This is a genomic window from Algicola sagamiensis DSM 14643, assembly GCF_000374485.1.
Taxonomy (GTDB): domain Bacteria; phylum Pseudomonadota; class Gammaproteobacteria; order Enterobacterales; family Alteromonadaceae; genus Algicola; species Algicola sagamiensis.
The window spans coordinates 1-57,671 of record NZ_KB894507.1; the positions used below are offsets into that span (position 1 = coordinate 1).

General features: G+C 43.3%; 26 protein-coding genes and 2 pseudogenes (1 of these 28 running past the window's edge). 19 read left to right on the top strand and 9 right to left on the bottom strand.

The genetic code is table 11. The features are described from left to right. Window positions 1-402: 402 nt before the first annotated feature. Complete coding sequence (locus C505_RS0118255) at window positions 403-699, bottom strand: DUF6482 family protein (protein ID WP_018694080.1); 297 nt, start codon at window positions 697-699, stop codon at window positions 403-405. Between the two features lie 228 nt (window positions 700-927). On the opposite strand from C505_RS0118255, the gene trxB reads away from it, so the two are divergent. The 4 genes from trxB (at window position 928) to infA (ending at window position 3,695) form a co-directional block, all read left to right on the top strand. Beyond that, entirely contained in the window at window positions 928-1,878 is a 951-nt protein-coding gene (gene trxB / locus C505_RS0118260) for a thioredoxin-disulfide reductase (protein WP_018694081.1), read from the top strand. A gap of 106 nt (window positions 1,879-1,984) precedes the next feature. Then, complete coding sequence (aat, locus tag C505_RS0118265) at window positions 1,985-2,701, top strand: leucyl/phenylalanyl-tRNA--protein transferase (RefSeq protein WP_018694082.1); 717 nt, start codon at window positions 1,985-1,987, stop codon at window positions 2,699-2,701. Next, entirely contained in the window at window positions 2,688-3,401 is a 714-nt protein-coding gene (locus C505_RS0118270) for an arginyltransferase (RefSeq protein WP_018694083.1), read from the top strand. Before aat ends, C505_RS0118270 begins: the two co-directional genes overlap by 14 nt. 75 nt (window positions 3,402-3,476) lie before the next feature. Further along, entirely contained in the window at window positions 3,477-3,695 is a 219-nt protein-coding gene (infA, locus tag C505_RS0118275) for a translation initiation factor IF-1 (RefSeq protein WP_018694084.1), read from the top strand. Between the two features lie 68 nt (window positions 3,696-3,763). Here infA and clpA read toward each other — a convergent pair. Together clpA and clpS are read right to left on the bottom strand one after the other, a co-directional pair. Then, window positions 3,764-6,027: pseudogene (gene clpA / locus C505_RS22895) on the bottom strand (ATP-dependent Clp protease ATP-binding subunit ClpA). 39 nt (window positions 6,028-6,066) lie between these two features. Then, window positions 6,067-6,387, bottom strand: a complete 321-nt coding sequence (gene clpS, locus C505_RS0118285; protein WP_018694085.1) for an ATP-dependent Clp protease adapter ClpS — start codon at window positions 6,385-6,387, stop codon at window positions 6,067-6,069. Window positions 6,388-6,587: 200 nt separating this feature from the next. On the opposite strand from clpS, the gene cspD reads away from it, so the two are divergent. Then, the gene (gene cspD / locus C505_RS0118290) at window positions 6,588-6,806 is read left to right on the top strand and encodes a cold shock domain-containing protein CspD (protein WP_018694086.1); all 219 of its coding nucleotides are present in this window, start codon (window positions 6,588-6,590) and stop codon (window positions 6,804-6,806) included. A gap of 111 nt (window positions 6,807-6,917) precedes the next feature. Here the strand turns inward: cspD and C505_RS0118295 are convergent, their stop codons facing one another. The 4 genes from C505_RS0118295 to guaB all read right to left on the bottom strand — a co-directional run bounded on the left by C505_RS0118295 (window position 6,918) and on the right by guaB (window position 12,747). Next, window positions 6,918-8,981 (bottom strand): TonB-dependent receptor, encoded by a 2,064-nt coding sequence (locus C505_RS0118295; protein ID WP_018694087.1) that lies wholly within the window; start codon window positions 8,979-8,981, stop codon window positions 6,918-6,920. Window positions 8,982-9,162: 181 nt separating this feature from the next. Further along, window positions 9,163-9,468: a DMT family transporter gene (locus C505_RS0118300; RefSeq protein ID WP_026318084.1), complete on the bottom strand. Its 306-nt coding sequence runs from the start codon at window positions 9,466-9,468 to the stop codon at window positions 9,163-9,165. Between the two features lie 140 nt (window positions 9,469-9,608). Next, window positions 9,609-11,186 carry a glutamine-hydrolyzing GMP synthase gene (gene guaA, locus C505_RS0118305; RefSeq protein WP_026318085.1) on the bottom strand — a complete coding sequence of 526 codons (1,578 nt, stop codon included), beginning with the start codon at window positions 11,184-11,186 and terminating at the stop codon, window positions 9,609-9,611. 91 nt (window positions 11,187-11,277) lie between these two features. Next, window positions 11,278-12,747, bottom strand: coding sequence for an IMP dehydrogenase (guaB, locus tag C505_RS0118310; protein WP_018694090.1), 1,470 nt, complete (start codon window positions 12,745-12,747; stop codon window positions 11,278-11,280). 168 nt (window positions 12,748-12,915) lie between these two features. Here guaB and xseA point away from each other — a divergent pair, with 168 nt between their 5' ends. The 3 genes from xseA to C505_RS0118325 all read left to right on the top strand — a co-directional run bounded on the left by xseA (window position 12,916) and on the right by C505_RS0118325 (window position 16,125). After that, the gene (xseA, locus tag C505_RS0118315) at window positions 12,916-14,259 is read left to right on the top strand and encodes an exodeoxyribonuclease VII large subunit (protein ID WP_018694091.1); all 1,344 of its coding nucleotides are present in this window, start codon (window positions 12,916-12,918) and stop codon (window positions 14,257-14,259) included. Window positions 14,260-14,593: 334 nt separating this feature from the next. Further along, window positions 14,594-15,028, top strand: a complete 435-nt coding sequence (locus C505_RS0118320) for a hypothetical protein (protein WP_169337069.1) — start codon at window positions 14,594-14,596, stop codon at window positions 15,026-15,028. Between the two features lie 335 nt (window positions 15,029-15,363). Further along, window positions 15,364-16,125 (top strand): PKD domain-containing protein, encoded by a 762-nt coding sequence (locus C505_RS0118325; protein WP_157369193.1) that lies wholly within the window; start codon window positions 15,364-15,366, stop codon window positions 16,123-16,125. 13 nt (window positions 16,126-16,138) lie between these two features. Here the strand turns inward: C505_RS0118325 and C505_RS0118330 are convergent, their stop codons facing one another. Continuing rightward, on the bottom strand, window positions 16,139-17,113 hold the full coding sequence (locus C505_RS0118330; protein WP_018694094.1) for a helix-turn-helix domain-containing protein: 975 nt from the start codon (window positions 17,111-17,113) through the stop codon (window positions 16,139-16,141). A 120-nt stretch (window positions 17,114-17,233) separates the two neighbouring features. Here C505_RS0118330 and C505_RS0118335 point away from each other — a divergent pair, with 120 nt between their 5' ends. Beyond that, window positions 17,234-17,632 (top strand): rhodanese-like domain-containing protein, encoded by a 399-nt coding sequence (locus C505_RS0118335; protein ID WP_018694095.1) that lies wholly within the window; start codon window positions 17,234-17,236, stop codon window positions 17,630-17,632. Window positions 17,633-17,660: 28 nt separating this feature from the next. Here the strand turns inward: C505_RS0118335 and C505_RS0118340 are convergent, their stop codons facing one another. After that, the gene (locus C505_RS0118340; RefSeq protein WP_018694096.1) at window positions 17,661-18,362 is read right to left on the bottom strand and encodes an aspartate/glutamate racemase family protein; all 702 of its coding nucleotides are present in this window, start codon (window positions 18,360-18,362) and stop codon (window positions 17,661-17,663) included. 654 nt (window positions 18,363-19,016) lie between these two features. On the opposite strand from C505_RS0118340, the gene C505_RS22900 reads away from it, so the two are divergent. From C505_RS22900 to C505_RS0118385, 10 genes and pseudogenes are all read left to right on the top strand, one after another. Next, window positions 19,017-19,562 carry a YcjF family protein gene (locus C505_RS22900; RefSeq protein ID WP_018694097.1) on the top strand — a complete coding sequence of 182 codons (546 nt, stop codon included), beginning with the start codon at window positions 19,017-19,019 and terminating at the stop codon, window positions 19,560-19,562. A gap of 108 nt (window positions 19,563-19,670) precedes the next feature. Further along, on the top strand, window positions 19,671-19,901 hold the full coding sequence (locus tag C505_RS22905; protein WP_018694098.1) for a hypothetical protein: 231 nt from the start codon (window positions 19,671-19,673) through the stop codon (window positions 19,899-19,901). Window positions 19,902-19,977: 76 nt separating this feature from the next. Further along, complete coding sequence (locus tag C505_RS0118355; RefSeq protein ID WP_018694099.1) at window positions 19,978-21,600, top strand: cyclic peptide export ABC transporter; 1,623 nt, start codon at window positions 19,978-19,980, stop codon at window positions 21,598-21,600. Between the two features lie 32 nt (window positions 21,601-21,632). Beyond that, window positions 21,633-22,619 (top strand): prohibitin family protein, encoded by a 987-nt coding sequence (locus C505_RS22910; protein ID WP_018694100.1) that lies wholly within the window; start codon window positions 21,633-21,635, stop codon window positions 22,617-22,619. Window positions 22,620-22,645: 26 nt separating this feature from the next. Further along, window positions 22,646-31,090 carry a type I polyketide synthase gene (locus C505_RS23895; RefSeq protein ID WP_018694101.1) on the top strand — a complete coding sequence of 2,815 codons (8,445 nt, stop codon included), beginning with the start codon at window positions 22,646-22,648 and terminating at the stop codon, window positions 31,088-31,090. Then, window positions 31,087-35,271 carry a non-ribosomal peptide synthetase gene (locus C505_RS0118370; RefSeq protein ID WP_018694102.1) on the top strand — a complete coding sequence of 1,395 codons (4,185 nt, stop codon included), beginning with the start codon at window positions 31,087-31,089 and terminating at the stop codon, window positions 35,269-35,271. The genes C505_RS23895 and C505_RS0118370 overlap by 4 nt, the downstream gene beginning before the upstream one ends. 18 nt (window positions 35,272-35,289) lie before the next feature. Beyond that, on the top strand, window positions 35,290-42,513 hold the full coding sequence (locus C505_RS0118375; protein WP_018694103.1) for an aminotransferase class III-fold pyridoxal phosphate-dependent enzyme: 7,224 nt from the start codon (window positions 35,290-35,292) through the stop codon (window positions 42,511-42,513). Beyond that, window positions 42,510-47,072 (top strand): non-ribosomal peptide synthetase, encoded by a 4,563-nt coding sequence (locus C505_RS0118380; protein ID WP_018694104.1) that lies wholly within the window; start codon window positions 42,510-42,512, stop codon window positions 47,070-47,072. The genes C505_RS0118375 and C505_RS0118380 overlap by 4 nt, the downstream gene beginning before the upstream one ends. Before the next feature lie 52 nt (window positions 47,073-47,124). After that, window positions 47,125-47,187: pseudogene (locus C505_RS24995) on the top strand (hypothetical protein); the annotation flags it as partial. Between the two features lie 117 nt (window positions 47,188-47,304). Then, window positions 47,305-57,671, top strand: the 5' portion of a protein-coding gene (locus C505_RS0118385) for an amino acid adenylation domain-containing protein (protein WP_407636619.1). 37 nt of this gene lie beyond the right edge of the window; the window shows 10,367 of its 10,404 coding nt (coding positions 1-10,367); its start codon is at window positions 47,305-47,307; its stop codon lies off the right edge, out of view.

Sequence of the window (57,671 nt, forward strand, 5' to 3'; positions counted from 1 at the left end):
AGAGCGTTTTAAATCAGGATGCGTATCTTACGCCTCTGTGATTCAAAGTCAAGGATTAAATTTAACGTTTCTTATCAACATTTAATTTGAACCTTAACCTTCTAAAATCTCGCTTTGAATCGTTTTCCTAAGCGAGGCGGCCATTTTACGATGTTTTCTTTCGAAGTCAACCTTTATTTTGAAAGTTAATTTCGAAGAACCTCTTCTCAACAACCTCACCTTCAGTCGCTGGCTTGTTTGCCCTGCCCCCTGTTGGTGTGGGAGCGCATTATAGAGATTTCATCGAAGGGCGCAAGTGTTTTTTTGAGATTTTTAAAGAAAAGGCGGATTGAGTTCAACAAACAAACAAGTCGCACATAAAACGCACGACTTGTTGTCGATTATATACAAATAGACACTTGATCAGTGCAATTTCACTGGAACCATTAATGTATTGTCTGATTTGTCTGATGCACCTATCATCTCATCATAGGCAGATTGGTGTACAAGAAATGCTTCTTTCACCCGGCAAAGGTTAAATGCATCCTTGACCTCTTCAACACTATGGTACTGGATTAATTCCCCCATATCATTCGCAACAAAACCCTTTTCATCGTTGTAATCAATTTCAACGAGGTATATCCCTTGTTCATGAGAGTGAATATTCATTGCTTGAATTTCAACATCATCACGGTTTATATGTGCATACTTGTGTTTCATTTTTCAAACTCCTAATAAAGAGAAGATAAATTAGTCCTTTGCTCTGCCCTCACTTTTATTCTAGACAATACTGTGCAAATTATAATATCGAAGTTTGAACTGCTTCTGCTTTACTATCTCTTGAATTCTTTTAGAATCCCCCCATATCTATGTTCAAATCAATGCTGTATGTTTTGACTGATGTTATCAATCCTCAGCAATAAAACGATGTAATCTGGAGAAATTTTAATGAGCGATGCAAAGCATAGCCGTCTGATTATTCTTGGTTCTGGCCCTGCCGGATACACAGCAGCAGTTTACGCTGCCCGTGCAAATCTAAATCCAGTCCTTATCACAGGCATCCAACAAGGTGGTCAATTGACAACAACAACTGAAGTTGAAAACTGGCCAGGTGATGCAAATGACCTGACTGGGCCTGACCTGATGGAAAGAATGCGTGAGCACGCTGAGAAATTCGATACACAAATCATCATCGACCATATTGAAACCGTTGATCTAAAGCAACGCCCATTCATCTTAAAAGGGAGCAACACTTATACATGTGATGCTTTGATTATTGCAACTGGGGCTTCAGCGAAATATCTTGGCCTTGACTCTGAAGAAGCATTTAAAGGTAAGGGTGTTTCTGCTTGCGCAACATGTGATGGATTCTTCTATCGCAATCAAAAGGTGTGTGTCGTTGGTGGTGGTAATACAGCAGTCGAAGAAGCGCTTTATCTGTCCAACATTGCATCTGAAGTACACTTGATCCATCGACGTGATGAATTCCGCTCTGAGAAAATCCTTACGGATAGGCTCATGGACAAAGTTGAGAATGGAAATATCATTCTTCATACTCACCGTGTTCTTGACGAAGTACTTGGCGACCAAATGGGTGTGACAGGCGTCCGTATTCAAGATGTCAATTCTGATGCCACTGAAGAGTTGGAAGTGCAAGGAGCATTTATTGCCATTGGCCATAAACCGAATACAGATATGTTCGAAGGTCAGCTAGAAATGAAAGATGGCTACATCAAAATTCATAGCGGTTTAAATGGAAACGCAACACAAACCAGCATTGAAGGTGTTTATGCTGCTGGTGATGTTTGTGACCACGTCTATCGTCAAGCAATTACCTCCGCAGGAACGGGTTGCATGGCAGCGCTGGATGCAGAAAAATATCTTGATGCATTGAAATAAGCGCTTATTTTGGAGAGTTCAAGTAACTGAGCTCTCTACACCTTCCTGATTTTCAGTGGTATTCTGAACCAAGAAGTTCACCTGAAGCTGAAAGAGCCACTTTAAAATGATGCTTTATCAACTTGATAGCTTTGATATCACGTTCCCAGATCCATGTTTTGCCCTTGAAGAACCAAACGGCCTGCTCGCTATTGGCGGTGACTTATCGGTTGAACGGCTCATCAATGCTTACCATCATGGTATTTTTCCTTGGTTCAATGATGATGAACCTCTCTTATGGTGGTCCCCGGATCCGAGATGTATTCTAGATCTCGAAGATTTTCATTTATCTAAAAGTTTTCAAAAGTTCTTACGTAAGACGCCTCTCCGTTTGACAATTAACAAACACTTCGAAGGCGTTATCGAAGGATGCACAAAACCCAGAAGAACCGAGTCAGGAACATGGATAAACCCTGCGATGATCACGGCTTATCAAGCCCTTCACCAGCGCGGCTTTGCCCATAGTATCGAAGTTTGGGATCAAGACAGGCTAGTCGGTGGCCTCTATGGTATTCTCGTTGGCGGTTGCTTTTGTGGTGAGTCGATGTTTCACACCGAACCAAACGCTTCAAAACTCGCTTTAGCTGGTTTGGTCTATCATTTAAAAAGACATGGTGGTGAATTTATTGATTGTCAGATCACAAACAATCATCTCGTATCCTTAGGTGCGAAAGAAATCACAAGAGCGCGCTTTTTAAGAAAACTAGAACACGCGAAACAATGTGATATTCCCGCCGAAGTTTGGCAACCTCAGGAGCTTAACTTACTGCATGACCAATTATAAGCAGCTCAAGCTAGGTATTACACAAACATTTGAGTGCAGTTATCTCAATGATGAAACTGAGCAATTGCTTGTTGTTCTCGATCAGGGTTGCTACAACGAATACGCTTTTGAACATCTCCTCGAAATGGGCTTTCGTCGAAGTGGCTCTCAAATCTATCGGCCACATTGTCCATTTTGCAGTGCTTGTGAATCTATTCGTGTTCGACGTGGCCAATTTCTCCCGAGTAACAGCCAAAAACGCGTATTAAAAAAATGTCAGGACTTTACACTCCATTATTCCTGGTACCCCAAAGAAACCTATTACCAGCTTTACGAGAAATATATCAATGAGCGGCATATGGATGGCTCCATGTATCCGCCTTCTCGTTCACAATATGAAAATTTTCTTCTTTGCCATTGGCTCGATATTTGTTTTATAGAAATTAGAAATAACGACCAGCTCATTGCAGTTGCAGTGACCGACACCATGCCGGATTCATTATCGGCCATCTATACCTTCTATGACCCCTCCTATGAAAAATGGAGTATTGGGACGTTTTGTATTTTAAAACAAATCGAATTACTTGATTTGCTTGATAAAAGTCACCTCTATTTAGGCTATCAGATTGAAAATTGCCATAAGATGCGTTACAAGTCTAACTTCCTTCCCCATGAGCGTTTAATCCGGGGAGAATGGCAAAATTTTAAGAAGAAACCATGAACTGCTTTACATGTTTGTTGGATTTCGGCAAAATCTGCGCTGCTATATGATTAACTGATAGAGGTTTAGTGCCTGATGGCAAAAGAAGACGTCATTGAAATGCAGGGAACGGTTCTTGAAACCCTGCCAAATACTATGTTTCGTGTTGAGCTTGAGAATGGTCATGTTGTGACGGCTCACATCTCTGGGAAAATGCGTAAAAACTATATCCGTATTCTTACAGGTGATAAGGTCACAGTTGAAATGACACCTTATGACTTATCTAAAGGCCGCATTATTTTCCGCGCCCGTTAATCGACATAAAATATAAAACAGCCTTCATCAAGAAGGCTGTTTTGTTTTGCGTCGCTTTAAATACGAAATCAGGATGTTGTTTCCACAACAGCCTCGCTTTCGTATGTAAAAGTTAATTCTTCTTTGTTCGCTCCGACAATGACATTACCGCCACGCATCAAGCAGCCAAACAAGATTTCGTTCGCCAACGGTTTTCTCACTTTTTCCTGAATTAAGCGCGCCATTGGCCTTGCGCCCATAGCCTTGTCATAGCCATGCTCTGCAAGCCACTGTATGGCTGGTTCCGTCATCTCAATGAATACGCCTTTCGCATCCAACTGTGCCTGTAATTCCACAATCAATTTATCAATGACTTGACCAATCACCACCTCATCCAGATGATTAAACCAGATAATATTATCAAGGCGATTCCGAAATTCTGGTGTAAATACTTTATTAATCTCACCTAAGGCATCATGACTGTGATCCTGCTGCTTAAAGCCGATAGATTTACGAACAGTCTCAGAAACACCTGCATTGGTCGTCATCACGACCACAACATTTCGAAAATCAGCCTTACGACCATTGTTATCTGTTAACGTCCCATGGTCCATCACTTGCAGTAAGATATTGAATATATCAGCATGTGCTTTTTCAATCTCATCTAACAAAACAACAGAATGAGGATGTTTGATCACCGCATCGGTCAGTAAGCCACCCTGTTCAAATCCAACATACCCTGGAGGGGCACCAATCAACCGACTTACTGCATGTCGTTCTAGGTATTCCGACATATCAAAGCGGAGAAATTCAACGCCCATGATCTTTGCCAACTGCTTCGTGACTTCTGTTTTACCGACTCCAGTAGGGCCTGCAAACAGAAATGAACCAACTGGCTTACCCTCGTTTCCAAGACCGGAACGAGCAAGTCGAATTGCGGAAGAAAGCGCGTCAATCGCTTCGTCCTGCCCGAAAACAACCATCTTTAAGTTCGGTCAAGGTTCTTTAAGATCTCTTTATCTGATGCAGATACGGACTTCTCAGGAATGCGCGCAATTTTGGCTACTATCTGTTCAATATCACCAACATTGATCACCTTGCGACGCTTAGAGGGTGCGACAAGACGCTGGCTTGCACCCGCTTCATCAATGACATCAATTGCTTTATCAGGTAAATGCCGCTCATTGATGTATTTCGCTGACAGCTCTGCTGCTGCACGCATTGCCTTATTGGTATAACGTACCTCATGGTGTTTTTCGTAACGTTCTTTCAAGCCAAGTAGAATCTTCGTGGTATCGTCCACCGTTGGCTCAGTAATATCAATTTTCTGGAAACGACGCACCAACGCTCTATCCTTCTCAAAAATACCTTTAAACTCTTGATACGTCGTTGAGCCAAAGCAGCGTAAATGACCACTGGACAGAAGCGGTTTAATAAGATTAGAGGCATCCATCACACCACCTGATGCAGCACCCGCACCAATGATTGTATGGATCTCATCAATGAACAGGATTGCCCCATCTTTTTGCTCTAACTCTTTGAGTAGCAATTTAAAACGCTTCTCGAAGTCACCACGATATTTCGTGCCTGCCAATAATGCCCCCATATCTAGGGAGAAAATGACAGCGTCTCGAATCACTTCGGGCACATCCTCATTCACGATACGATAGGCCAGGCCTTCGGCAATTGCAGTTTTGCCAACTCCGGCTTCACCAACTAATAAGGGGTTGTTTTTCTTACGCCGGCAGAGCACCTGGATCGTGCGTTCAACTTCTTGATCACGGCCAACTAATGGATCGATCAAGCCTTGTTTAGCGATTTCATTTAAGTTAGATGTAAAATTGGAAAGGACTTTTTTCTCTTCAATGCTCTCCTCGGACTCTTCCGATACCTCATCAGATGAAGTTTCATCAGCGTCAATTTTAGATATGCCATGAGAGATAAAATTCACAACATCAAGTCGTGTAATTTCAGACTTTTTCAAGAGATAGACTGCTTGTGACTCTTGTTCACTAAAAATCGCCACAAGGACATTCGAACCAGTTACTTCGTTTTTGCCGGATGATTGAACATGAAACACGGCACGTTGCAAAACACGTTGAAAACCAAGGGTTGGCTGAGTTTCTCTTTCGCCACTACCTTCAGGGATCACCGGTGTTGTTTCAGAAATAAAAACCATCAACTCATTACGAAGTCGATCGATATCTGCACCACAAGCTTTAAGCGCATCAACCGCTGAAGGGTTGTCCAAAAGCGCCAAGAGCAAATGCTCCACAGTCATAAACTCATGACGATTTTCCCGCGCCTGCCGAAAAGCCAAATTCAAGGTGATCTCCAGGTCTTTGTTAAGCATAGGCAACTCCTAAGTCGTCAATTCAAAATACAAATGCATCTACGCGACTTCCATCGTGCATAACAGCGGATGATTATGCTCTCGGGCATACTGGTTTACCTGTACCACCTTTGATTCCGCAACATCTGCTGTAAAGACACCACAAACAGCCTGGCCCTTATAGTGGACCGTCAACATAATCTGATTTGCTTTCTCTACATCCATATTAAAGAAACGTTGTAAAACCTCAACGACAAATTCCATTGGGGTGTAATCGTCGTTGTTCAACAATACTTTATACATTGATGGGGGCTTAATTTCTTGCTTAATTTCTTCCTTAAGCGCTTCGTCACCCACACCCAATTCTTTTAACCTACTCATGATCAAATATAGCCTTCACGATATTGGAACACCAACATTCACGTCTTCAAATTGCGACCCTATTTTTTAAACAAAAAAACTTGACTGTTGCAATTGATAATCTACAGTTAGCTATGGCGACGGGCTTCCGACGCCAAAAAATATAATTAGGGTCTAAGTAGAATAACCAATTTATTAGAGTTAGAGAAGGATGTAGAAGTATGAGTTCAGGTAAAGTTAAATGGTTCAATAATGCAAAAGGGTTCGGCTTTATTCGTGAAGACGGAAGAGACGAAGACATTTTCGCGCATTACTCCACAATTAAAATGGATGGGTACCGTACCCTCAAAGCAGGTCAAGAAGTAGAATTCGATCTGCAAGAAGGACCGAAGGGATTGCATGCCACCAATATCGTCCCAGGTAGTGGCATTGTAAAATAACCTGCCAAATTGTTCAAAAAGCAGCCTGCGGCTGCTTTTTTTCTTTCTGTCATAAAACTTTCATAAAAAAATTTCTTGTCGGAAGAACCGATTAGTTTATGAGTTTCCTAACTAAAATTTTCCTAGGAACTTTATTCTGATTGTTCTCGGTTCCAAAATATGATAATGAAGATCTTCCATCGGCGCTGATTCTGTCACTAATTGAGACTCATATAAATAGTCAATATCGTGGTCTTGACTATCGAGTGCATTAAATACCGCCAGACTGATATCATAATCTTGGTAAAGGAAGCCGATATTTAAATTCAAAATACTTGAGCTATCTGACCGAACTGAGCCTGATTCATTGAGAGGGCGGCCGCTATAATAACGAAAACGGCTGGAGCCATACCACCCTGTACCTGAATTCCCTGTGAAACCAAACTGGATCACTTCATCCACCGTCCCAGGGATATGATCGCTCTCACCTGCTGTGGAAGATTGATAACGTGCGTGTGTATTTGCATACTCCAGATCAAACGACCAGTTTTGATTGATTGTGTAGTAGGTTGTCAGTTCAACACCACGCCTTTTTGATGCTCGACTTGCTTCTGTTCCTCCACTATCCCCGACAAATAGCAGCTCGCTATCTAACTCCAGGTACCATAAAGAGAGTGATGCATTGACTGTCTCCTCGATAAACCAACGAAACCCCGTTTCTGCACCTTGACTACGCACGAGTGGATTGACCGATTGACTTGATTGACCTGTTCTCGGATCAACTTGAATTGTTGTGCCTCTTGCATCATTTGAGTGATATCCTTGTCCTGCCGAAACATAAGCTTCCCAAGCTTCTGACCACTGATACCGTAAGCTTCCTTTTAATGAGATAATGTCATCTTCCTTCTCACCTTGATTCTGCGTAAGCGCCACACCAAACTGATTGTTTACTTCGCGCGGTCGAACCTCAAATTCGTGGAAATCATATCGAATACTCAAAACCGTTGACAGTTCATCCGTCCACATGGCTTCATTTTGCGCAAAAAGACTATAACTGGATTGCTCAACACGATCGCGACGGATCACTCCCAACCTTTGACGTCGCTGTGCCTGGTAAAGGCCGATATCCTTAATTTGATCACTTCGAACCTCAATCCCTAACGTATTTGCCATCAAGGTTTCGAATAAAATAAAGTCTTCTGCAAGCTTAAATTTACCACCATAGATATACCGGTTGTCTTCTTGCTCAAATTGATCACCTTTCTGAGGGTCATCCAGAAAATAGGTAAAATTGGACCAAAGCCGCATTTGATATTCAATCAAATAAGCTTGTGCGGTGATATGTGGTGTTTCAAAGCTGCCACTCAAGCTGAATCGACTTGTTTCCCCACCCAAAGTCGGATCGATGGAACCTAATTCATCAATTAAACCCTGACGTACTGCACGTGCAGGGATTTGATCTGCGCTATTCCATTCATTTTGATAAGACATCATATTGAGACTTAAGCGACTTTCATCAAAATCCTTGGTCCATTTCAGTTGTATATTTTGCTTATTGACATCCTCTTCAACATCTTTCCAAGGCCCATCATAATACTGAATTTCCACTGCCGCTAATAAAGTGCCGTCATCAAATGGCGTACTCCCGATGAATAAACCACGTCGATAATCATTTTGTCCAGCACTCACACCAACCAATTGATTATCAACACTTATTTTTGTTTTGATTGCAGCGCTCCCTGCGCTAGAAAAATCCCCGACTTCAGCAAAATACGGGCCTTTCTGATAGCTCATATAATCAATCATTTCCGGGATCAGAAAGTTCATATCGGAATAGCCTTGACCATGCCCATGTGTTCTCATATTGACTGGCATCCCATCAATATAGGTCGCAAAATCAACGCCATGGTCCAAATTAAACCCACGGAGGAAGTATTGATTTGCCTTGCCTGATCCACTGTGTTGAGTCGCAACCATCCCAGGGACCAACTCCATTACCTCTCCAACACGCATTAAAGCTCGCGTCCCAAGCTCTTCTTGACCCACAAGCCCTTCCGAAGCATTCACGGCTTCCCCGATGAGATTGGTCTGCCTTCCAATGACAGTGAAGGTTTCAAAACTATAGTCATGAGCATGTACAGCCTCTACACTACAGGTGAATACGATACAGATTGTTTTTATTCTCAATGTATTCATAAATCTCACACAAGGTTTTTGATGAATTCGCAGTCTCTTTCGAGACGATACATCAGTGCGTTATCATGACTGACCCTGAAATTTTGCCAGATGATAGATTTTAGAATAATTGAATTTACATTTGTTGACTAAATTGGGACGTACTTTACTTCATTTATTCTTGAGAAAAAGTTGATGAAAGTCACTCTTGCGAGAGTACTTTTGGCCCGATGATGCCAATCAGAATCAATAAAATACAAGCCATTCTTTGAATGGTTGCAGGCTCTTTAAACCATAAGATCCCCACAATGGTAATCCCAACTGCACCAATCCCAGTGAAAATCGCATACGCTGTCCCAATTGGAACATATTTAAAGGCTTGAGATAAAAATGAAAAACTGAGCCACATGGCAACAAGGGTAAAGATGGAAGGATAAAGCCTTGTCAAACCTTCTGAATATGATAAGCCGATTGCCCAAACGATCTCAAAGAGGCCAGAAATGACCAGACAGGTCCACGCTTATCTTATATAGCTGTATTTTTCATTTATCTTCCTTATAAATTATACAAAAATCCAGCGTATCTAAAAAAACCGTTGGAACAAGAAATAATAAAGGGAGCTGTTGCTCCCTTTATTTACCAATCTATTTATTCCCACTCAATCGTTGCAGGCGGCTTACCTGAAACATCATAAACAACTCGGGAGATACCATCGACTTCATTAATGATCCGATTCGACACTTTTCCTAACAAATCGTAAGGTAAATGCGCCCAATGCGCTGTCATGAAATCGATTGTTTCTACAGCTCGAAGTGAGACAACAAAATCATATTTACGACCATCGCCCATCACACCGACAGACTTGACTGGAAGGAACACAGTAAATGCCTGGCTCACTTTGTCATACCAACCAGATTGACGAAGTTCATCAATAAAGATAGCGTCTGCACGACGGAGTAAATCACAGTATTCTTTTTTGATTTCTCCAAGAACACGTACACCAAGGCCCGGTCCTGGGAATGGGTGACGGTAAAGCATGTCATAAGGCAGGCCAAGCTCCAAACCAACTTTTCTGACTTCATCTTTAAAAAGCTCTCGTAATGGTTCAACCAGTTTCAACTCCATATCTTCTGGCAAACCACCAACATTATGGTGAGATTTGATCACATGCGCTTTACCTGTATCAGAACCCGCAGATTCGATGACATCTGGATAAATCGTGCCTTGAGCTAACCACTTCACACCTTGTAGTTTTGTCGCTTCCTCATCGAAGATATCAATGAAAGCTTTGCCGATAATTTTACGTTTTTGTTCTGGATCATTGACGCCTTCAAGGTCATGAAGAAATCTCGCTTCTGCCTTGACATGAATAATATTCAGGCCAAAGTGATCACCAAACATTTCCATCACTTGATGCGCTTCGTTTAAACGAAGCAAACCATTATCGACAAAAACACAGGTCAATTTGTCACCAATCGCACGCTGAAGCAACATCGCGGTTACTGAAGAATCAACCCCACCAGAGAGTGCCAGGATCACTTTATCATCGCCGACTTGTGCTTTGATCCGCTCAACCGCATCTTCCACAATCGAAGCTGGTGTCCATACTTTTTCACAACCACAAATATCAATGACGAAATGTTCTAGAATGCGCATTCCTTGACGTGTGTGGGTGACTTCTGGATGGAACTGAACCCCGTAGAAACGCTTCTCTTCATTTGCCATACCTGCATGCGGGCAGCTTTCTGTTTTTGCTGTATTGGTAAACCCATCAGGAAGCTCAATGACTTTATCACCATGGCTCATCCATACATCTAATTGCGCCCGACCTTCGTCTGTCACGTGATCTTCAATATGTTTAAGCAATTCACACGTGTTGGTAATTTCAATACGCGCATAGCCAAACTCACGAAGATCAGAACAGGAAACTTTTCCGCCAAGTTGCTCTGCCATCGTTTGCATACCGTAGCAGATCCCAAACACTGGTACACCCGCTTCAAAAACATATTCAGGTGCACGCGGGGAATTTTCTTGTGCAACGCTTTCTGGTCCGCCTGACAAGATGATCCCGGTTGGATTAAATTCTTGGATTTTTTCCTGTGGGACGTCCCATGCCCATAATTCACAGTAAACACCGATTTCCCGAACACGACGCGCGATAAGCTGTGTATATTGAGAACCAAAGTCGAGGATCAAAATGCGTTGATCATGAATATTCATTGCGATTTGTCACTTATTCAAATTTTGAATGGAGCTGGTCAAGCATGACCAGCCAAATTATCTTGAGAAATTTTTGTCGCTTCGTTGCTATCGAAGTTTAGCCAACGCGGTAGTTTGGTGGCTCTTTTGTGATCTGTACATCATGAACGTGAGATTCACCCATCCCCGCTGATGTCACACGAACAAACTGTGGTTTCGTGCGAAGTTCATCAATGGTTCCGCACCCCGTCAAACCCATTGCTGAGCGTAAACCACCAAGTTGCTGATGAATGATATTTCCAATCGGGCCTTTATATGGCACACGGCCTTCAATCCCTTCTGGGACCAGTTTTTCAGCTTGATTTGTATCTTGGAAATAACGGTCAGAAGACCCATGACTTTGATTCATGGCACCTAAAGAACCCATTCCACGATAAGATTTATAATAACGGCCTTGGTAAAGCTCTACAGCACCAGGGGCTTCTTCTGTACCAGCTAACATAGAGCCAACCATGACGCAGCTTGCACCTGCAACCAATGCTTTTGCCACATCACCAGAGAATCGAATCCCGCCATCCGCGATGACTGGAATATCTCTGTCTTGCATCGCCTCAACTGCATCCGCAATTGCAGTAATTTGAGGAACTCCGACACCCGTTACAATTCGTGTCGTACAGATTGAACCTGGACCAATACCAACTTTAACCGCATCTACCCCAGCATCAGCCAGTGCAACCGCACCTTCTGTCGTTGCGACATTTCCAGCCACAATATCCAAGTCAGGGTAATGCTTTCTTGCCCACTTCACACGCTCGATCACGCCTTGAGAATGACCATGAGATGTATCGATGAGTAACACATCAACACCAGCTTCAACAAGCGCTGCAATTCTTTCTTCAGTACCAGCACCAACACCAACAGCAGCACCAACACGTAGGCGTCCAAGTTTGTCCTTACATGCATTTGGTTTGTTTGCTGCTTTCTGGAAATCTTTCACGGTGATCATGCCTTTCAGCTTAAAAGCATCATCGACCACAAGGATTTTTTCGATTCTGTTTTTGTGCATGAGATCCAACACTTGCTCAGATGGTGCCCCCTCTTTGACTGTGATCAGTCTTTCTTTTGGAGTCATCGCTGCTTCAACATGTTGTTCCAAATTACGTTCGAAACGAATATCACGGCCTGTCACGATACCTAGCAGGTTGTTATCGTTATCTACGACAGGGAAAGCAGAAAAACCATGTTGTTTGGCTAGGGAAATCGCTTCTGAGACTTTGGTACTTGGAGAGACAACGACAGGATCTGAAACAATACCACTTTCAAATTTCTTAACACGACGAACTTCTTCAGCTTGCTGTTCAATCGTCATATTTTTATGAATGAACCCTATACCGCCTTCTTGGGCCAATGCAATCGCAAGATTTGATTCAGTCACCGTATCCATCGCTGCAGAAACAATAGGCATATTCAAAGAGATATTACGCGTTAAACGTGTCGAGAGTTGGACTTCATTGGGAAGAATTTCAGAGTGTCCAGGGACCAAAAGGACATCGTCAAAGGTCAAAGCTTCTTTCGCTATTCTGAGCATGGCAACTTTCCAGAGTTTTGTTTGAGTACTAAAAGTTGCCGCCGAATTTTAGCCGCCTATATCGATGATGTAAAGTTTTATTTTTTATGAATTCATCGTCTATCACGGTCAAAGTAGGTATTTTTCCATGTTAAAATAGGCTTCTTTCTCATGAATGTTGGATTATCCATGCGCTCTAACACACGTGCTATATTTAGTGTGACTCAATTAAATAAACAAGTAAAACAATTACTTGAGATAGATTTCGCTGGTATTTGGGTCACAGGTGAAATTTCAAATTTTGTTTGCCCTGGATCTGGCCATTGGTATTTTACCTTGAAAGATGAAAAAGCACAGGTCAGAGCAGCAATGTTCAGATCACAGAATGCGCGGGTTTCTTTTCCTGCTCAAAATGGCGTACAAGTTTTAGCAAGAGGCCGTCTGAGCCTTTACGAACCTCGCGGTGATTACCAGTTTATTGTTGAAACCATGGAGCCAGCTGGAGATGGGCTACTTCGACAACAGTTTGAAGCGTTAAAAGCGCAGTTGGCTGCAGAAGGTTTTTTTAATACTGCTTATAAAAAACCACTTCCATCATCAATACAGCGAGTTGGCGTGATCACTTCTCCAACGGGAGCTGCCATCAAGGATATTCTATCTGTCCTGCAAAGACGCGCCCCACAATTGGAAGTGGTGATATATCCTGCGCAAGTGCAAGGTCAAGAAGCTCCCCAACAATTAATCCATGCCCTCCAAACAGCCAATTTACGTCAAGAAGTCGATGTGATCCTTTTAGGACGAGGTGGCGGCTCGTTAGAAGATCTTTGGTGTTTTAATGATGAACAACTTGCCCGTGCCATATTCCAAAGCGATATTCCTGTGATTAGTGCTGTTGGGCACGAAATCGACGTGACAATTTCGGATTATGTTGCAGATATTCGTGCTGCAACACCATCTGCTGCTGCAGAGCTCGTGAGTCCTGATAACCAGCATTTACAACAGAAAGTGATCCTAATGAGGAACCGTTTGAATGTCGTGATGAGCCATCGATTACAAGTTATTGAACATGAGCAGCGGGTTCTTCTTCAACGACTGGCGTCCCAGCACCCCAATTACCAATTAGAACATCAGGCACAAAAACTTGATGAGTTATGCATGCGTTTCAGATTCTCTATTCAGAAACTGTTTAATCAAAAGCAGCAAAGGAGTGAACACTTTGCCCATCGCCTTCATGCTTTTTCTCCCCAGCAGCAACTGGAACAACTCCAACTCAAACAAACACATTTACAACTTCGTCTCGATAAAGCGATGAAGCAACAATTGGTACAAAAACAACATCAATGGTCAACTAAATTAAAGCAGTTGGATATTGTCAGTCCATTAGCAACGATTGCACGCGGTTATAGCATTACTTTTGATCAGCAACAGAAAGTTGTTCGTGAAACGCAGCAGGTTCTACCGGGCGAACAATTACGAACACGTGTTTCTGATGGAGAGATCATCAGCGAAGTCACTCAAGTGATGCCTATATAAGAACGATGAAGAACACTGACAGAAAAGAGCGGTCTTTATTGATCCGCTCTCAACCTTTATACCCAACCTAAAAGTTAACATTTTAATTACAACAATACTCTAACTAAAGTGTGTCATAAAATTTTCACTTTATGTCTGAGAATAGTGTTAAACACACACACCATTGTTCTGCCAAGTTTAATTTTTAAAAAACCATATAAAGAAGCATAAAATTTTAGTTTGACAGATTGTTCCTATTTTGGATATAAACGTTTCCGATGAAGAAGCAGTATCATCCAGGTGATATTTCATTTCTTACGAAATATCAGGATAATAAATCAAAACAGGGAACATGATGATGCAAACACACATCAAAACTCTCTTAACAACGTCTCTATTATCAGTTTCTGCCTTTGTCAGTCAGGCCTTCGCCACTGATTGTCCAACTGATGGCCGTCTTAAATATCAACATAGCCGTGTCTATTTAGAATGTGTATCCGCTAACTGTATGGGACAAACAACAAATACCTATAAGATGACAGTTCGATACAAACTTATCGCAGATACTCCTCCACATCAGGAAGCACGCTTATGTTGGAAAGAAAATGTTCCAGCGGACATCAATGATGGACGTCGAACTGCACATACGATTGGCCCAGAATGTCCTAATGGCACGAATATGACTGCTCGATGGGAATTAGATCGCCAGTTTAAGCCTATTACAGCCCTCGCAACAGCTTGTGATGGTGAGCAGTATGTCTACATCGTCAGAGAATTGAATATACCCTGATGAAGTATGGATCAACAACAGCGGTTTATAGGCAGCAAGCAATGAAGTCTTGCTGCATTTTTTATTTCAGAATCTCCATTTTAATATTTTTTCAATGAAAACAAGTAAGTAAAAATCGCCCCTCTAATATACGTACCTAAATCAAACAAAAAGATAAATATTTGTAAACAACCTGTTGCTTTTCTAATCTAAAATCCGTTAGAATACGCTCAACCCTAAAAAGGTGTTTACTTAAGTGATTAGCAATGGTAATTAGTTATCTCAAATAGTTTATTATTGTTACTATTGGTATTCATTTAAACGAAAGTATGGTTGTTAAATTTTTGGAGTTTGTCGTGTTGAGTCTTAAAAAATTAACTTCACTCATTCTATTTACATTCATCGCTTCTTCTTTAGTGGCATGTAGCGATGATAAAGAACAATCAAGGACACATTCAGTTTCCCCATCGAAAGCAGCTCAAACAAAAGAGCAGAAAAAAGATGATGCTGAATCTGAGCAGGAAAGCGACGATAACCAACTTCCTATCGCTGCTGCTGGTGGTGATACCATTGCGAAGGCAGGGAAACTCATTACATTAGATGGTTATGATTCCCGAGATGCAGATGGCATTATCCATGCGTATCAGTGGAAACAAATCTCTGGTATCCCAGTGAAGTTAAAAAAGGATGATGAGGCAAAAGCTTATTTTTCAGCGCCAAAAGTCAAAAAGCCTGAAGAGGTTACGTTTGAGTTAGAAGTCACTGACGATAAAGGTGGCAAAGCAACAGATACCGTGACGTATCAAATTGTTCCTGTAAATAGTACACCTGTTGCAGATGCAGGAGACAGCCTGGTTGTTGCAGCAGGTAGCGAAGTTGTCCTTGATGGCTCAGCATCGGAAGACCCTGACGGATACATTAAAACATTCAAATGGCGTCAAGTTTCTGGAACTCGTGTAGACCTTTCAAGCACAGATGAAGATATTCTTGAGTTTATTGCGCCACCATATGACAGCACAGCATCTGAACTCAAATTCGAGCTTGTTGTTTATGATGACGATGGTAAAAAAGCAGTCGATACAGTCAAAGTCATCGTCAGCCAAGACGCAGACAAATAAATAGCTGACAATTTCATTTCTCAACCTTTTTAGCGGCTACTCCAGTGGTCGCTTTTTTTTGAAAGCCTTCCCGATACCTTGTTGGAGAAATACCTACAACCTTTCGAAAATGATGTCTTAAGTTTATTGCATGTTGAAAACCAGATTGTACTGCAATATGCTCTATCGGCTCATGAGTTGACTCAAGTAATCTCTTTGCATGCAAAACTCTTTGAGCTATCAGCCATTCTTTAGGACTGAAGTTTAATGTCTCCCGGAATCGACGATCAAAAGTCCGTCGGGACATATTTGCTTTTGATGCAAGTTGATCAATATTGATATCTTGATGGAGGTGTTCTATCGCCCAATCCAACACCGCGCTAAATTGGTCAGGATATTTGCGAACTGGCGCTTCAATAAACTGACTCTGTCCCCCTTGTCTGTGAGCACTCAGCACCAAGCGCCTCGCAACCTGGTTCGCAACAACATGGCCATAGTCATCTCTGATCATTTCAATTCCAAGATCAAGGCATGCTGAGCTACCGGCTGATGCACCATATTTCCCATCATAAATAAACAACACATTCTCAATATAGTGGCAAAGCGGAAAACGCTTTTTAAATTCCTCCGCATATCGCCAGTGCGTTGTGATCTTCCGACCATCCATGAACCCAAGTTGTGCAGGAAGAAAAACTCCAGAGCAAAAAGTAATGAGCCGCTTACCTTGTTTCATATGTCTCATCAGTGCATGTTGAAGCGCTGTATTCACCACCACATCTGCTATAGGCCAACTCGGGATCACAACAATATCAAAATCATCAAGGTGAGAGACTACTTCGCACGAGAATGAAATCCCGCCCGTTCCAGACATCACTCTCTTATCAAATGTGACAACTTTTGTTTGATACCAATCATTAAACTCTGGTCTAGCTAGGGCAAATAGTTCAACAGCACACCCAAACTCAAAGAGAGCCATCTGATTGTAAGCCAAAATAGCCAATGTCTTCATCTTACTTACCTGATTTCAATTTAAGTTGGCTTGATCTTAACGAAGATTGTATTATCAGCCAATTTTATACGATCAGTACAATGACTAAAATGACTTATCATTCGAAAAAAGGAAGATAAAATGTCATCACCAGTCACTAGAAAAAAAGCGGCAAAAAGCTCAGAGGCACTTGAACATTTTGATGATTTAATGAGATTTGAAACAGACTGCTGGGATGTTCACTTTTCTATTCAAAACCATCGCATGGACTTTATTCTTTTAGATGTGCGTTCAGAAGATATGTACTCTCAAGGGCACATTGCACAAGCAATGAATTTGCCACATCAGAAGAACAATGAAAAAGCTCTGACTACTTTTCCGATTGATTCTTTATTTGTTGTGTATTGCGCTGGGCCTCACTGTAATGCAACTGAAAAAGCGGCAATTCGGCTAGCAAACTTAAACCGCCCTGTGAAAAAAATGATTGGAGGGGTTATGGGCTGGCTCGATGAGGGGTTTTCCTTGACCAAAAGCAGCTAAACCGCGCATAGCCGCTATCTAATCCCATTCACGAACAACTTGCATATTCAATGGCAGCATCAACCAAGAGCTGATTGGAATTTAAAGTTGGCAAAACTGAATTGGTCTCATCAATGATTAAAGGAATTTCAGTACATCCAAGGATGACGGCATCACACCCTTTATCTTTTAGCGCTAGGATCACCTGCTGAAAATATTGAATTGAAGTGGGCTTGAAAATACCGTAAACCAGCTCTTCCATGATCAGCTGTCCGATGTACTGAATTTCTTCCTGTTCTGGCCTGGCCCACTCGAGTCCTTTTGCTTCTATTTTTTCTGGATACACCTGACTTTCAACGAGCCATTGAGTCCCTAAAATTCCAAGTTTTTTGAATCCTCTTTGTTTAGCACTGCCAACAACAACTTCTGCAATATGCAGCCATGGTAGAGGTGAACGCTCAGCAACATAGTCGAATGCTTGATGGATTGTATTATCCGGACATATCAGGAAGTCAGCACCCTGTTGTTTCAGCTTATGTGCAGAAAACAACATGAGATCACCAACCCCATCGAGATCTTGTGCATCTAAACAAGTAACATAATCAGCAAGAGAATGAGTATGCATGGATACTTCGGGATATACATGTTTCCCAAAAAATTGAGGGCTGTGGGCACAGATTGTTTTATAACAAAGCGCAGCGCCTTGTGCTGAACAACCCACGATACCGATATGTTGGTTTGGACGCGTCATCTTTTCCCTTTTATTATATGCCGAATACTCCCCCATTTTTATCATATTCGATAGAGTATTGAAAAGCTTGACTTTCTTTTTATGTACTCTAGTAGCATCACCACATTGAAAGCAAATCAACCCATGAAAAATAGGCCTCTAGAAGTTCCTATGATTTTTACCGCAGATGTTCATTACTCAGGTAATAACGCATCAGCAGCTAGACTCCTATTTTCAGACTGGCAATCTGATAAAGTTGAAATAAGATACAGCAAAGTCTCATACCATCAACATGCATGGTCAACATCGACTCGCTCCCCAGCTCAAACCTGTTGATAGTTTATGCCGAGAGCCAGCAACAGTTTTCCACACCATGATTTTTCATCAACCTCCATTTTCAGTCCAATTCGTGATAGTGGTTTCTACTATCACTCTTTTTACTCAGAACACTGTTTTGTCATTAAAATGCCACTTGGAATTCTTGAAAAATTAGTTGACTCCAACTACGAATACAGCCAGACTAAATCCCCGAAACATAGACAAAATCCATCGTATCTGTTCAGCATGATCATCGTTTTCAACGATTGATTTTCCTGCTTGAAAATCTAACAGCTAGGAAATCTGAAAGTATTGTGAGATCGCGTTCATGTACAAGATCCTTCCAGGAGAAAGCAAATGGCTGAGTCAAGAGCAAAAGCATCGAATCAGTCTCAAGCTGTAGATGAGGTTGTCGAAGAAACCCCATCTGAGAACCTAGAAAGTAAAGAGGCACAAGCCCTCCAAATCGTCAGTAAATATACTGGCTGGGGCGCAGGCGCTGGTGTTATTCCCTTCCCTGTTTGGGACGTTGTCGCTATCGGCGGTGTCCAAATCGTCATGCTCAAAGAGTTGTTCGAACTCTATGGCGTTCCATTTTCCGAAACTAAAGCACGCTCCGTAGTTAGTGTCTTGCTTGGCAGTATTTCGCCAACTTTACTCGCAGGTGTCACCGCTGCCACACTGTTCAAAGTCGTCCCTGTTGTGGGCCACGCATTGGCAGCCCTTTCGTTGCCGATTCTTGCATCTGCAGCGACCTACGCTGTTGGTAAAGTCATGACCGATCACCTTGAGCAAGGTGGCACATTAGAAGACTTTGATGCAAAAGCTGCAAAAAAAGAGTTCAACGACAACCTTGAAGAAGGCAAACAGGCCGCAAAAGCAGCCGTGAAAGGAACAGCTTAAAGTTCTCTTCTTCTTTTTGTTACTGCTGAAAAGTATAAATTTGAGCAAAACCATGGGCTGATAAAGGCTTTTCAGCTGTAACCCTGTTGACTATGTCAGAGGCTTGGAATGGCATTAATTTATTTTGTTTTCTACGTACTATTTTGTTGTGCTATTGGCGCTGCGGGAAAAGAGCAGCCATTGGGTTTCGTTGGTTATGCGTTAATCTCGTTCTTCCTTACCCCTCCTGTTGGTTTAGCCGTTTTACTGGTCATGCTTTTGTATACAAAGGCAGCGGCAAAGCAGCAGGTGGAAGGACATGCCACAACGCAGATCGGATCGGACCAGATCCAAAAATAACAATAATGACCAGGGTTCACTCCTAAGGTTTGTGTGCAATAAATAGCAGTCATGAGTCTGCTTTTTTAGGCTTGTTATGGATTTAATTCGCTTTTTTATTTCTAGTTCTCAAATACCAAAATCGAAGCTAGTTTTTCATTCTCTACTTGCTGGTATAACTAACGTTCTTGTTTTAGCACTTCTGAATAGCGCAGCACAGAATGCTTCCAACAAGACCGCAGAAGTTATTCTTTTTGTTCTGTTTACCATTAACGTTATCATATTTGTCCTGTCACAAAAGTTTATCTGGCGCACATCTATTCAGGAAATTGAGCACCTCGTTCATACCATTCGCCTGCGCCTAATCCACAAAATTGCTGGCTGTCAGCTTGAAAAGATTGAGAGGACTGGGAAGTCCGAGCTATATGCTGCTATCAACCAACATGCATATACGATCACTCTCTCTGCAATGCCTGTGATCATTTCGATTCAAAGTGCCATTCTCATCATGTTCACCCTGATTTATATCATGACCCTTTCATTGGTTGCCTTTGTATTGACCGTCTGCTTTTTAACTGCGGCAGTGTATTTTGCTGTTCAACGAAGTCGTCGGGCAAAAGTGCGATTGGATGTTGCAATTCACAAAGAAAAAGGAGCTTACGCAACCATCAATGATCTTTTGGAAGGATTCAAAGAAGTGAAACTTCATGATGATCGACAACAAGATCTTACTGAATTCATTGATTATCTCTCTGAAGGCGCAAAAGATAGTCGAACGACTGCCAATCAACAAATGGCGCTCAATTATATCAGCACACAAACGTCCTTCTATCTAATGATTGCATTTATGATTTTTCTAATCCCAATCATTGGACCGGATACATTCCCAGAAGACGTGATTAAAGTCACAACGGCAGCAATTTTCATTATCGGTCCGATTAATAGCATCATTTCAATTTTACCAAGTTTTACCAACGCACAAGCTTCGCTTCACTTTATTCAACGTGTTGATAACTTACTTGAAAAAAGTCAAGAAGGTGACATCGGGCACAATGTGGTTTTGCCACCATTTGAAAAACTCACTTTGAAGGATGTGTGTTATTTCTATCAGGGCCAGGATGAAGACCCAGGGTTTCAGGTGGGCCCTGTGAATCTTGAGATAAAAGCAAATGAAATCGTCTTTTTTACGGGTGGAAATGGTTCAGGAAAAACAACATTACTCAAGTCTCTCGTTGGCTTATACCAGATAAAATCAGGTGTGATCGAATATAACGGTTCCCCAATTCGCTCTGATCAGTTACGGGCTTTTCGGAATCAATTCACAGGTATATTTTCAGATTATCACCTGTTTAAGCGGTTTTATGGACTTGGAAATGTCGACCCAGACGAAGCAAAAGAACTGCTTGATTTGCTTCAACTCGAACAAAAAACATCGATTTCTGAAGATGAGTTTATTACACAAAACCTTTCTACAGGACAGAGAAAGCGACTGGCGCTCGTCGTCGCAATCCTTGAAAAGCGACCAGTTTTAATTTTGGATGAATGGGCAGCAGATCAAGATCCAACATTCCGAGCCATTTTTTATCAGAAAATCCTCCCTAAATTGAAAGCACAAGGTCGAACCATTATCGCCATCACCCATGATGAAAAATACTTCGATTGTTCGGATCAACGTTTTCATTTAGTCGAGGGAAAAATCTCGCAACAACATGAATCCTAAGAAAGGCAAAAACTTCCGAAATAAGGGCAACTATGTTTTCTAAATTGAAGCACTGGCTAAAAGAGAACAAACTGGAAATCTACATTAGTATCCTTGCCGGGATCATGCTATTTATCATTTCAATCCCTTCCATGATTGTTACCATTGAAGCTGGTCATGAAGGTGTCATCTGGTATCGATTTTTCGGTGGCACGTCTCTCAAAAAGGTTTACACGGAAGGCACTAAATTTATTTTCCCTTGGGATAAAATGCATGTCTACAACATGCGTTTAAAAGAGGTCAGTACCAACTACCAAACACTTTCAAAAAATGGACTCAATGTTGGTGTCGAAGTGACATTCCGATTCCGTCCAAAGCCTGTGAACCTACCTAAACTTCACAAGTTTATTGGCCCAGATTATATCGAAGTGCTGATCTTACCGAAAATTGGATCCCACGTTCGTGAAGTCCTAGCACACTACGAACCTGAAGCACTTTATTCTACGCATCGTCAAGAAATCGAAAGAAAACTTTTGCAAAATATTCGCAACGATGTTCTTCCTGAGGGTACAAAAACAACAGAGAGCGAAATTGATCGCATGATGCAGTACATTGTTTTTGAAAATGTATTTATCACCAAAATTGCTTTACCAGAAAGAGTGATCCAAGCCATCGAGGCAAAAGAATCGACCAAACAAAAAGCCATGGCTTACGATCATCGACTGGATATTGCAAGAAAGGAAAAAATGCGTAAGCGGATTGAAGCAGAAGGTGTTCGCGATTTTCAAAATACGATCAATGAAGGTATCTCCGATAAATACCTGATTTGGAAGGGCATCGAAGCCACACTAGAGCTGGCCAGCTCCCCTAATTCAAAAGTTGTTGTAATTGGATCCGGTGATGATGGGCTCCCCATTATTCTCGGTGGTGATTACAGCTCTACGATTCGAGATTTACGTCAGGAGAGAAAGGACTCAGAGGAAAAACCAACGCAACAGGATCCGAAAAGTGATCAAAGCGTTGCCATCAAAACGCAATAAAGAATAAAACGTTGAGGATGTCCACCATGACCGCAATCGGTGAAAAAAAGCCCTTGTATGAGGCAATTCAACACCTTTCTGAACTCAGTACTGGGATTTACGAAATCAATCTGGAACAACAGGTTTCGTTTCATGTATACCCTGACGTTTTACAGGCTGCGACAAAAATTTATCAACAACTTCGCGCCAATGGTATTCCAAGCGGAACCCCTGTGATTTTTCAGCTGGATACAAGTACCTCGTTCTTAACAACACTCATCGCATGTTTACTCGGTGGTTATATTGCAATCCCACTGGCTAGGGCATCACAAGATATAGCAAGTACCAGCCAAAGAAAGCAACTCACACAGATCCTGCAACAATTGGATACCCCTGTGATTTTGACACATGAGGCCAATGTTGAAGAGTTTCAAGCTAATGGTGCCACCTCTTTCCTCCGTATTTTTGCATATGAAAGACTTATCGAATCCACATGTCATCATGATGACCCTATAATACATGGTGAAGCATCCGATACCTGCATGATTTTATTCACATCCGGAAGTTCTGGACAGCCCAAAGGGGTTGAGCTGACACAAGAGAACTTAGTGTCGATGATCACTGGAACAGCAACGATGAATGCGTTCCATGATCAAGATGTCACTTTAAACTGGATGCCAATGACCCATGTTGGCTCAATCGTCTTCTTGGGGCTTCTCCCTCTGTATCTCGAATGCAATCAGATCCATATTCCTACAGCATCAATATTGCATCGTCCACTCTACTGGCTTGAACTCATTGAACAATATCGGGCAAGTATCTCCTGGGCACCCAACTTTGCTTTCTCACTGATCAATCAGCAAGCAGAAGTGATCCAGCAACGTGCGCCTGATCTCTCCAGTATGCGATTTCTAGTCAATGCTGGTGAGCAGATCGCCGCCCAGACCGTTGATCGTTCATTAGCGATCCTGGAAACACTTGGCTTACCCCACAATGCGCTTCGACCAGCTTTTGGAATGACTGAGACTTGTTCCGGGATCACTTGGTCAAAAGGACTCACAAGAGAAACTTTAGCTCAATCCCCTTCGTTTATTTCTCTTGGCGCACCCATTCCCGGAGCCCAAATGCGAGTGACTGATGAATTAGGCACACCATTAAAAGAAGGAGAAATTGGTAGACTTGAACTCACAGGGTCATCGGTCACAAACAGTTACCATAAAAATACAGCTCAAAACGAATCATCCTTTTCAGGGCAATGGTTTATCACAGGTGATCTTGCCTTTATTTCTCAAGGTGAACTGTACGTTACCGGACGGGAAAAACAAGAAATCATCATGAATGGCATCAATGTTCCTGCGCATGATATTGAAACCTGTGTGGATGAAGTTGACGGGGCATCTCCCAGTTATACCTGCGCATTTGCTGTCCGAGAGAAAGATACTGGTCTTGAACAACTCGCCATTGTTTTTTCCCCAGCAAATCAAGACGAGTCAACCTGGATAGCCCTCGTAAAACAGATGAATGGCCATTTAACTCGCCAACTCGGGTTCTTATGTCATTATTTTCTACCACTCAAGACAGAGGATATTCCAAAGACTGCCATCGGTAAAATCCAACGGACAAAGCTGATTCAGTCATTTGAATCCGGTCAATTTGACCGATTAGTTGAGCAATACGCAACAACTCAAATACTTTCCAGTATTGATGCATCACAATTACCCAGCTCAGAAGTCGAGTGTCAAATCGCTGAGATCTGGCAAGAGATACTTGAGCTTGAACATGTAGGAACACAGTCGAACTTTTTTGAACTCGGGGGTTACTCCATTTTACTTACCCGCGCACATGCACAGCTTCAATTGCGGTTTGGAACCTTTCCTCTTGACGTGCTCTTTAAATATCCAACCATTGAAACGCTGGCGAATTTCTTCTCAACAGAAGAAAGCTTGGAATCACAACTTGAATCTTCCGTCCAAGCTCGTGTTCAGCAAAGAAATGCGTCAAATCCACATCAAGATATCGCGATTATTGGTATGAGTTGTCGATTCCCTGGTGCGGATAGTCTTGAGGCTTTTTGGCAAAACTTAATCGAAGGCATTGAATCCATTTCATTCTTTGAAGACGAATCGAAAGTCGCCACCTTTATGGATCCAAAGTCGACGAGTCATGTCAATTATGTCAACGCCAGCCCTACTCTGAAAAATGCTGCTGCATTCGATGCTGAATTCTTTGGATATTCTCAACGTGATGCAGAGTTGATGGACCCACAACATCGAGTTTTTCTGGAGGTCTGCTGGGAGACAATGGAGCGTGCAGGCTATAACCCACATGCAGTCAAAGAAGCAATCGGTTTGTATGCTGGTGCCAGTATGAATACCTACCTACTCAACCATGTCATTCAGCAGCAATTCAATATGGATGAGTTTGACGATCAGCGTGTCATGACGCCAGATTCGATGGGTGGTTTTCAAATGATGGTCGCAAATGATAAGGATTATCTGAACACACGCGTTTCATACAAGCTGGATTTGACCGGACCCAGCCTAAACATTCAAACCGCCTGCTCTACGGGTCTTGTTGTTGTTCATCAAGCCCTTCAGAGTATTCAGAGTGGTGAATGTGATATGGCCCTTGCAGGCACGACTTCCGTACAATGCCCGCAGGAAGTTGGCCATCTTCACCAAGACAGTATGATCACATCACCGGATGGACACTGCCGAGCTTTTGATGCAAATGCGAAAGGCACAATATTCGGTAGTGGTGTTGGCTGTGTGCTCCTCAAAAAACTTGATCAAGCGATTGCTGATGGTGATCACATTCATGCTGTCATCAAAGGCAGTGCGGTCAATAATGATGGCCTGATGAAGGTCGGCTATATGGCACCAAGTGAAATAGGACAGTCAAAAGTGTGTCTGGAAGCACTGGAAATTGCCAACATCGACCCTGCAACGATTGGTTTTGTCGAAGCACACGGCACTGGGACAGAGATGGGAGATCCGATTGAAGTCGCCAGCTTAACCAATGCTTTTCATGCAAAAACCGATCAAAATCAATACTGTGCCATTGGCTCTGTCAAGACCAACATTGGCCATGCACAAATTTCGTCCGGTATCGCAGGTCTGATCAAAGCTGCTTGTGCAATAGAACATGCACAGATCCCCCCGACGCTGCATTTTCAAACACCAAACCCACTGATTCCATTTTCCCAAACACCATTTTATGTGAACACACACTTACAAAACTGGTCTCCTACAGCACACCCAAGACGAGCCTGCGTGAATTCACTTGGCATTGGTGGGACAAATGCGCATGTTGTCCTTGAGCAAGCACCAACGCGCCAGGCCGAAAGCAAATGTGCTGAGCATAACGAATGCTCTTATTTGCTCCCGCTCTCGGCAAAAACACCAAAAGCTTTACGTGATTTGGTGAGCCGGTATTGTCATTTTCTTTCCCATACCGAGTTTGATTTCGCAGATATCTGTTATACCGCGAGTGTTGGACGAAAGCATTTCGACCATCGAGTGACTTTTCTTGCACAAGATAAGCAGACACTACTGACTCATGTTCAGCAATGGCTTGCACAAGACCATCAGCCAGACTCTTCTCAAAGTAACATACCCATTCAGTTCTTATTTACAGGACAAGGGTCACAATATTTTCAAATGGGACAGTCACTTTATGAAAAGTCAGCTGTGTTTCGAAAAACAATGGACCGTTGTGATGCAATTTATCAACAACTTCGAAATCAATCACTCCTACCGCTCATTTTTGATTTGGATGATGGTCAGCTCCATGAAACTGTAGAAACACAGCCCATTCTCTTTGCGATTGAATACAGCCTAGCAACGCTTTGGATGAGTTATGGCGTGAAACCCAATATGTTGATCGGGCATAGTATTGGTGAATATTCAGCTGCATGTATTGCGGGCATTTTCTCTTTGGAAGAAGGGATGAAGCTCGTTACGAAGCGAGGTGAGCTGATCCAATCACTCCCCAAAGCAGGAGAAATGTATGCTGTTTATGCAACACAAGCACAATTAGCACCTTATGTAGCTGAATACGAAAAAGTCAGTTTCGCAGCAATTAACGGCCCGAATAATATCGTTCTTTCCGGTGAAGTGACTGCCCTCACAGAAATTATCACCCAACTAGAAAAACAAGAAATTGAGTATCAAAAGCTACACACATCCCATGCATTTCATTCACCGCTCATGCAGCCTATTGTTGACGCATTTAAAGCAGTTGCAGATACAGTCACATACCACCTTCCCAAAATACCGCTGATCTCAAATATGACTGGGTCGGTGGAAACAGATAAGTTCTGTGACCCTGCGTATTGGGCCGCACATATTCTCTCCCCTGTCCACTTTGCGAAAGGAGTCAGTCAGCTGAAACCTGGTCTTTGGTTAGAGGTTGGCCCTAAACCCACTTTGACAAGCATGGCAAAAACATTTTGTTCTGAGAAAAATCAATATTTGCCTTCAATGAGAGTCAACCACGACAGTTGGCTGGTTCACCTTCAGTCTATTGAATTGTTTTATCGTGCAAATATACAGGTGCAATGGCATCATTTGTTTGAGGCACATCCTGTCTATCGTGTTCCTTTACCGACCTACCCCTTCCAACATAAGGATTATTGGCTTTCACAAAAGCCAATTAAAACGTCATCTGATCATCTGGATATGCCAATTGAGCATCCGCTCGTGCATCAAACGATCCATGCCCCCTCAATGAACGCAACCTTCTTCGAAACTGAGTTTTCCGAAGTGAGGCTACCCTTCTTAGCGGAGCATCGTGTATATCATCGTATTGTTGTTGCGGGAGCAAATCATATTGCGACGATATTGAGTGCAATTCAGCCTGATCTAAGCCAAACCACTTGTCGCCTTGAGCAACTCATTTTCCCAGAAGCTCTCGTTATCCCTTCTGAGCAGTCCAAGCATGTTCAAATTATTCTTGAGCCGGATGGTGACAGTCAAAATGTTCAACTCATCAGTTTCAAACCAGGCTCTTCAAACCAGCATCAGCGCCATTGTGAAGCAACACTGCATCAAAGAAGCGCTCCACGCCATCCACAGCGTGTCGACATCGCTTCGCTTCTTCATCGATGCCCAACAAAAATTGGTGCTGATTCTATCTATCGCAGTTTATTGGATAGACAAATTAATTTAGGGCCTCAGTTCCGGTGGATCTCAGATTTGTACCTTGGTGAAAATGAAGCGCTGGCCGAAATTCGATTGCCGGCAAGTGCCAACATCGATCAACGTATCGCGCTGCACCCAGGTCTCATCGACTCGATGCTTCAACCTTCGCTCATGGTTCTGTCGATAAGTGAAGCAACGCAAACCTACGTGCCTTATAGCATGACCTGGTTCGAATGGCTTCGCCCAATACAGTCTTATCCACTTTGGAGTCTGACACAGCGAAGAGTCGACGGCACCAGAGAAGTTGCGGATGTTCAATTATTTGATCAAGAAGGAAACTTAGTCGCCAATGCAATTGGGTTTGAATTCAAGCCAGTCAACCCCGAAGTATTTCTCCAAGAAAAAGCTTTGTCACAAAGCCTTTACCAGCTCCAATGGGACACATTACCTTTACCGCAAACATCACCTGTTCAATCGACGCTCAACTTCATCGCACTCGATGTTCAATCTATGTCAGAAAAGCTACAACCTTATCTGAAGCCCGTTCATACAGCAGAATATTGTGCAATGGCAGAAGCATTGGAACAACTTGCCATCTCATACATTCTTCATGCTTTCAATCAGCTTAAACTAAAGTGGCAACCCAATGCTGGCTGGACAGACAAAGATATTTTGAACCAAGTCGAAATCATTCCTTTGTATCACCCAATGATCCAGCGACTCTTAATTGTTCTTGAAGAAAAATCAGAGCAAGTGGATCACCTTCTGTCTTCACTACTGAATCAAGAAACAATCCAATCATCGATTGCCACCTTAAAACAACGTTTTGGCGAGAAAATTCATGCCGAGCTGTCGTTACTTCAGTCTTGTGGACATAGGCTTGCAGATATTCTTCAAGGGAGAGCGGATCCTCTGAGTTTATTATTTCCAGGTGGCGACCTTTCGATAGCAACACAGTTATATCAATCTTCTCCTGGGTTCATCGCGATGAACCAACTGATGAAAGAAACGCTATCTCAAGTTCTCAGCGAGTTGCAAGTTCATTCATCGCTGGCGATTCTAGAAATTGGTGCAGGCACTGGCGCAACCACACATCATTTGCTGCCTGAACTCGCTAACTGGGATGCAACGTATACTTTTACTGATATTTCACCTTTATTCCTGCAAAATGCAGCCGTGAAATTTAATGATGCTGAATCGATGGATTTTCGTGTTCTTGATATCGAACAATCGCCAGCAGAACAAGGTTTTCATCAACAATACGATGTTATTGTTGCGGCAAATGTACTCCATGCGACAAAAGATATCGCGCAAACCCTGAAACATACTCGAACACTCCTTAAACCTGGTGGACACCTTTTATTGCTTGAAGTCAACAAGCCCACTGTTTCTGTTGATCTAACTTTTGGGCTGCTCGAAGGCTGGTGGCGATTTACTGATACTCATTTAAGGCCTGACTATCCATTATTGAGCCAAGTACAATGGTGTGAACAGCTTAAGCTCGCAGGATTCGTCCAAAGTGAAGTTGTTGACGTGCATATTCCAACACCAGGTGGAGATCAGCGCGTCTTTGTCGCAAAGAATGACTTACAAACCACTCAGCATTCATCTCCTTGGTTGCTTTTATGCAATGATAAAACTGTATCTGAGCAAATCTCAGACCCCCTTGCTCGCCAAGGCTATACAACGATACAAATCACCCATGGGTCGCGTTATCACGAATCAAAAGCAGGGAACATCAGCATCAGCCATAGCCTGGCAGATTTTCAGCTTCTTCTGGATAAGTACCCTCATGCTCAAGGAATTATTTTTCACTGGCAATTCGAAGAATCAGCCTCTAGTGCTGCACTCACTTGTATCAGTGCATTAAATCTTGCTAAAGCTGTCTCTGGGGCAAAAGGAAATCAACCGCTTTATTATTTCAGCACGCAATCTCAGCTTGTTGATCAACAAGGACCTCTCACAAAATCACATATTGAGAGTGCTTCGTTATGGGGGGTGCTCGCTGTCCTCCAAGAAGAGCAACCTGAATTAAGGCTCACACTCGTGGATCTCCCAGCATCTCCAATTTCAAAAGACTGGCAAATGATCACGGCTAGCCTGACATCAATGACATGCCCAACACAATTGGCGCTTCGAAATAATGCTCTATGGCAACCTTTCATGTCTTCTGTTTCATCATTTGAGCCCCATCAACTCACGGAAGCTCGAATCGACCCAAATAGCAGTTATCTTGTCACTGGCGCATTCGGAGGCATTGGTTTTGCACTGTTAGGTGCTCTTGTTCAACGAGGCGCAAAACATATCATCGCTGTTGGACGGCATCGACCAAACGAGACGCAGCAGTATCAGATCAAACGCTGGCAGTCTTCCGGAGTCAAAATCCAATGCGAGAAAATGGATATTGGTCAAAGAGAAAATGTGCAGCGACTCTTGAGCCCAGATCACATAGACATTCCGTTAAAAGGAATTTTTCATATCGCTGGTGTGTTTGAGGAAAAGCCAACAACATCTCTTAACCAGACATCCCTGATGCATTCTTTTCATGGAAAATGCTCTGGCGCGTGGTTATTACATGAGTATTCTCAGCATGCCGAGCTGGATCACTTTGTACTCTTTTCCTCAGCGGCAAGTTGGTTAAATTTACCAAACCAAGGTGCCTATGCAGCTGCAAATCAAATGCTCGACAGTTTATCCGCTTACAGGCAACAACTTGGACTTCCAACCTTATGTATTAACTGGGGAGCATGGGAAGAAGCAGGAATGGTCGCCTCGCAATCAGAAACGTTGCTTTCCCTTGGACATCAGCCAATTTCAATGTCAGAGGGGCTCACGATGTTATTTGAACTGATGAATTCATCTTATTCCAATGTGTCTGTGTTACCGATTCATTGGTCGACCTTCTTCAAAACTTACCGGCAAATCCCACCATCGCTCACGCGAATTGCAACGCAGGTCTGTTCTCCTGAAAGTTCAATCATGACTAAGTCGAACAATGATGATGTTTCTCTGGGCCGAGTGACTGATGATGATTCGATTGATAACAAAAGCAGATTGCCTATTGCTGAGTTTTTACAGACACAAGTTCAACAGCTAACGGGGACGCTCCACCCAATAACGAATGAAATGCCTCTCACTGCACTGGGGATGGATTCAATCATGAATATCAACTTAAAGAATCGGATTTTCGAATTTTACGCTATCCAAATTCCACTCGCTGAATTCATTGATGCAACGATCGATTCTTTAGCTGAGCGGATCAACGAACAACAGCAAACCAATCTCTTCGGACAACAACCATCTCTCGACTTAGAGAATCAGGAAACAGAAATGGAGGAGTTCACGTTATGAACCACCTTCAATCATTAATCGCAGAACTCACAAAAAGAAAAATTCAGCTCAGTGCAGAATCGGACAAACTCCATATTCGTGCCCCAAAAGGTGCAATGACAGCAGAGCTACAGGCCAGTTTAAAAGCAGAAAAAATTAACTTAATCGCATGGCTAGAAAAATCTGCTTCTGCAAAACAGCTCCCTGTTCTGAAGGAAGATTTGGACAACCGGTTTCTCCCTTTCCCACTGACCGATATTCAACAAGCCTATTGGGTTGGGAATGCCGCTGGAATGGACAGGCGGGGTCGTTACCATTACTACCTTGAATTTGATATACCTAATCTAGATCATCAGCGCCTGAGTTCAACATTCAATACGTTAATTGAGCGGCACGAAATGTTGCGCGCAATTGTTTTACCTCATGGTGAACAACAAATTCTCGCATCCGTTCCACACTACGAGATCGCTTTTGAAGATCTCAGCAACTTAGGACAGTCAGAAAGCTCGAATCAATTGACATACAAAAGGCAGTTACTTTCAAATCCCAAACAACAGTTAGATCAATGGCCATTATTTGATATTCAGATCAGTCAAATGAACGACACAATCAGCCGAGTCCATGTCGGTTTGGATCTGATTGTCCTGGATAGTGGCAGTATGATGATCCTGTTTCGGGAATGGCAGCAATTGTATCAGTTCCCAGAGCTACAACTCGAACCACTTTCATTATCTTTTCGGGATTACGTGCTTGCCCAGCAAGCGTTGGAGAATTCGGAAGTTTACCAAAACGCAAAAAGTTACTGGCAGTCTCGATTGGTGTCACTTCCACCAGCGCCTGAGCTACCGACTAAAACAGGTGCCATCGAGATCAGCGATAAATTTCAGCGACTGACACATCGCTTGCCTGCCCATCAATGGCAAAGCCTTAAGGAGCAAGCACAACAATCGGGAGTGACGCCATCTGCGCTCCTTCTCAGCGTTTTTTCTGAAGTACTCTCTTTCTGGTCCGGACAAGTTGAATTTACTTTAAATCTGACTCTCTTTAATCGGATGCCAGTTGACTCACAGATCAACCAAATTATTGGCGACTTTACTTCGGTCACACTTCTGCATTGCGACCTCAGTAATCAACGCACTTTGTTGGAAAATGTAAAGCAGATGCAGCGGCAGCTTTCCGAGGATATGGAACACCGGCATTACCCAGGTATTCAAGTGTTAAGAGATTGGGCAAAACTACTCGGGGGAACAGGAAAAGCGCTTGCACCCGTTATATTCAGCAGTACCCTCGTTTTAGATAAGCAAGATACTTTTAATCTATACAGCTTCCTAGAAGGTGAATTGACGTATGCGCTCAGTCAAACACCACAGCTATTTCTTGATCATCAACTGCTTGAAGATAATGGGCAGCTGATTTTTCACTGGGATTATGTTGAAGGCTACTATCCGGATGGGTTGATTGAAGCAATGTTTCAAGCATATACAGATCGCATCATTGCTCTGACTCAAGAATCACAATTGTGGCAAGAACCAACACCATCGTTTTTACCACCCTCGCAGCGTAAACAAAGACAGGAAATCAATGACACGACGCAAGTTTTATCTTCATGGACGCTGACAGACTTATTTTTAAAACAAGTCCAACAACATCCAGATAAAATCGCGATTCAATCTACAAAAGCACAATTCACTTATGCTGATATCTATCGAAAAGCATGCCACCTTGCCCGACAACTGAAAAAATCAGGTGCTTCTCAAACCCAGCCTGTCGGGATCATTTTAGAAAAAGGTCCAGAACAAATTGTTGCTGTTTTTGCCGCACTCCTTTGTGGTGCACCCTATTTACCAATTGATGCGCAACAACCGATCAGCCGACAAATGAAACTCATTGAAGACAGTCAGCTCCAAGTTGCCTGTGTCAGCAGTAAATGGTTGAAACGATTTGGACCAGAGATTCAGCCTCATACCATGCATTGGTTGAACGTTGATACGATCAAAGATAAAAAGAAGCCGACAGCAATCCAGCCAAAATCAAAACCTGATGATCTTGCTTATATTCTTTACACATCAGGCACAACTGGCAAACCGAAAGGCGTGATGATTGAGCACCAAAGTGTGATCAATCGCATGATCGATGTGACCGACCGATTTCGTCTTCAGCATGAAGATGTTACCTTTGGACTGACCGCACTTCATCATGATCTCTCTGTTTTTGATATTTTTGCCACACTTTGCTGCTTTGGTGGCACATTAGTATTACCGGAAGCCAAACATCATAAAGATCCTGTGCATTGGCAAAAAGTCATCAGCCAATTCAATGTCACGCTATGGAACTCAGTCCCCGCATTTATGGATATGTTCATCACACATTTAAAGAGCAATCATGAGCAAGACACGGGTAGCCTCCGTTGGGTTATTCTTTCTGGGGATTTTATCCCACTTTCATTACCAGAACGTATTCGAACGCTGATACCAACAGTCGATTTAGTTTCCGCTGGAGGCCCCACAGAAACCACAGTTTGGGATATTTGTTATCCGGTTGGTGAAATTGAGTCTGACTGGTCCGCAATACCCTATGGCTGTCCAATGAATAACGCAACGTATTATATTCTCAACCCAAAGGGACATGACTGCCCAGATTGGACCATTGGAGAGATGTACATTGGCGGCACTGGTCTTGCGCGCGGATTTTGGCAAGATGAGGAAAGAACCAAAGCCGTATTTATTGAGCATCCTCAAACCCATGAACGATTGTATCGCTCTGGTGATATCGGCCGCTTTCACCCCAATGGTTACATTGAGATCCAGGCCCGTAAAGATTTTCAATTAAAAATCCAAGGGCAGCGCATCGATCTGAGCGAAATTGAACATCAACTTTTGACCCATCCTGATGTTCAACAAGCTGTTGTCGTTGCAACAGCATCCAATCCTCCACAATTGATCGCTCATGTCGTTACAAAACAGTCGCTACTGCAACAGCCTGATACCGACGTCGACAATGACACTATCAAAAAGATGGACTTTAAACTCAAACAACACGGATTAAACCATACGGGTTCCGCAGAACAAGCGATCCAACTCCCTCGTTCTACGGAAAATCCGCAACATCAATTGGATTTCCTGCTTCGCCAGAGCCACCGCCATTTTCTGTATGAACCGATCGCTTTGGAACATCTCGCTGACTGGCTATCCAATTTACAACAAAGAACCATTGATAATGCGCCACTGCCAAAGTATCAATATCCATCTGCAGGTGGCCTTTATCCTGTTCAAACCTATCTTCATGTCAAAGCTGATCGAATTTGGGGTTTAAACGAAGGTTTTTATTATTATCACCCTCAGCAACATGCTTTACTACCGGTGGATTCACCCTCGACCATCCCAGCCAATTTCTATTCTGGGGTGAATAAACCCATTTTTGAGCAAGCAGGCGTGATGCTCTTTTTGATTGGAAAACTCGATGCTGTTGAACCCATTTACCCAGGAAAAGGACTCGAGTTTTGTCATTTAGAAGCAGGCTATATGAGTCAGTTGCTCATGGAGAAGTCTCCTATTTACGAAATTGGTTTATGCCCAGCAGGCGATGGAGTCAATCTCAAACAACTCGCTGACAAACTCGCACTCACTGCCGACCAACATCTTGTACATACCCTGATGTGCGGAAAAATCGATGCGGAGTGGAGCAAACAATGGATGGCATACCATCAACACCAAAGTAACGATGAAATCCAGGCCACTTTACAGTCTCATCTAAAGAAACATTTACCGTATTACATGCTGCCAGCACAAATCCAATCTTGGGATAGACTTCCGCTTACAGCGAATGGAAAAGTAAACCGTAAAGCACTCATGCATGCACCAACCAATCCAGTTGATGCACCATTCGTTCCAGCGAAAAGCAAAACCGAAACCGAATTAAAAACAATGTTGTGTGACATCCTTGAGCGTGAAGACATTTCTATCACACAGCCATTTTTTGAACTTGGTGCAAACTCAGTTCACCTCGTTCAATTCCGCCAAAAGATTGAAGCACACTGGCAAAAAGAACTCCAGATGGCCGATTTGTTTTCGCAAGCCAACCTACAGTCTTTAGCAGCATTCATCGATCCGGTATCGGACCAACATCATCAAAGAATGAAAACGTCTCTTGCAGATATTGCGAAAAAACAGCGGGCAGCATTGACTAGACGTTCAAAAAAATAAGCATTTGAGAGAAAAACCATGCGTGAATCAGATTACATCGGTAGCATTGCCATTATTGGCATGAGTGGTCGCTTTCCAGGCGCCAATAACCTTAAAGCGTTTTGGGAAAATCTCAAACAAGGAAAGGAAGGTGTTACATTTTACGGCGAACAAACGCTTCTGAGTAAAGGGGAAAATCCATCCCTGCTCAACCAGCCAGAATATGTTCCCGCCTGCCCTGCGCTTGAACAAATTGATGCGTTTGATCCGAGCTTTTTCCAAATCAGTCCTCGAGAAGCAAAAGAACTTGCGCCGCAGTTACGATTATTTTTGGAATGTACATGGGAAGCTTTTGAACATAGCGGTTATCTTCCTGAAGATTACGATGGCCAAATTGGTGTTTATGCGGGTTCCAATTTAAGCCAATACTGGCGACTCAAACCGACGCATTTTGACCCAACACTCTCAGAAATTTTGGGCAATGATAAAGACTATCTTGCCAGTTATATTTCTTATCGTTTAAATCTGAAAGGGCCAAGTGTTGGTATTCAAACGGCTTGTTCAACATCACTCGTTGCGATTAGCACCGCATGTCAAGCGCTCAATAGCTTTCAATGTGAAATGGCAATTGCAGGTGGAAGTGCAATCAGGCTGCCTCAAGATAGAGGTTACGTTTGGGAAAAAGACAGTATTCTGACCCCCGATGGGCATTGCCGTCCATTTGATGCGAATGCCGCAGGCACACTGTTTGGCAGCGGTGTTGGTGTTGTGTTGCTCAAAAGATTGGATGAAGCGCTTGAAGATGGCGATACAATACACGCGATTATCCGAGGATCAGCAATCAATAATGATGGTCATGCCAAAGTCGGGTTTAGCGCGCCGAGTGTGGAAGGTCAGGCGAATGTGATCTCGCTGGCTCAAGCCATTGCCGATGTCCACCCAGAAACGATCCAATACATTGAGGCACATGGTACAGCGACACCACTTGGTGATCCTGTTGAAGTCTCTGCGCTAACTCGCGCTTTTCGTGAGCAAACAGACAAAAATCAGTTTTGTGGTATTGGTTCCGTCAAATCAAATATTGGTCACCTGGAAACCGCTGCGGGCGTTGCTGGATTAATCAAAACAGTTTTAGCACTTGGGCATCAAACCATCCCAGCAAATCTTCACTTTGAGCAAGAAAATCCGGAGATCCACTTTTCTCAAACCCCTTTTTACGTTGTTGATCATCCGCAACCCTGGCCAACATCCGAAACACCAAGGCGTGCAGGGGTCAGCTCATTTGGAATGGGTGGGACGAATGCACATGTAATTTTAGAGGAAGCTCCTCAGCGTAAGCAAATGGCCACGGATTCACCATCGGTGATTATCCCGTTATCCGCCCAAACTCCCGAAGCACTGATTCAGCAAAAAGAGCAGCTTCATGCATATTTTCATGAATCAGCAGAGTTTGAACTTGCAAATGTTGCTTTTACTTTACAGCAGGGCCGTCAATCCTTTGCATATCGCAACGCCTGCATATTACAGACTTCGGGAACGCCGCAGCTACAGTTTCTCGAAAAAGATATGCATGCAGAAACAGAACATTTGATCATTTATCTCAGTAAAGCTGTTGAAAATTTTTCGCTATTCGCCACCTTATTTGAACAAGACTCCCGCTTCGAAAGTTATGTTCGTCAGGTGCAAGAAGTACTACCAAAAGATTCACAAATGAATCTTCTCACATCGGATATCTGGCTTAAAAAACAAAAAGATAAGCAGCTGAAAAAAGTCCTCACCTTTGTTGGGCAATATGCTTTGGCTCGTTTGATCCGTACGCAAGTACAACAGAGTATCAGCTTTCTCTCCAGTGGGAGTGGCCATTTGATCGCGGCCTGCCTTACAGGCGCCCTCAAGTTAGAATCAGCCTTAACAACACTGCTATTCAATAAGCCAGTGAATCAACAACATATTGAGCCAACAACGCACTTGTGGATCATCGAAGAAACGGGGGAAGTGATCCAAAAAGAGCAGTTTATCTCGAGCCAGCTTTTTTCAGTCAAAGCAAAAACATCTGCCAATGTCAATATTCATTATCCAGAGCACAGTTTAGTGCTTCAAGCGGGGAAAGGATTTAAATCCAGTGATCAAGAATTATTGAAATTGGATCCTTTTCAACTCAAAGTACCGGAGGCACAACTCTCACTACATATTGCCATGCATCTTTGGCTATTCGGGTTATCTCTTGACTGGCTCAATGTGAAGGCACCAGAGATAGGTCAGCGGATCCCATTACCAACCTATCCATTTCAGCGGCAATCTTACTGGATAGATGAACCCACACCATACTGGCAGAACACTTCTCTCACTCGTGAGCAGGAAAATAGGCCATTTGAAGGCCCCGTAGATAGAGGACATATTCAACAAAAAATCCGTGAGTTTATCGGTAAAGCATTGCATGTTTCACCAGACACTATCGAGCCGTCACAGAACTTCTTATCCATGGGTGCTGACTCGTTGGTTTTTATGGAGTCAATTCAAGCGATCGATAAAGCGTTTGGGGTTCAATTAAAAATAAAAGATGTGTTTGAATCACTCGTGAATATCGACGTATTAACGGACTATATTCACGAAAGGCAAAAGGCAAAAGATACGTCTTCAACTGAATCAGTGGTTCCAGAACAACGCCATGTGACTTCAACAATTCAAGCTGAACCAGGTTGGAAAATTGGACAACAGCAGCATCGACAACTCACCAGTACACAACAGACTTTTCTACAAGAATTTATCGAGCGATACACCAGCAAAACGAGACAATCCAAACGTAAAACACAAACAAACCGCCAAGTCTTAGCTGATGTGCGAACAACGGCTGGTTATAAACAATATCTCAAAGAATTGCTCTACCCTATCACCATGCGCTCCGCACAAGGGGCCTATATGGTTGATATTGATGATAACCACTATCTAGATATCACTATGGGATTTGGTGTTTATCTTTTTGGCCATCAGCCAGAGTTTTTACACCAAGCGCTCCAGGAACAGTTGTCTCAAGCTTGTCCGCTTGGCCCAGAAAATGAATACTCAACACGCGTGGCACAGTTGATTCAATCCTTAGCCCATGTCGATCGCGTTGCATTCTTTAACTCCGGTACCGAGGCTGTGATGACAGCAATTCGGATTGCCCGCGCTTATCGGCAAAAAGATACGATAGTCATGTTTAAAGGCAGCTATCACGGACACTCCGATCATACATTGGGTATTGGTCTCTCCGATCAAAATGTCGCCCCTCTCTCACAAGGTGTACCTGCTGATTTATTAAAACATTTGGTGATCTTAGATTACGGAGATGACAAAGCCATTTCGGCAATCGAAACACTGGCGCCATCGCTCGCAGCTGTCCTTGTTGAACCAGTGCAAAGTCATTTCCCAAATCAACAACCGCAAGCATTTTTAACGCAACTGCGCACGATCACTCAACAACATGATGTCCCACTGATTTTTGATGAAATGATCACTGGATTCCGTGTCAGTGCAGGCGGTGCACAAGATTACTTCGATATTCAGGCCGATTTATGTACATACGGCAAAATTGTCGGACACGGCCTTCCGATTGGTGTCGTTGCTGGACAAGCTCGGTTGATGGATTATTTAGATGGCGGGTATTGGGAATATGGCGATGATTCTTCACCTGCAAAAGAAACGATTTTCTACGCTGGCACATTCAACAAAAACCCATGGTCCATGGCTGCTGCATGTGCCACTTTAGAAGCAATCCGAAATCAAGGAGATGCGCTTTATACATCACTCAACCAGAAAACACAGCACTTGGCTACCACACTCAATGAATTCTTTGCAGAAGAAAAAATACCGATGCATATTGTCCATTATGCTTCTCTTTTCCGCTTTCAAGGCCAAGGTAATCTCGATCTCTTTTTCTATCTGTTGATCGACAAAGGGATTTATGTTTGGGAAGGAAGAAACTGCTTTTTATCAACGTCACATAACGAAGCCGATATTCAGCATTTCATTGATTGTGTCAAAGAAGCAGCATTACAGCTCAGGAATCTTGGATTTATGCATCAACAATCGGACTCGATTGTTGATCAGGCAACAGACCGCTCAATCTCGGATATATCTGCACCAATCAGCCTCGCTCAACAACAACTGCTTACTTTATCGCAACTCTCTCATGAAGGGACAATCGCTTACAATATTTACCTGACTGCAAAGCTTGAAGGCCTTCTCAATAAAGATGCATTACAATCCGCACTCGACTCACTCGTGACACGACATGAGTCATTGCGCAGTGCTTTTTTTGTTAATGACAAAACCCAGCGATACCTTGCGCCTCAATCACGACCGATTGCATGGGTTGATTTATCAGATCGTGAAGAAGAAGCAAAGCGTGATAGCATATCGGCTTGGTTTAAAAGAGAAAACCAACATCAATTCGACCTCGAACAGGGTTATCTACTGAAAACCACCATCCTTCAACTTTCTGCCGAGCAGCACCTCCTTGTAATCACAACGCACCACATGATTGCGGATGGCGTCTCCCTCAATATACTCATGTCCGATCTGCTGGCACTTTATGAAAGTCACCGACAAAATGAAGCGATACAGCTCCCCGATGCGACGCCTTATTCTCAATGGGTGAACTGGCTTGCACAGCAAGATTTTCAACCGCATCAACAGTATTGGAAGTCAGCCCTTCAGGCACCATTACCCACCTTGGATATTCCAAGAGATCACACTCAAAAGTCGGTCCCATCTTTTCAAGCAGCAGTCTCTAGCCTGACCCTTGGTCAGCGTGCAAGACAGCAACTCATTGAAATGGCTCAGTCCCAACAATGCTCATTGTTTATGCTGTTATTTGCAAATTACTCTGTTTTACTTCACCGACTTTCTGAGCAAGATGACCTCATCATCGGCGTACCAACGGCAGGTCGTTCCATGGAAGGCAGTGAGACACTTGTCGGATATTGTACACATTTGTTGCCATGTCGCGTTCATATTGATGGAGAAACGTCCTTCGAAGCACATTTAAGCCAAATCAAATCAACGCTATTCAATACCTTTGAATATCAAGATTATCCATTTGCAGAGATTTTAAATGATCTCAATCTGCCTTATGATCAAAGCCAATCTCCACTGATCACCACAACCTTCAACCTTGACCAGCCGAAACCTATTCAGAGTATTGAAGCACTGAATGTGCAGTTATTACCACCGCCTATCCGTTATCATAGCTTTGACCTAAGTCTTAATGTTACCGATATCAACGATACGCTCGTCATTGAATGTAAATACCATACAGCTCTATTTGAGCAGGCAAGAATCGATGCGATGTTGTCTCAATATAAATCGCTACTTCAGCAGTCCCTGAAAAAGCCTTCAACACCATTGGAAGCATTCTCGCTCATCACCCCGGAACATCGGAGCTTTATTCCTGATTTTACAGCGCCAAGGCAAAGCAAAAACCTCATCTCAATGACTGAATTGCTTGTCCAGCAGGCTGCATTTCATCCAGGTCAGATTGTTTTGGAGGATCAGGATGGGTTTTGGGGCTATCAATCATTACTCGATGAAACCAAAAATCGAGCTGCGCAATTCAATGACGCCGGAATTCAACCCAATGATATCATTGTTCTTGCTGGTTATCCGTGTCGCGAGCTTGTTGCGACAATGCTCGCTGTTTGGTGGGTGGGTGGCATATGGATGACCCTTGATGACTCGATTCCACAAAAACGTCGGCAAGATATGTTAGACATTGCAGATCCTGTCGCCTGGGTATCTGTTGGTGACGCTGAACTCACCATTGATACATTACCTCAAATCAAATTTTCTCAGCACCAAGGTTCACTTCAATCAGAAGTCCCCCCGACTTACCCATGTGATCCGCAAACACCTGCCTATCTCTTCTTTACTTCCGGCAGTACTGGCAAACCAAAAGCAATTCTTGGCAAGCATGGCGGACTCACTCATTTCGTCTTCTGGCAAAAGGAACAGTTTGGTATTCAATCCAATGATCGCGTTGCCCAATGCAGCGCCATGACGTTTGATGCCATCCTTCGGGATATCTTTCTTCCCCTCAGTGTTGGCGCAACCCTGTTTATTCCAGCACAGGAAACCCGTCAGAATCCACAAAAGTTCATCAACTGGATGGGACGACATCAAATTTCCATTGTTCATACTGTTCCTTCTGTCAGTAGTACTTGGATTGATATCAATGCTGATCGCGCGGTTTTATCTCAACTTCGCTATGTCTTTTTCTCTGGCGAACCTGTTTCTGCTAGCCTGATCGAACAATGGCAAACTTATATCGCTGCGGATGCACATTACATTCTGTTCTATGGTGTCACCGAGGCGACGATGATCCAAAGCTATGCACGCGTCACCGATTTGCCCATTCGGCAAAATAATCCTGGCTTCGAGCCGATGTCAGAGTGCGATCTCTATATTGAAAAAAACCAACAGCTTTGTGGGATCGGAGAGCCTGGTGAAATCGTGATCCGAACGCCATATCACTCTCTCGGTTATTATCAGGCAAATGGTGAGGCTCCAGAAGCTTTCCAACCCCACCCCCATTCATATGATGCTGCCGATCATGTGTATTATACGGGAGACTGGGGACGCTTATTACCAGATGGAGCAATTGAGGTTCTTGGGCGTCGTGATGGGCAAGTAAAACTCAATGGTGTTCGGATTGAGCTCATGGAAGTGAAGAGCGCCCTTGATGGTCTGTCCGAAGTATCTCAAAGTTGGGTCGCGCTGAAAACGTTGAATCAGCAGTCGCATTTGGTTGGTTATCTTGTATTGAATGATCCATCCATTCAATTACATGACATCCGACAAAAACTCAGTGAACAACTCCCGATGTCGATGCTCCCCAGTTTTCTGGTTCCCCTTGACTCGCTGCCTTTATTACCATCAGGAAAAGTCGACTCACATCGACTGCCGGATCCAGGCACCAGCACCCCCAGCCAACCCCCTCGCGATGATCTGGAGCGTCATTTATGCCAACTTTGGAAAGACGTGTTAAAACAAGAAATAAGCTGCGTTGCAACGCCATTTTTTGAGCTTGGTGGAAACTCAATCTCCGCAACCTTATTACTCCAACGCCTGCAACAAGACTTTGCCTGCGAACTCACGTTAAAACACATTTTTGACCATCCAACCATTGCAGCGTTTGCAAGCTGGTTGAGCCTCTCTCAACAAAGTGATGCGCTCCGGGCAACATCCACCAGCATTTCTACTAACGAAGTCAGCGGGGTTTTATGAATACGATCCAAGCACTCGTCGAACAACTCAAACATGCAGGTGTGACACTATGGACGGAGCAAGGACAACTTCACTACAAAGCACCGGAGTCAGCAATGACTCCCATGCTGCTTGAGGAGATGAAAACCCATAAGTCTGCACTTTATGCCCTGATTTCCAATGCGGATGAAGCCCCCATTCCTTCTCATCCCAATCGCTCAGAAGGGCCATTATCTTTCGCTCAACAGCGCTTATGGTTTCTCCAGCAAAAAGAACAAATCGCGGGAACTTATAACGAGCCTTGTGCCCTTCAATTAGAAGGACAGCTCAATATCACTGCGTTAGAACAAGCAATTCGAGCGATCATACAACGTCACCAGATATTCCGGACCAAATTTGTTGAAGAAAATGGTATTCCCAAGCAAGTGGTCGAGATGGATGCTGAGGTCCAGCTGGACTTTATCGACAAACTCGATGAATCAATGCTCAACGATACAATCAATCAACCCTTTGATCTCGAGCAAGGAAAGTTACTTCGTGTAACGCTGTTTTCAATATCAAGCACTGAACATATTTTATTGTTTGTGATGCATCATATTATTTGTGATGGGTGGTCAGCGGGGATCCTCAATCGTGAGCTGGCCGCTTTTTATCAAGCATTTCTACATGAAGAAACACCAGATGTTCCCCCGCTTTCTTGTCAATATCTGGATTTTTCTATCTGGCAGCTGGAACGTTCAAAACAGCCTTTGATGCAATCTCAGCTCACCTATTGGCTCGATACGTTGCGTGATGCTCCAGAAAAACTTGATTTGCAAACCGACTTCCCAAGACCTGCTGTTGAAAGCTATCAAGGCGCCCGACATACGTTCTACCTTGAACCAGATGTCGTTGCAGCACTCAAACAACGCTGTCATTCGCAACATTGTACCCTCTACATGGGATGTATGGCGATTTATCAAGCTTTACTCTTTCGCTATACCCATCAAAATGACCTTGTTGTTGGGACTGCAATCGCCAATCGGCATCACTCAGATATAACGGACCTCGTTGGCTTTTTCGTCAATACCCTCGCTATCCGTGTCCAGCTGGATGGCAGCCTGAAATTTTCTGAGTTGTTGGAGCGCGTCAAAACAGCCTCGCAGTCCGCATTGTCTCATTCTGAATTACCATTTGAGCAACTCGTCGATTCATTAAAAAATGAACGAGATCTCAGCCGCTCTCCTTTATTTCAAACCATGCTCAGCTTACAAAATGTGCCCAAGACGAAGACGCAATTGGAAGGTTTGACGGTCAGTCCGTATCTGCTTGAAAGACAGCATGCAAAATTTGATCTCATCTTATTTTTATACGAAGAAGGTGACCAAATCAGAGGATGTTTTGAATATAAAACCGATCTATTTTTACCCGATACAATCGCTGAGCTTGCCAATCACTTTATCTTTCTGCTTCAAGGCATTATTCAAGACCCAAACCAACCGATTGCCAAATATCCCCTGATGGAACATCAAAGCCAGTTGCAACTGGTGAGCAAATGGCGCCAAAAGACGAGTGGATACGATCGCACAAAAACACTACCAGAACTATTTCGAACTCAGGCTGCGCTCAATCCTGATCAAATTGCAATTCGTGATGATTCCAGAACCCTGACCTATCTTCAACTTGAGCAAGAAAGTAACCAGTTTGCTCAGCTCTTTCAATCCAAGGGCGTGCAACAAAAAGACTGTGTTGTCCTTTATCTACCAAGATCGTCTTGCTTTATCTTAACCATGCTCGCTACAGTCAAAACGGGTGCAACCTACGTTCCAATTGATCCAGATACCCCTTCACAACGACGGGAGTCAATTCTGAAAGACTGTCAGCCGAAGCTGATCTGTTGTCTTTCGCAAGATTCCTCAAAGTTTGAAGCGCAAAAAGCTTCCCATCAAAGCAGCTTGGTCGCAATGGATTGCGCGCAAACACAAATGTGTAAGTTAGAGTTTTCCAGAGATTTTGTGCTTCCCTCTATCTGTGCAAGGGACCCGGCGTACTTGATGTATACGTCAGGTTCTACAGGACAGCCCAAGGGAGTCCTCGTGCCGCATCTTGCAGTCCATCGGCTGATTGCAGATCGGCAGTATGTCGATTTTACACAAATCAATTGTATGGGACATTTATCCAACCCCGCCTTTGATGCTGCCACCTTTGAAATCTGGGGCGCGCTCCTTTATGGCAAACGACTGGAAATCATTGATAAATTCTCAGCCCTTCAACCAGAGGTTTTATCCAATCAACTTCGTGACCGACATATTGATTGCCTCTTTCTCACGCCTGCATTATTTTATACACTGTTCGAGACTATTCCAGATGCATGCCAAGAGTTAACCTACTTGGTCCTTGGAGGAGAAGCGCTGATCCCAGCCCAAATGCATCGACTCTTTCGGGTTGCGCCTCCCAAGTATGTGATCAATGGATATGGACCGACCGAGTGCACCACTTTTTCTTGCATGTACACACTCCGTCCAGATGACAATTTTTCACAACCGATACCCATCGGAAAACCCCTTCAGAGCAGCCAAGTATATGTCCTTGATGAATACTTAAACCCCGTCCCTCGTGGTGTCATTGGAGAATTGTATATAGGTGGCGATGGGCTTGCTTTGGGCTACCATAATCGCCTTAAACTGACCGCAGAGCGATTTATTCAAAATCCATTTGGCCAAGGCCTGCTTTATAAGACCGGAGATTTAGTTCGTTATTTACCTGATGGCAATCTCGGGATTTATGGACGTAATGATCGCCAAATCAAACGACGCGGATTTCGAATTGAATTAGAAGAAATCGAGTCTGTACTGAGGCAACAATCCCAAATCGCAGATACTCATGTGTGTATGCATATAAATGACGATGGCGACCAATCACTCGTCGCGTATTTCATTCCTGCGACCAATGCGACTGTTGCTACTGAAGCCCGTATCACACAATGGAAAACTCTCTTTGAAAGTACTTACGACACACAATCTTCACCAAGAACTCAATCCTCAGCAACCTATGATCCAGAATATAATTTTCAGGGATGGAATAGCAGCTACACAGGTGAACCGATTCCTCTTCAGCAAATGCAGGAATGGCATGAGGAAACACTCGATGATCTCAGGAAATGTCAAGCCGAGCGTGTCTTGGAAGTCGGCTGCGGGACAGGTTTATTGCTCGCGCACCTTGCGCCAGAAAGTCATGTGTATTGGGGAGTCGATATTTCTGAAGCTGCGCTTCAAACAATACTCGATTTAAAAAATAGCACTTCTGAGCTGAACCATGTTCAATTGTGCCTGGCACCAGCCCACGCATTACCAAATTTTGAGACGAAATTCGATCTCATTATCCTCAACTCAGTCGTTCAGTACTTTCCAACTTTGACTTATTTCATCGACGTTCTCACGTACCTCTCATCATACCTTTCTCCCAAAGGGGTCATCTATCTGGGTGACATAAGAAATTACCAACTCTTGAAAACCTACCATGAGCTTGTGGTAAATACACAATTTTCAGGCAGCCAAGAACTTCAGCAATTTCGGACCGACAGAGTTCAAGAGCATCTCATGGATGAAGAAGAGTTGTTGATTTCTCCTGCTTTATTTCAACATATCAATCGCTTTGTGCCCAATTTACAATGCCGTAGTTGTGAAATGAAATCAGGACTGTCACTCAATGAGTTGACTCAATTCCGTTACTCAGCGATTCTTGAAAAAGCCAGTCCAGAAGAAATAGACCATCGTCATGGTCCATCTTTTACTTGGCATCAATGGCAGCATACACCGATATCAATTGAACAAATTTTTAAGCAACTTGAGCAGTCCCACTCAGATCAAGTTGCGTTTTCCCACATTCTTAATCCAAGACTTTCTCAAGCCACACATGATCAAATTCAAATCTGGCCACATCAGTTAAAGCGTTGGGCAAATGAGAATGGTTGGGAATGCTACCTCACTTGGGATCCTGAGCAACCTCAAGCGTATGACGTATTATTTTCCCGTACAACTGGTGTCAATTTTTTCAAAGCACATCAAGCACATTTTCTATCTGTTGCATCAGTTCAAAGCATGCATACCTATGGTAACTTTCCAGCAGCAGGCCAACTCATCCGCCAAGAAGTCCCACAAATTAAATCCTCCATTCAGCACTTGCTTCCAGAATATATGCAACCTGATACTTATATTCCTATTCGAGAGTGGCCATTAACCGCCAACGGAAAAATCGATCTCAACGCATTACCAAAACCACATTGGCAGTCCACAAAAGATAATATTGTATGCACATTGCCGACCAATGACATCGAACATCAAATCAGTCAAATTTGGCGAGAGGTCATTGGTCGTCATCCTATAGATATTCACTCCAACTTCTTTGAAGTCGGTGGTCACTCACTTTTAGCGACACAGGTCGTCTCTCGACTACGTCACGCGTTTTCAATCGATATCGGTCTTCAAACTTTTTTTGAGCGTCCCACTATCGCTAGCTTGGCAACTTATATCGACTCTATAACTTGGGCCTTGGACGACCCAAAACAGGTCAGTGAAAGAGAAGAAGAATATGACATCTAAACATGACGAATTACCGACACAACCTGCTGAATTCATCCATCATCTCAAAAATATGGGGATCAGGATCTCCCTCATTGAGGACAAACTTAGGCTCCGTGCCGACGAAGGCATGCTCACAGATGAATTGAAAAATGCGATCAGGGAACGCAAACAAGATCTCATTCGTTTTCTTTCTTTAGCGCAAGAAAAGCGGGTCGATGCAGAAGGTATTTCCTGCCAAAGACCGACTCATATTCCGTTATCTTTTGCCCAACAAAGGCTTTGGTTTATCGATCAACTCATCGGCGCACATCCTGTTTATAACATTTCCGGTGCAATTCGCCTTCGAGGTTACCTGCAAACTTCCGCACTCCAAGAAAGCTTGCAACATATTGTGCAACGCCATGAGATATTACGAACGCGGATCTGCGAGAATAACGGTGAAGCTTTTCAAGTGATTGACGAGTTTGTCCAAGTTCCTCTCACGCAGGTTGACCTCTCTTCATTTAATGAAGCAAAGCAGCCAGATATCCTTGAGCAACACATCCAACAGGCCTTACAGGCAACATTTGATCTCCAGCAAGATTTAATGCTAAAAGCAACGCTATTTCAATGTCAGCCTGAAGAACATGTTTTATTTATCCTGATCCATCATATCGCAGCTGACGGCTGGTCAATAGGCGTTCTTATCGATGAGATCCGTGCATTTTACGCTGCGGAGGTTGCTCAACAAGCCGCTCATTTACCACCGCTGCCGATTCAATACGCAGATTATGCTTGTTGGCAACGGCATCAAATGCAGGGAAAAAAACTCTCTTCTCAACGTGAATTTTGGCTAAAGCAACTTCAAGATGCGCCACCTCAGATCAGCCTACCGACTGATCACTCAAGACCTGAAAAAGAGAACTTTTCAGGTGCACATGTTTATTTTCGATTTTCAAAAGCACTATCCACACAACTGCGCCGCTTTGCGAATGATAATGGCGTGACACTATTTACATTACTTCTGAGCTTGTTCTATGTCTTGTTGTTTCGTTATTCACAGCAAGATGATATTGTGATTGGCTCGCCGATTGCCAACCGAAATCACCTTGATATCGAACGACTTATCGGTTTTTTTGTCAACACACTTGCCTTTCGGCAACAGATCGATGGAGAGCAAGCTTTTACTGGATTTCTCAGCCAAGTCAGCCAGACTGTGAAACAAGCATTTGATCATCAAGATCTCCCTTTCGAAAAACTGGTAGAAGCCTTACAACCTGAGCGCTCGTTGAATCAAGCGCCTGTTTTCCAAACTGCTTTTGCGCTTCAAAATGCCCCGAGACCCCCAATGAAATTACAAGGGCTCCGGCTTGAAGCAATACCAATTGATAATCAAACCTCCAAATTTGACCTGTTCTTATCGATGTATGATCACACTGATGATTTGGAATGTGTTTGGGAATATTCAACCAGTTTGTTCCTACCCAGTACGATTGAATCCATGCAGCATCATTTTGAGCAACTTGCGATGTCTGTGCTCCACCATCCTCATATGTCTTTGCTGGCACTCGATATATTGAACAAAAAGGAAAAGCAGGCTCTCACTCAAGGGTTGAAAGCCCAACATCAATGCGATCAAGCTGCCCCATTGTTTTCAGATTACTTAAACGACTGGCTGCATATATCACCACACAGTACCGCCATTTTATGTGGTGATGAAAGGATCTCGTATCAAATGTTGAGTCAACAAAGTGATCAAGTGATGCAGGCTCTTCATCATCACGGTGCTGTTAAAGGCTGTCATATCGGCGTTTGTCTTCCAAAAGGAGTCGATAGTATTCTTGCTGCCGTGAGCTTATTCAAAGCTGGATTGGTGTACGTCCCTCTCGATCCGAGCTATCCAGCATCAAGGCTGGCATACATGATGAATGACGCACAATTGCAATTTGTCATTGTCAATGATGAAACGCACTCATGTTGTTCACAAACGATTCCAAGTATTGATATTGCTGACTTAAAACAACATGTTGATGCTGCTGAATATAAACCTGTATTAACCTTGGACGATATAGCCTATATCATTTACACATCCGGCTCTACAGGACAGCCAAAAGGTGTGCAACTGACACAAAAAGGACTGGCACACTTGATGATGGCTCAGCGTGAAATATTTCAGCTTGCGCAGACGGATCGCGTCTTTCAATTTGCACCACTCAGTTTTGATGCGGCGGTTTGGGAAATCGTAATGGCGCTTGGTGCTGGTGGCAGCTTAGCAATCCATTCAACTGACAAGCTCATTCCTGATCATTCTTTTTGGGAAATTATAAATAATGCCCAAGTCTCCCATGTCACACTCCCCCCAAGCTTTCTTGCAAATTTACCTCAAACACCACCTGAGAGTCTGAAAACAATCATTACAGCTGGTGAAACGCTTCCTCAAGATATTGCAGAAATCTGGTCAAAACGTATCAAGCTCTATAATGCCTACGGACCAACTGAAGCAACCGTTTGTGCAACGATACAACGTTGTCGACCGGATATGCAGCATGTTTCAATCGGTCACCCTTTACCACACGTCAGCTTATATATTCTTGATGAATATCAACAACCTGTCCCAAAAAATGTGCGGGGGGAGCTGTATATCGGTGGTGCAGGTGTAGCCACTGGGTATTTGAACTTGCCAGAAAAAACTGCAAGTTCATTCGTTGATATTCCTTGGTCGGATGAAAAAGTCTATCGGACAGGTGATGACGTCAAAGTGATGGCCGATGGATCACTATATTTTATGGGACGGCGCGATCAACAAACCAAAGTCCGTGGATTTCGGATTGAATTAGATGAGATCCAGCAACTCTTGCTACAACATCCACAAATTCAAGAAGCGGTCGTATTACCTCAATTGACTAGCACTCAGCAACAGCTCGTTGCCTACTTAACACCTACAAAAGCTACAAAAGATCAACATAATAGTCGGCTGAATGACTGGTCCTCATTATTCGAGACAACATATGCCCAGACGGATTACTCTCCCTACCTCGGTTGGCATAGCAGTTTTACAGGAGAGCCTTTACCAGAGCAAGAGATGACAGCCTGGGTAGAAGAAACCGTTCAATCTATTCTTCCATTCAATCCGAAACATGTGCTGGAAATTGGTTGTGGCGCTGGATTATTACTCAATAAAATTGCCCACCACTGCAAGTCTTATACTGGCACCGATCTTTCGAAAGCTGCGCTGGAGCGTTTGCAGCAGCAAATCGAGAACCAAAGTGACCTGAACAATATCACCTTAAAGCATCAGCTCGCCCATGACTTTTCTGGATTGAAGGAAAGTAGGTATGATGTGATCGTTTTAAACTCTGTCATCCAATATTTTCCTTCTATCGACTATCTACAAACGGTCTTATGTGGGCTGACTGAACTTGTCGCAGAGAAAGGACGTATTTTTATTGGAGATATCCGAAGCCTTGCTCATTTTGAGATGCTTCAAACCGCGATACAATGTTATCGTGCAGAAGATAATCTCACAGTAAGCCAGCTTAAACCACGTGTAGAATTGCACATGATGCAAGAAGAAGAGTTGTTGATCACACCAGAATTTTTCTTCCATTTCTCTCAATCTGTTCCAAGAGCGTGTCATTTTAGCCACAGTATCAAGCCAGGTAATTATCTCAACGAACTCAGTCTGTATCGTTATCAGGCTATCTTACATTTTGAGCCCCAGTTACAACCAGATTGGGACATCGACAGCCATGATGGGCAAACTCTTTCAGACAGTCAAATTGCTGAAATACTCCATGATTCCATTGCCGATGAAATCTTGATCCGCCACCTCACAAACCCTAGGCTCCAAAGAGATTCAGCCCGGATGAACTGGATACAACAAGCAAAGGATAAGCAGTCTATTCATGACTGTCCTAAAGCGCAATCGGCATATTCAAACTCTGATTTTCAGTCGCTCCATCAATTGGCTCTCAACAGTGGGTACACACTGAATATTCAGTTTTCAATCACTGGGCAACTTGACCAAGTTGATGCTGTCTTCCTCCGTGATCCAATTGCACTCGCTCAACATCAAGATTTTCGAACCAAACCTGGGCCCAATCGCCCACTCACCCAATTTGCGAATCACCCATTGCTTGGAAAATTGAGCCAACAAGTTTTACCACAAATTAAAGTCATGGTAGATCAACAACTGCCAGAGTATATGCGGCCATCTGGCTATATCATGTTAGACAAACTACCCATGACACCCAACGGTAAAGTTGATCGCAAAGCATTACCAACTTTTTATACACGAACGAATACACGACCTGTTCTCACACCAAAGACAGAATCAGAGTCCATTTTACTGCGCATCTGGCAAGATGTACTGCACCAATCAGAAGTGAGCACAGATGATAATTTCTTTGATATTGGTGGCGATTCGATTTTATCCATTCAGGTGATATCGAGAGCGAATCAACAAGGACTTGTTCTGACGACGAAAGATTTGTTTTCTCATCAAACAATCACAGCATTAGCCGCTGCTGCACGATCACAGGGAGAGTCTTTACAAGCAGAGCAAGGGGAGATCACTGGCCAATTCCCTGTACTGCCCATTCAAGCATGGTATTTGGAAAACACGATGGTAGACCCCCATCACTTTAATCAATCCGTTTTGATGCGCTGCCCAGCAGATATGACGATAGAAACCTGTCAATCCATCTTCATTGCCTTGCTCAATCTGCATGATGGATTACGCTCGCATTTTAGACAAAACCCTGTTTCTGGTCGCTGGGAACAACATCTCGGTCAATCGGCTAATACGCAATCATTATCAATTTACCTCCATCTTGAACAGATGATTTGTGTAGCGTCGAATTTGCAAGAGTTTAAACACTGGGTAGAGTCCACGATTGCTGAAAAACAATATGGCTTCAACTTGTTCAATGGCCCAATGATGCGATGTTTGCTTCTTCGTGATCAAGACAATCTTGTTCTATTTTGGACCATTCATCATCTACTTGTCGACACCGTTTCCTGGGATATTCTCAAGCAAGACTTTCTCTGCGTTTATCAACAGATCCAAGACAAGAAAGAAGTCAGACTCCCCGACAAAACAAGCTCGATCCAAAGCTGGTCAAACGCACTTCATCAAAGCGCTCGACACAAGAGCATAAATTCCCTGCCAAATCAGGACAGTCATGAACTTTTATGGAAAATAGAGCAGCAAATAGACCTACTGCCGTCGGATCACCCTAGATTACCGGATAGTCAGCAAGCTAGATATCTTCGAGAGCAGCCCTTCTCACTGAACATAGATATGACACAGCAGCTGATCCAATTGGCGAAACAGTACTACCACATGACACCGCAAGAAATTGCTCTTTATTGTGTGAGTGCTGCCATCATGGCCTATTTCGATCAACCAGCATGCCACATTGATGTTGAGGGTCATGGCCGATACCCGGATGAACTCCCGTTTGCAGATCCCGACAACTTGATTGACTTGAGCCGAACTGTTGGCTGGTTTACGAGCCTCAATACGATTTCATTCAAAGCTGTGAAAGCAAACAGTCAATCAATCATGGCATGGAAGGAAAACTTTCGTACAGCCCAAAAACATAGACTTCTCCAAGGTATCCAACAATATCTGACGCCAGATAAAATAAACGTATCGCCAAATGTACCCGTTTGTTTTAATTTTCAGGGACAACAAAAAACGTCTTTCTCATCTGGTAATTTAACAGCCGATTTCATTCCTTTGAATTGGTCAGTTGGACCATTACAATCTCCAAATCAGGCGCTTCCGTACCAGCATCACATCACTGCAGTACTCTCGGATGACAACTTGCAGTTTACTTGGCGGTATAGTCATCGTTTATATCAAGCTGAAACAATTCGTACACTTTTCAAATGTATTGAACAACAATGCGTGGACTTTATTGCACACTGTAAAAACATGACTGTCCCACAGTGGACGCCATCGGATTTTCCTGATGCCCATTTAAACCAAGACGCATTAACAAGTCTCCTGTCGAATATTCCTGAAGTAGAAGATGTTTACCGCCTTTCACCTATGCAGGAAGGGTTATTATTCGAAACCACACAACAGCCGGATTCTTCAGCTTATATCGAGCTCATCACATTGCGCTTTCAAGGTGCTCTGGATGGAGAAAAGGTGCAGCAGTGCTGGCAACAAATGATTCATCGTCATACGGCCTTACGCAGCTGCTTTTTCTGGGAAAATCTGCCCTTTCCACATCAGATTGTCCTTCCCACAGCGAATATAAACTGGTTCCCAACAGACAGTCATGCTATTGATTGGCAACATCTCTCATTCGAAGAGCAAGCTCAAGAGCGTCAAAAATTACATCAGCGGGAGCGCAATCGCGGGTTTGATCTAACCAAGGCGCCATTGATGCGTTTTTATCTTATCCAAACTGCACCAGAAGCATATGAGCTACTTTGGAGTTGCCATCACATTCTGGTTGACGGTTGGAGCACCCCGATCTTGTTTAAAGAATTCGTCCAGCTATACCGTGAAGGGCCAAACACAGCCCAACTACCACCTTCAGTTCCTTACCGACAGTATATCTCTTGGCGCCACCAACAAGACTTTTCTCCTGCAAAAGCATTTTGGAAACAAATGATGCACGGGATTGATTCAAGTACTCAGTTAAAACTGGATCGTGGTTTGATTGATGGTGGTGGAATAAATAATGATGTGGCATCCAAGCGCAATACACGTCAATGTATCGAAATTAAATATCTGATTTCTCAAGAACTCACACAGAGCGTACAAAGCAAGTCCAGAAAAGCAAGTGTCACGCTAAATACACTCTTACAAAGTGCATGGGCTTTGTTACTCAGTCAATATACAGGACAAAATGATGTCCTCTTTGGGACGACGGTTTCTGGACGTCCAGCGCAATTACCGCAAGTCGGTTCGATTATCGGGTTGATGATCAATACATTACCATCCCGGGTTCAAATTGATTGGGATATGCCACTTTCTGAGCTTCTTGAGACAAGACATGCCAACCAGGTTGAGTGTAATCAATATGCTGATCTTCCCTTGAATGAAATCTTTGCGCTCACAGACGTGTCCCGTGCCGATGCGCTATTTAATACCTTGTTTATATTTGAAAACCTGCCCTTTGATCCTGTATTGAACCAACAGTCATTTGCACCTGGTGTTCAAATCACAGAAGTCAATGCTGCGAGTGAAACCAGTTTCCCCATGACACTGGTCACAAGTATATCTCAGCAACAACTTCAATTACGGGTTACATATGACAGTTTTCAATTTAAACCTGACTCTGTATTGCACATGTGCAAGCAATATGAATCGATTCTCAATGGCTTAACACAAGTTGCACTTGACACCCCCATTCGCCAAATACCACTTATCGATGAAACACAAGCACAACATGCTATCACCTTTGCAAAAGGCACCATCATCGACTTTTCTTCACATCCGCTATTTCCAGATCAATTTCGATTAAAGGCGCAACAAACACCGGATGCAATCGCGGTGATTGATCAGTCCCAAAAAATCACCTATGCAGAACTCGATGAGCAATCAGAGCGACTTGCTTTTCAGCTGACAGAGCTTGGGTTGGATCACTCTGATCGTGTAGGCATTGCAATGACACGTTCAATCGAGTTTGTCATTGGCCTAATGGGGATCCTCAAACTTGGTGCTTCCTTGATACCACTGGATAAAGACTGGCCGGTCAAACGTTTGAAGTCTATGATCCACGCAACCCAATTGCGTTGGGTTCTCACACATGTACCAACCCATGGTATTGGCGAAAAACTTCAACTCAATGAGTTTTCACTCTCAACGACATTGCCGCCGCTCAATCCATCAGCAAGAGCACGGATGCAGTCATGGCGTCCAGTATCTTCAATACAGGCAGCCTATACCGTCTTTACTTCAGGCTCGACTGGCACACCAAAAGGTGTCGAGGTCCAACATGCTCAACTCCATAACTACATCAATGCAGTGATTGAGCGATTTGGGTTCGAATCAACCTCATCACCTCAGCGTTTTGGCATGATCTCAACACCAAATGCCGATTTAGGCTACACCATGCTGTTTCCAGCACTATATACGGGTGGATGTGTTGTGATGATCTCCGAATCCGCAGCCATGGATGCGGCTGCGCTCACTGAATTCTTGTCAGAAAACCCAGTGGATTACTTGAAAATCGTTCCTTCTCACTTTGCTGCGCTTTGGGATGAGCAACATGATGTCGCACTACTTCCTCAAAAAGGTTTGATATTTGGTGGCGAGTCTTTGAAGCCAAACTTAGTGCAAACGATTCAACGCAAATCACCCTCTCTACACATCCACAATCATTATGGCCCAACAGAAACAACAATCGGCGTCGCAACCTATTCATTGTCAGCAAAACAAAATGAACAGCAAATTGCCATTGGAAAACCACTCGCCAACACGGAGATCTACATAGTTAATCAGGCTGGAAACTTAGCGCCAGTTGGTCAACATGGAGAGCTGTTGATTGGGGGGAAAAATGTCTGCTCAGGCTATCTTGGAACCCCTCAATCAGATCAACCATCAATCATTCCGAATCCTTTTGGTACAGGTATGATCTACCGTACTGGGGATTTAGGACAATATCTTCCATCTGGCGATATTCTCTTTCTTGGTCGGCGTGATGATCAGGTAAAAATCAGAGGATTTCGAGTAGAGCTGGATGAGATCACACATCACCTGAATCAATATCCAGACATACAACATAGTTTTGTGCACTGCCAAAAAAATCAGTTCGGTCATCAACAACTGATCGCCTACCTTGTCTTCGATGATCACAGAGATTCTCTGACCGAGCAGAAAAAAAGTACTTTGAAGTCATATCTACAGAGTCGATTGCCTGCGTATATGATCCCGGTATCATTCATGGCGCTTCCAGCTTTGCCACTCAATGCGAATGGTAAAATTAATCGTCACGCATTACCAACGCCTGAACAAAACAACCATTCAACAACTGAGCCTACAACAGAGACTGAAAAAGCACTACTTGATATTTGGCAAAGCGTGCTTCGTCATCGCTCACTCAGTATTCATGATAACTTCTTCGATCTCGGTGGCGACTCAATTATCTCAATCCAGATCACTGCTCGTGCTCGGGATGTTGGGATTAAGATCACTTCTAAACAAATCTTCTCTCAACAAACTGTCGCCGCATTAGCACAAGTGGCCATCCCCGTTGAACAAGCAGAAACCAATCAAGGAGAAGTCACAGGGGTGATACCGCTTTCCCCGATTCAATGTCGTTTCTTTGAACAATATGAGCAGCAGCGAAATCATTATAATCAAGCAATGCTGTTTGAGGTGACTTCAGATCTACAAATAGAGCACTTCAAACAAGCGTTTATTATTTTGCTCAAGCACCATGATGCTTTGCGTGCATGTTTCTACCCAAAAAAGACGATTCCAGCGCAGGAGTATCTTCCTTGGGAGTCATTCCGTTCAAACATTGAACATATGTTTCATGAGTACTGGCTTGAAGGTGATCCTTCTGACGCCGAGAAGGTCTCACAACTTGTTGAGGAAAAACAGCAAAATCTCAATATTCAAGCAGGGATCACTAATCAACTGACCGTGATTCGTTGCTCAGAAGACAATACCATTCTCGTCCACTGGGTGATCCACCACTTAGTCGTTGATGGTGTATCTTGGCGCATTCTTTTTGAGGATCTATCCAAAACCTATCAAGACCTTTGTCATGGAAAAGCACCTCAGTTGAGCGCAAAAACAAGTTCCTGTAGAGATTGGGTGAATTGTATGAACATTCAGTCCCATGCCGATATGTTTATGCAAGAACTTCCCTACTGGCTCAATACGCTGAAAGAACCCTGTTACCCGATGCCATATGAAACAAAAAATGCGCCGGAGCATCCCGTTGTAAGTTCAACAGCACGTTGTACAGTGAAACTGCCTGATCAACTGACCCATCAATTACTCCAGGGTGCTCATACTCGTTACCAGACTCATATCGAAGACCTTCTCTTGAGTGCATTGTGGCTGACGTTAACGCCGTGGTTCAAAGCGAATGAGATCCGGCTTGACTTGGAGTCTCATGGACGTCAGTTTGCCGAAGATCGAGTCAATCTATCTCGCACAATTGGCTGGTTTACCAGTGTTTATCCGATTCGGTTGTGCTGTGACCGTGCTGACATTCCTCATGTGATTCAACGCATCAAAGAGACGCATCGACAAGTCCCTCACCATGGTATCGGATTTGGGATTTTGAAATACTTGATGCAAGTCGCTGAGCTTGCTCAGACACCGACAAGCCCGATTGTGTTTAACTACTTAGGACAACTTGATCACGCGGAAGAGACACAGAACACGCTGATCCGTGGTGGCTCAAACTTCTCAGCAGGACGAATGCAATCCTCATTGCATCCGAGATACTATGGCCTACAAATCAATGCCCTCGTAAATGAAGACCAACTCACTATCCATTGGGATTTCAGTCAATTACAGTTTTCATCCGCATGTATCAGTCAATTTGCGAATGATTTTATCCTGCATTTGGAACGGATCATTCATCACTGCATGGCAAGTGGATCTCAAGAATTCACACCAAGCGACTTTCAACTTGCCGAGTTGGATGAAGCATC

Bases quoted from the DNA above. Each gene is read 5' to 3' on its own strand.
- clpS (WP_018694085.1), bottom strand. From the start codon at position 6,387: ATGAGTAGGTTAAAAGAATTGGGTGTGGGTGACGAAGCGCTTAAGGAA.
- C505_RS0118380 (WP_018694104.1), top strand. From the start codon at position 42,510: ATGAATACGATCCAAGCACTCGTCGAACAACTCAAACATGCAGGTGTG.
- guaB (WP_018694090.1), bottom strand. From the start codon at position 12,747: ATGCTCAGAATAGCGAAAGAAGCTTTGACCTTTGACGATGTCCTTTTG.
- C505_RS0118255 (WP_018694080.1), bottom strand. From the start codon at position 699: ATGAAACACAAGTATGCACATATAAACCGTGATGATGTTGAAATTCAA.
- C505_RS22900 (WP_018694097.1), top strand. From the start codon at position 19,017: ATGGCTGAGTCAAGAGCAAAAGCATCGAATCAGTCTCAAGCTGTAGAT.
- C505_RS0118335 (WP_018694095.1), top strand. From the start codon at position 17,234: ATGTCATCACCAGTCACTAGAAAAAAAGCGGCAAAAAGCTCAGAGGCA.
- C505_RS22910 (WP_018694100.1), top strand. From the start codon at position 21,633: ATGTTTTCTAAATTGAAGCACTGGCTAAAAGAGAACAAACTGGAAATC.
- C505_RS0118320 (WP_169337069.1), top strand. From the start codon at position 14,594: ATGATGCAAACACACATCAAAACTCTCTTAACAACGTCTCTATTATCA.
- aat (WP_018694082.1), top strand. From the start codon at position 1,985: ATGATGCTTTATCAACTTGATAGCTTTGATATCACGTTCCCAGATCCA.
- C505_RS0118370 (WP_018694102.1), top strand. From the start codon at position 31,087: ATGAACCACCTTCAATCATTAATCGCAGAACTCACAAAAAGAAAAATT.
- C505_RS0118355 (WP_018694099.1), top strand. From the start codon at position 19,978: ATGGATTTAATTCGCTTTTTTATTTCTAGTTCTCAAATACCAAAATCG.
- C505_RS0118295 (WP_018694087.1), bottom strand. From the start codon at position 8,981: ATGAATACATTGAGAATAAAAACAATCTGTATCGTATTCACCTGTAGT.
- C505_RS22905 (WP_018694098.1), top strand. From the start codon at position 19,671: ATGGCATTAATTTATTTTGTTTTCTACGTACTATTTTGTTGTGCTATT.
- C505_RS0118340 (WP_018694096.1), bottom strand. From the start codon at position 18,362: ATGACGCGTCCAAACCAACATATCGGTATCGTGGGTTGTTCAGCACAA.
- trxB (WP_018694081.1), top strand. From the start codon at position 928: ATGAGCGATGCAAAGCATAGCCGTCTGATTATTCTTGGTTCTGGCCCT.
- infA (WP_018694084.1), top strand. From the start codon at position 3,477: ATGGCAAAAGAAGACGTCATTGAAATGCAGGGAACGGTTCTTGAAACC.
- xseA (WP_018694091.1), top strand. From the start codon at position 12,916: ATGCGCTCTAACACACGTGCTATATTTAGTGTGACTCAATTAAATAAA.
- C505_RS0118375 (WP_018694103.1), top strand. From the start codon at position 35,290: ATGCGTGAATCAGATTACATCGGTAGCATTGCCATTATTGGCATGAGT.
- cspD (WP_018694086.1), top strand. From the start codon at position 6,588: ATGAGTTCAGGTAAAGTTAAATGGTTCAATAATGCAAAAGGGTTCGGC.
- C505_RS0118270 (WP_018694083.1), top strand. From the start codon at position 2,688: ATGACCAATTATAAGCAGCTCAAGCTAGGTATTACACAAACATTTGAG.
- C505_RS0118330 (WP_018694094.1), bottom strand. From the start codon at position 17,113: ATGAAGACATTGGCTATTTTGGCTTACAATCAGATGGCTCTCTTTGAG.
- C505_RS23895 (WP_018694101.1), top strand. From the start codon at position 22,646: ATGACCGCAATCGGTGAAAAAAAGCCCTTGTATGAGGCAATTCAACAC.